Genomic DNA, 55,987 nt, shown 5'->3' on the forward strand with positions numbered 1-55,987 from the left:
GATACGGTGGTGGCGGCGGCGGCTTCGGCGGCGGCGCTCCCCGGGCTGCGGCCGCCCCCACGGGCCCGGAGCGCGACGCCACGGTGAAGTGGTTCAACAAGGAGAAGGGCTTCGGCTTCGTCGAACTCGGCGACGGCTCGGGCGACGCCTTCCTCCACATCCGCGCCGTCGAGGCGGCCGGCCATGACGACCTGCAGCCGGGCACCCGGCTCACCGTCCAGACTGCGCAGGGCCAGAAGGGTCCGCAGGTGACCAACGTGACGAGCGTCGACACCTCGACGGCCGAGGCGGCTCCGCCCCGGCGCGAGATGCGCGATGCGCGTCCCCCGCGGGCGGGCGGCTTCGGCGCCCCCGGCGGCGGCTACGGTGCCGGCGGCGGTGGTTACGGCGGCGCCGGTGGCGGCTACGGCGGAGCGGGTGGTGGCTACGGCGCCGGTGGCGGTGGTGGCCGCGTTGCCTCCGGTCCCTCGACCGAGATGCAGGGCACCGTGAAGTGGTACGACCCGGCTAAGGGCTTCGGCTTCGTGTCGGTGAACGACGGCGGCAAGGACGTGTTCGTCCATCGCTCCGCCCTGTCGCGCGCCGGCCTCGAGTCGCTGGCCGAGGGTCAGACCGTGACGCTCGCAGTGGTCGACGGCCAGAAGGGCCGCGAGGCCCAGAGCATCAACGTCGACGATTGATCGTCGGCGAATCGGACGAACGCGGCGATCTCGCTTCCGCCGCGTTCCCGGTGAGATTGCAGACGGCGGTCCCTTCCAGGGCCGCCGTTTCGCGTTTCGGATCGACAACCGGGCAAGCTCGCATGCGTCGCACCCTTTCGCTCGTCCTGGTTCTCGGGCTCGCGACATCCGCGCAGGCCGAGGATTTCACCGGCGCCTATGCCGGCGTGAACCTCGGCTACGGTTTCGAGCGCGGGCGGGATGCGAAGACGCCGGGTGCTGTCCCGGGAGCGCGTGCGGGGACGCCCAGCGCCAACGACCTCCCGCCGAGCGCGTCGCTGGCCGCGAAGTCGCTCCGCGCATCGCGCCCGGCCGCCGCGCGCTGAGAGATGTCGGCGCGCACCACGGGGATTACTGCCCCGCCATCGCCTTGATGATGAAGTCGCGCCGCACGAAGCTCGCGTAGTCCGGCTGGGCCGCGAGGTTGCCGAGGGCGATCTGGGTGTCGAGGGCGATCTTCAGGGCATCCGGCGTGATGTCGACGCTCTCGGGATAGACCTTGTCGCCCATCATGCGCTTCACCGCGGCCTCGACGACGGTCGGGTCGAGGTTCGGGAACTCCTTCTTCGCGACCGCGACCGCCTTGGCCGGCTCGGATTGCATCAACCGGATCGCCGCCTGCATGCCGTTGACGAAGGCCTGCGCCACCACGGGATCCACGTCCTTGCGCGCGCTCACCGCCGAGAAGGCGTAGGGTCCGTACTTCTCGGGGAAGCCGAGGACGACCTTCATGCCCTTCGCCGCGACCTGGTCGAGGCCGGGCTCGTACAAAACGGCGACTTTGGCCTGGCCGGCCAGGAACGGGCCGGGCTCGGTGCCGAGCTGCACCTGCGTCAGCGTCACGTCGTCCTTCGACAACCCGTTCTCCTTGAGGAGCTTCAGGAACAGCGAGGTGCTGGTCGTCGGCATCAATCCGGTGACGATGGTCTGGCCCTTGAGGTCCTTCACGTCCTTGAACGCGAAATCCGGCGTCGTCGCGATCCAGACGGCCGCACCGTTGACGACGTTGGCGACGACGCCGACGGGGGCGCCCTTCGAGGCCGCCACCGCGGTCCATTCCGGACCGTGGATCGAGAACTGTGCGCTCTTCGAGATCACCGCCGAGAGCGCGACGCTCGGGGCGCCGGCGGTCTCCTTGGTGACCTCGATGCCGGCCTTCTCGAACAACCCCTCGTCGAGGGCCACGTAGAGCGGCAGGTAGAGCATCGATTGGAAGGCTTGGCTCACCGTCGCCTTCAACGCCGCCGCCGAGGCCGGCGCGGCTCCCAGCAGCCAAGCCGCGGCGACGGTCGCGAGGAGGGGACGGCGCTGGATCATCGGGGCCACTCGTTCTGCAAAGGAAAGGGCAGGGAAGGGGGAAAGGGCAGTCGCGCGCGACGCGGCGGCCTGGAGCTCAGACCTGAACGCTGCCGGCGGTGTCCACCTGCCGCCACGGCAGGATGCGGCGTTCGGCGAAATCGATGACGTGGTAGAGCAGGAAGCCGACGAACATCAGCACGAACAGCCCGACCCAGACGGCGTTGAGGTCGTAGAGCGACGAGGCGTTGTAGATCAGGTGGCCGAGCCCCGCCTGGGACGAGATGAACTCGCCGACGACGGCGCCGACGAGGGCGAAGCCGATGTTGATCCGGAACATCCCGATGATCGCCGGCAGCGTCGAGGGCACGATCACCGAGCGGAAGATCCGGTTCTTCGAGGCCCCCATCGAAGCTAGCAGCGCCTGCAGGTCGGGGTCCGCGTCCCGGGCGGCCTGATACGCCGCGATCAGCGCCACCAGGGCGGTGAGCGAAACCGCGAGCGCGACCTTCGAGATGAAGCCGGTGCCGAACCAGAGGATCACGATCGGCGCCAGCGCGATCTTCGGCACCGAGTTGATCGCCACGATGAACGGCTCGACGATCCGCGCGACCAGCACCGAATACCAGAGCCCGAGGCCCGCTGCGGAGCCGAGGACGGTTCCGATGACGAAGCCGAGGATGGCCTCCACCACCGTGAGCCAGGTGTCGTGGACGAGGCTGCCGTCCAGCACGCTCTTCACGAACACCCGCCAGATGCCCGAGGGGGCGCCGACCAGGAATTCAGTGAGCCATCCGGCGTCCACCGCGATCTCCCAGCTCGCAAAGAAAACCGCCACGGCCAGAATCTGGATCAGGCCGCGTCCGAGGGTGGTGTCGACCGCGCGCGCCAGGGCACCCGGTCTGCGGCGGGTCGCGGCCGGTGTCGCCGGGCTCTGCGCCGTCGGCGCCTGGTCTTGCGAAAGGCTTTGGATCGCCATCAGGCCGCCCTCGCTCGGGTCTGGATGTCGAGTTCGCCGCACAGGGTGTTGAAGTATTCCGAGAAGCGCGGATCGCTGCGGGCGCCGATCGGCGACCGATCGTTGAGCGCGATATCGTGCACCGCCTTCACCCGGGTCGGCCGGTTGCCGAGCACCACCACGCGCTTGGAGAGGGCCACGGCCTCGTCGATGTCGTGGGTCACGAGCACGACGGTCTTGTGAAACGTCCCGACGGCGTCGAGCAGCACGGCTTCGAGGTAGAGCCGGGTCTGGTAGTCCAGGGCCGAGAACGGTTCGTCGAGGAGCAGGATGTCCGGGTCCATGATCAGCGTCCGGATCAGCGCCGCCCGCTGCCGCATGCCGCCGGACAGAGTCTTCGGGTAGGCGTTCTCGAAGCCGGAGAGCCCGAAGCGGGCGAGGTAGTCCCGCGCCGTCTCGGTCGCGGCCCGGGCGTCGACGCCCTTCATCTCCAGGCCGAGCATGACGTTCTGCAGAACGGTGCGCCAGGGGAACAGCAGGTCCTTCTGCATCATGTAGCCGACGCGCCCCGAGAGCCCGGGCACGATCTCGCCACGGAAGCGCATCGTGCCCTCGTCGGGTTCGAGCAGGCCGGCGATGACGTTGAAGACCGTGGTCTTGCCGCAGCCGGACGGCCCGATGATGCTGACGAAGTCGCGCTCGTAGATGTCGAAGTTCAGTCCGTCGAGCACCGGCACCGCGCCGCCCCGAGATGGGAACGCCTTCCGGATGCCCCGCAGGGCGAGCTGCACGTCCCGGCCGTTCGCAAGCGCATCCATCGACGACTCCCCCGCTGGGGCGGAGCCGAGCAAGGCCTGGGCCAATCGGAATGCAAAATGCAGATTCGAGGCTGTTCGGGTGGCTTCACATCGACGCTCGCACCCGGAGCAAACCCCGAAACGAAGAAGGGCAAGACGCGTCGCCGCGTCTTGCCCTAGATCGTGTAAGATCGGAATTCTTTGGTGGGCGCACTAGGGTTCGAACCTAGGACCCGCTGATTAAGAGTCAGCTGCTCTACCAACTGAGCTATGCGCCCGATCGCCTGAGCGATCCGCCGCGGTCCACCAAGTCCCGCTGCGATGCGGGCTGATACCAACCGGGCCGGGGGCTGTCCACCCCGCGAGTGAGGTTTTCGCCCGCGGGCGGGGATTTTCCCCCGGCTCAGTCGGTTTTCGGACTACTCCGCCGCCGCGTGCTGCGCATGGATGCGCACGGCGGAGGCTGCCAGCTTGTTCAAGGCCGAGAGGTAGGCCTTGGCCGATGCGACCAGCGTGTCCGGGTCGGCGCCGCGCGCGGTGATCGAGCGCTCGCCCGCCTTCAGGCGGACCGAGACCTCGGCTTGCGCGTCGGTGCCGGCGGTGACCGCGTGGACCTGGTACAGCTCGAGCTGCGCCTCGTGCGGCACGAGCGCCTGAATCGCGTTGAACACCGCGTCCACCGGCCCGTTGCCGTCGGCCTCCTCGGTGAGCGTCTTGCCGTCCAGGGCGACCTTCATCGTCGCCCGCTGCGGCCCGCGGGTGCCGGCGATGACCGAGAGCGACACCAGGCGGATGCGGTCGTGCGCGGTGGCGAGGTTTTCGTCGACCAGCGCCTCGATGTCCTCGTCGTAGACGTGCTTCTTGCGGTCGGCCAAGGCCTTGAACCGCTCGAACACGTCCTGCAGCTGGTTGTCGGACAACTTCAGGCCGAGCTCGTCGAGCTTGGAGCGGAACGCGGCCCGACCGGAATGCTTGCCCATCACCAGGTTGGTCTTGGTGACGCCGACGGAGGCCGGCGTCATGATCTCGTAGGTCTCGGCGTGCTTGAGCATGCCGTCCTGGTGGATGCCGCTCTCGTGCGCGAAGGCGTTGCGGCCGACGATCGCCTTGTTGAACTGCACCGGGAAGTTGGTGGCGTGGCTCACGAGCTTCGAGGCGCGCGTCAGCATCGTCGACTCGATGCCGGTCTCGTAGGGCAGTACGTCGGAGCGGGTGCGGATCGCCATGACGACCTCCTCGAGCGCCGCGTTGCCCGCGCGCTCGCCGATGCCGTTGATCGTGCACTCCACCTGGCGCGCGCCGCCCTCGATGCCGGCCAGGGTGTTGGCGATCGCGAGGCCGAGGTCGTTGTGGCAATGGACCGAGAAGATCGCCTTGTCGGCATTCGGCACGCGCTCGCGCACCGCCTCGAACATCGCCCGGTACTCGCCCGGCGTGGCGTAGCCGACCGTGTCGGGCAGGTTGATCGTCGTCGCGCCGGCCTTGATCGCCGCCTCGACGCAGCGGCACAGATAGTCGATCGGGGTGCGGGTCGCGTCCATCGCCGACCACTCGACGTCGGAGACGAGGTCGCGCGCCTGCGCCACCGTCTTGAGGATGATCTCGACGACCTCGTCCTCGGTCTTGCGCATCTGGTGCGCGAGATGGATCGGCGAGGTCGAGACGAAGGTATGGATACGCCCCTGGCGCGCGTGCCGAACCGCTTCGCCGGCCCGCGCGATGTCGGCGGGGATGGCGCGGGCGAGCCCGGCGATGGTGGCTCGCTGGGCGCGCCGTGCGATCTCGGACACGGCCTCGAAGTCGCCGTTGGAGGCGATCGGGAAGCCGGCCTCGATCACGTCGACGCCCATCGCATCGAGCAACTCGGCCACCGCGAGCTTCTCGTCCAGCGTCATGGTCGCGCCCGGGCATTGCTCGCCGTCGCGCAACGTCGTGTCGAAGATCACGACTCGGTCTTTTTTCGTCTCGGAAGTGCTGGTCATCTCGTGTCAACCCTGTCGCGGCACCCTCCGCAATGCGGACCGGGCTGCCTTCGAAGCCTGAAGATCCGGCCGTGCGATCCCCTGAAGGCCCAGGCGTGCGCCCGGACGGCCCTCAGGGGCGGGTAAGCAGAAGCGTGCGGAGGGCGCGCGTCGGCGACGCCGCGGACGCGGCCTCGATGGCGACGGGTGCTGAGCCGGCGCTGGCCAAGGCTCGTCTCTCCTCGGCGCCGACCTCGGGACCGCACGGAGATGTGCGGGGCCGGCGACGCAGGATTCGTGGATATCCCTCCGCGGCGGCGAAGACAAGCGCGGCCATGGGACGGGCTCTCGCAAAGAAAAAGGCACCCGCGGAGCGATCCGCGGGTGCCTCGGATGGAATGGCCGCAGGAGGACGAGTCAGACGGCGATGCGCTCTTCGGCGTCCATCGGCTCGCGGAGCACGTAGCCGCGGCCCCAGACCGTCTCGATGTAGTTCTTGCCCTGGCTTGCATTGGCGAGCTTCTTCCGCAGCTTGCAGATGAACACGTCGATGATCTTCAGCTCGGGCTCGTCCATGCCGCCGTAGAGATGATTGAGGAACATCTCCTTGGTGAGCGTCGTGCCTTTCCGGAGCGAGAGGAGTTCCAGCATCTGGTACTCCTTGCCGGTGAGGTGGACGCGGGAGCCGGCGACCTCGACGGTCTTCTGGTCGAGGTTCACGATCAGGTCGGCGGTGGTGATCACCGACTGGGCGTGGCCCTTCGAGCGGCGGACGATGGCGTGGATGCGGGCCACGAGCTCGTCCTTGTGGAACGGCTTGGTGAGATAGTCGTCGGCGCCGAAGCCGAGGCCCTTAACCTTGTCTTCGATGCCGGCCATGCCCGACAGAATCAGGATCGGCGTCTTGACCTTGGCGACCCGAAGGTTGCGCAGTACCTCGTAGCCCGACATGTCGGGCAGGTTCAGGTCGAGCAGGATGATGTCGTAATCGTAGAGCTTGCCGAGATCGATCCCTTCCTCACCGAGATCGGTGGTGTAGGTGTTGAAGTTCTCGGACTTGAGCATCAACTCGATGCTCTGCGCCGTGGCGCCGTCGTCCTCGATCAGAAGTACCCGCATCGTCGATCCCCAGCCCGGCCGGCCGTATCAGCGTTCGGACACGTCGCCGCCATTCGTCCGCCACCGGCCTGTGGACGGACGCCCCATCGTCATTGACGTGAAACGCTATTCGTTAATCGTTAACAAAACCTGATTCTCCGTGGCAAGCGATCGTTTGCATCTGCCTCGGCCTTTTTTCGTCCGGTCTCGGCTGTCCGTCCCGACCGCCCCGACCGCCCCGACCGCGCGCGGCCGATGCCGTACTTTCAACGCCTGCCAAGTCCTTCACATGTCACGGGCCGCGCGCGTTCGTGGCCGTCGAGCCACATCCGCGACGCATGTCCGGGCCGGATCGAGGGACCCGAACCGGCCGTGCGATCGGCCCCGCTACAAGCCCGATGACCGCAGTGTTAAGGAGGGAGGTAAACGAACCGTTAGGGCATCACGGATGACGCAGGACCAGGGCGGGACCGCGGCTGGGACGCTCTCCGGCATCCGAGCCGGGCTGGAGCGGGTCGAGCCGCTCGAGACCTACGGCCGCGTCGTCGCGATTCGCGGGCTCCTCGTCGAGGTCGCAGGGCCGGTCGCCGCGATGCGGCTCGGTGGGCGGCTGGACGTGGAGGGCGCCGGCAGCGCCGGCTTGATCCCGTGCGAGATCATCGGCTTCCAGGGCGACCGGGCGCTTGCCATGCCGTTCGGCTCGCTGGAGGGCGTGCGCCGCGGCTGCCCGGCCTTCGTGCGCGACGAGGCCGCGGGCGCGATCCGTCCGTCGCCGGCGTGGCTCGGCCGCGTGGTCGATGCGCTCGGCCGACCGGTCGACGGTCTCGGCCCGCTCGCCAACGGACCTGAGATCTATCCGCTGCGCGCCGACCCACCGCCGGCCCACGCCCGCCGCCGGGTGGGAAAACCGCTCGACCTCGGCGTCCGCTGCCTCAACACCTTCCTGACGATGTGCGCCGGCCAGCGCATGGGCATCTTCGCCGGCTCGGGCGTCGGCAAGTCGGTGCTGCTGTCGATGCTCGCCCGCTACACCGCCGCTGACGTCGCGGTGATCGGCCTCGTCGGCGAGCGCGGTCGCGAGGTGCAGGAGTTCCTGCAGGACGACCTCGGCGCCGCAGGCCTCGCCCGCTCCGTCGTGGTGGTCGCGACCTCGGACGAGCCGGCCCTGATGCGCCGCAACGCGGCCTACGTGACCCTCTCGGTCGCCGAACACTTCCGAGACCAGGGCGCCAAGGTCCTGTGCATGATCGATTCGATCACGCGCTTCGCCATGGCCCAGCGCGACATCGGGCTCGCCGCGGGCGAGCCGCCGACGGCCAAGGGCTACACCCCGACGGTGTTTTCCGAGCTTCCGCGGCTGCTCGAGCGGGCAGGCCCGGGGGTGGGGGAGGGGACGATCTCGGCCCTGTTCACCGTGCTGGTGGAGGGCGACGACCACAACGAGCCGGTGGCCGACGCGGTGCGCGGCATCCTCGACGGGCACATCGTGATGGAGCGGTCCATCGCCGAGCGCGGACGCTACCCGGCGGTGAACGTGCTGCGCTCGGTCTCGCGCACCATGCCGCGCTCGTGCGATCCGGCGTTCCTGCCGGTGGTGCGGCGGGCGCGCAAGCTGCTCGCCACCTACGCCGACATGGAGGAACTGATCCGCCTCGGCGCCTACCGCGCCGGCGCCTCGCCCGAGGTCGACGAGGCGGTCGCGCTCATGCCGCGATTGGAGGCTTTTCTGGGGCAGGGTAAGGAAGAAGCAACCTCCATCGGCGATGGTTACGCACGGCTCGCGGAGATCGTGGGCGGGTCCTGAGGCGGACGGTGCGGCGGGTCCTGGCCGCGTCGCACGTTCGGTACTGCCGGGATCTCGTGCGTTGTGTGGAGTGAGCGTATCCCATGAAATCGCGTGACACGCTGATCCGGCTACGCCGCTTCCAGGTCGACGAGAAGCGTCGCCGCGTGACCCAGATCGAGATGATGATGGCCGACTTCCAGCGCATGGCGATGGAGCTCGACCGCGAGGTGGTCCACGAGGAAGCCCGCGCCGGCATCACCGACACCGGTCACTTCGCCTACCCGACCTACGCCCGCGCCGCCGCCGTCCGCCGGGACAACATGCGCCAGTCGGCGATCGCGCTCGAGAGCCAGCTGGCCGAGGCCAAGGCCGAGCTCGGCGAGGCGTTCGAGGACCTGAAGAAGGTCGAGATCCTTGACGACCGCGAGCGCTCGGCCGAGCGCGCCGCCGAGGCTGTCCGCGAGCAGGCGGCGATGGACGGCATCGGCCTATCGCGCGCCCGCGCCTAAGGCCGGGCAGCACGAAACCGTCATGATCCGATGACACTAGACCGTGCAGGCGCGCCCCGCCGGGCGTGCTTGCGGTGCGTCGCGTCCTGACGCATCAGGGGTTTCCCCGAGGTGCCGGTGTCCATGAAGAAGATCAGCGATTTCATCTGGCCGATCGTCGGCCTCGCCGCGGTCGCCATCTCGGGATACCTGCTCTTCCGTGAGCTGCGCGGCATCTCGATGTCCGAGATCCAGGGCAGCCTCGCCGCCATCCCGCTGCACCGCTTCCTCCTGGCCGCGCTCTCCACCCTCGTCGCCTACGCCGCGCTCGCCTGGTACGACCGGATCGCGCTGTTGCACCTCGGCGTCACTCACATTTCGACGTTCTTCGTCTCGGTCTGCTCGTTCACCACCTACGCGCTGTCGCACAACATCGGCGCCTCGGTCTTCTCCGGCGCGGTGGTGCGTTACCGCGCCTACACCGCCAAGGGCCTGTCGGCGGCACAGGTCGCGGTGCTGGTCGCCCTGTGCTCCTTCACCTTCGGCCTCGGCACGATCCTGCTCGGCGGATTCGTGCTGGTGGCGCTACCCGACACCCTGACGCGGCTGCAGGGCTACCTTCCGGCGATCCTCACCAATCCGAGCACAGCCCGGACGCTCGGCGCGGTGCTGCTCGGCGCCGTGGCACTCTACGTCGCCGGCTCGCTGCTCAAGCTCAAGCCGCTGACGATCCGGTCGTTCAAGCTCGAATATCCGCGCCCCCGCATCATGATCCGGCAGATCATCGCCGCCCCGCTGGAGCTGCTCGGCGCGGCCGGGATCATCTATTTCGCGTTGCCCGAGGCGCATAACCCGGGCTTCCTGGTGGTGCTGGCGGTGTTCCTCGCCTCGTTCTCGGCGGCCCTCGTCTCGAACGCCCCCGGTGGCCTCGGCGTGTTCGAGCTGGTCTTCGTCGTAGCGATGCCCGACATCGCCAGGCCGGCGATCATCGCAGCGCTGCTCGTGTTCCGGATGTTCTATTTCTGGCTGCCGTTCCTGATCTCGGTCGTCGTCGTGCTGCTCTACGAGCGAAACCGACTGGCCGGCGCGCTTCGCGGGACCGGGACGCAGACGGCTCGCGCCCCGAACCCGCCGCTCGTCGCCCCGGGCCTCGATCCGGCGAAGATCGAGCGAGACCTGAAACGCACGACGGTGTGAGAGGAGGGGCCCATGGCGCAACCGCTCGACCACGGACGCTTGCGCCAGGCCCTTGAGGCGCTTGGATCGGACCTTGCCGCGCGCGGCGTCTTCATCGAGTTGGCCATCTACGGTGGCGGCGCGCTGATCCTTCAGTTCGAATGGCGCCGATCGACCTGGGACGTGGACGCGGTGGTGCGGGAAGGCTTCGACGAGGCGGTGCTCGCACCTTCCGTCGCCCGGGTCGCCAGGGAGATGGACCTCGATTCCGATTGGCTCAACAACGCGGTCGGCATGTTCACGCCCCTCGACGAACCGGAGTCCTTGTTCGAAGTGTCGGGTGCGTATCCGTCCGAGGGCCCCCCGGGGCTGAGGACGCTCCTGGCACGCCCGCACTATCTCCTCGCCATGAAGCTCCGAGCCTTGAGCAGTCTCGATCGGGGCACGCGCGATATGGACGACGCCCGCGCGCTGGCCGCCCATCTCGGGATCGTCGACCTCGAAGGCTTGGTCACCCTCTACGCGTCGATCTACGACGAAGCCCCGGCGATCGACGCGCGATGGCGCTTCCCGGCCATCCTGGATGCGTCCCCGTGAGACCCGCCACGCTTCACGAGGTCGCCGTCCGCATCCGCGAGGATGGCGACTGGGATCACCACAGCCGTGAGTTCCTCGACGCGTTCTACGCGCTCGACGGCAGGATCGAGCGGCAGACGGCGATGATCGCCGACGATCCCGGCCTCGTCGGCGTTCCGCGCGCGGACGCCTATCTCGGGGCGATGGGCGAACATCTCGCCCGCCGTTGGGGATTGCCGATCCCCGCATGGGTGCGGGACGACGCGCGCTATCTCACGACGGCGTGGTTCCTGCCGGACGAGCCGAACCTGCGCGATTACCTTCTCTGCGCGAGCCCGGTAGCCTTCCGCGTGCGCTTGATCTTCACAGGTCCGGACCCGCTGCAACGCGCACGCTTCCCCTATCACCGCGGCGTTCGCACCCTGCCGTTCGACTATCCGCCGCCCGACCTCACACCGAGCCGACGTTGCGCAGCCGCGCCCGCGCATGGATCTCCGCCTGGCTCATCACCGGGGTCTCGCGGCGGAAACGCTCGATGATCGAGCGCACGAACGGCCGGGCTTGAACCGAGGTGACGAGGACCGGCATCTCGCCCATCCGCGCCGCGGTCTCGAACCGGTCGCGCACCGTCTGCACGAACTCGGTGAGCTTCGAGGGCTGCATCGCGAGGTAGCGCTCGTCGCGCTCGCCCACGATCGAATCCAGGAAGGCCTGCTCCCAGGCCGGCGACAGGGTGATGATCGGCAGCATGCCGTCCGGCCCCTGGTACTGGGCGCAGATCTGGCGCCCGAGGCGCGCGCGGACGTGCTCGACGATGTCGCGCGGGTTCTTTACCGATCCGGCCACCTCCGCGATGCCCTCGACGATGGCGCCGAGGTCGCGGATCGAGACCCGCTCGGCCAGCAGGAACTGCAGCACCCGCTGGATGCCAGTGGTGTTGATCTGCGAAGGCACGACCTCCTTAACGAGCTCGGCGTGCTCCTTGGACAGCTCGCGCAGCAGCTTCGAGACCTCGACGTGGTTGAGCAGCTCCGAGACGTGCGCCTTGATGATCTCGGTGAGGTGCGTCGAGACCACGGTGGCGGCGTCGACGACGGTATAGCCCTTGAGCTGCGCCTGGTCGCGCAGGGACGCGTCGATCCAGGTCGCGGGCAGGCCGAAGGTCGGCTCCAGCATATGCTGGCCGGGCAGCTGGACCTGGCCGCCCATCGGGTCCATCGCCATGAACTGGCCGGGGAAGATCTGGCCGGTCCCGGCCTCGATCTCCTTGACGCGCACAACGTAGGCGTTGGCGTCGAGCTGGACGTTGTCGAGGATGCGGACCGACGGCATGACGAAGCCGAGGTCGGCCGCCAGCTGGCGGCGCAGCGCCTTGATCTGGTCGGTCAGGCGGTCCTGGCCCTCGCCGCTGACGAGGGCGAGCAGCGCATAGCCCATCTCGAGCTTGAGGTCGTCGAGCTTCAGCAGGTCGGTGACCGTCTCCTCCTTGGCCGCGGCCGCCGCCGCGACGGCGGCGGGGTCCATCGGCACCCCGGCCTCGTCGAGAGGCGGCGCCTCGCGGGCGGTCTTGGCGAAGCGCCAGGCGGCGTAGCCGGAGGCGCCGGCGAGCGCGAGGAACGGCAGCATCGGCATGCCGGGCATCAGCGCGATCAGCACCATGACGCCCGAGGACATGCCGAGCGCCTTCGGGTAGTTGGCGAGCTGCTTGCCGAGCGCCTTGTCGGCCGAGCCCTTCACGCCCGCCTTCGAGACCAGAATGCCGGCGGCGGTCGAGACGATCAGCGCCGGCACCTGCGAGGCGAGGCCGTCGCCGATGGTGAGAAGGGTGTAGCTCTTGGCCGCCGCGCCGATCGCCATGTCCTGCTGCGCGACGCCGATGATGATGCCGCCGACCACGTTGATGAAGGTGATCAGCAGCGCCGCGATCGCGTCGCCGCGCACGAACTTCGAGGCGCCGTCCATGGCGCCGAAGAAGGACGATTCCTCTTCCAATGCCGAACGCCGCGCCTTGGCGACCTTCTCGTCGATCAGGCCGGCCGAAAGGTCGGCGTCGATCGCCATCTGCTTGCCGGGCATCGCGTCGAGGGTGAAGCGCGCCGCGACCTCGGCGATGCGGCCCGAGCCCTTCGTGATGACAACGAAGTTCACGATGATCAGGATCGCGAACACGATGATCCCGATGACGAAGTTGCCCCCCATCACGAAGTTGCCGAATGCTTCGATGACGTGGCCGGCCGCCGCCGTACCCTCGTGGCCGTGGCCGAGGATCAGCCGGGTCGAGGCGAGGTTCAGCGCCAGCCGCAGCATGGTCGCCATCAGCAGCAGCGTCGGGAAGACGGTGAATTCCAGCGGGTTGTCGATGAACAGGCCCGTCATCATGATTAGCACCGACATGATGATCGACACGGCGAGCAGCAGGTCGAGCAGCACCGACGGCAGCGGGAAGATCAGCACCGCGAGGATGCCCATCACCGCGGTCGCGAAGAACAGGTCGGTGCGCTTGGAGAGCGCGTCGAAGCTGGCGCGGTTCGGCATCGAGAAGCCGCCGAGCGCCGACATCCCTCCGGTCCGCTCCGGCGCGATCGCCGTCTCGCTCATGTCCCTGACCCCCGCCCGCGACGGGCGGACCCGGCAAGATTTGCCGGGTGGATGGTTAGCGTCCTGTTAACGCGACGTCCCGACGACGCCATCGGCCAAGCTGGAACCCGGCTCCGCTCCGGCGGCTTGAACGGGCTCGGGATCGGGCCCGCCGCACGAGCAGGCGCGCGATCCGACGTTCAACGACCGGAGGAACCACCATGGCGATGCGAGCCATCACCGCCCTGTTCGACGATTACGACGCGGCGGCCCGCGCGGTCGACAAGCTCGAAGCCGAGGGCATCCCGCACGGCGACATCAGCATCGTGGCCAACAACGCCGAGGACCGGCATGCCGGCCGCCTCACAACCACCGGCGATCCGACCCGCTCGTCGGACCCCGCCGACGCGGGCGTCGGCGGCGCCGGCACCGGTGCGACGCTTGGCACGGTGCTCGGCGGCGGCGCCGGCCTCCTGGCCGGCCTCGGCATGCTCGCGATCCCCGGGATCGGTCCGGTGGTGGCGGCCGGCTGGCTCGCCGCGACCGCGGCGGGCGCCGGCGTCGGCGCCGCGGCCGGCGGCCTGCTCGGCGCTCTGACGGGCGCCGGCCTCAGCGAGCATGAGGCCGAGACCTATGCCGAAGGCGTGCGCCGCGGCGGCACCCTCGTCACCGCCCGCGTCGAGGACGGCCAGGCCGACCGCATCCTGGCGATCCTCGATCGGCACGGCTCGATCGATCTCAATGAGCGGGCGCAGGGCTGGCGGGCACAGGGCTGGACCGGCGGCATGACAGGCGCCGAGGTCGGAGCCGGCGAGGTCGGGTCGACGGCGATCGGGGCCGCAGCTTCGACCACCACCGGTCTCGACACCGAAAGCGGCCATACCCTGCTGCCAGTGGACGAGCCCCGCACCGCCGGCACCCCGCCGGCGCCGAGCCAGACCTTCGGTTCGGATCGCCGTTGAGCGAAGCCCGCGATCAGGTCATCTGCTTGCGGGCGAACAAGGCGGCGGCGAAGAACACCGCCGCGCCGGCCGCGACGAGACTGCTCATCAGCAACCGTCGCGGCTGGGTCGAGGACTCCGCCAGGACCGGCTCGACGATCGGGCTGAAGAACTCGATCTGCCGGGCGGCGATGATCCGTGCGCGCTCGTTGGCGGCGATCACCTTGGCGTAGTATTTTTCCGTATCCTTACGCTCGTTGTCGAGCGCCTCGAACCGTGTCAGCGCGTCGGACAAAAGGCGCTTCTGCTCCGGATCCTGGCTCGCCGACTGGCGTTCGATCCGGTTGATGTTATCGTCGAGGTCCTTGATCTGGGCCTTCATGTCGAGGATGCGGCGCGATTCCGGAGCGAGGTCGCGCAGCGACATCGTCAACTGCACCGAAAGGTTGATGCGCGCGGCCCTAAGCTCTGCGATCACCTTCAGGTTCGTTTCGTTGGCCTTCTGCGCATCGAGCACGCCGTCACGGTTGCGCAGGTCGCGCACCGCGAGGCGGATCTTCGCCAGGCGCTCCTCCGCCAAGCGCATCTCGCGATTGCTCTCGGCGACCGCATCGTTGCGCGCGCGCATGGTGAGCTCGTTCACCATGCGCTCGGCTTCCGTCATCACCGCCTTCGTGATCGCCAGCGACTCGGCAGGATCGAAGGCCGACACCGTCAGCGACATGATGCCGGAGCTGCCCTCAAGGTCGATGGCGACGCGCTCGCGCCAGTACTTCAAAAACTTCTCGATCGGCTTCTCGGGATCGAAGCGCGAGAGGAAGTCGATTTGGTCGCGGCTGAACCATTCGCGGATCGGCAGCTTGGCCTGGATCACCTCCAGCATCGGACGGCTGAGGACGTACTGGTGGGTGATCAGCACGTCCTGAGCCAGCAATTCCTTGGGGACGCCGGCATTGGTCCCGACCGCGTCCGGTGTGGCTTTCTCAGCGCCGCCGAGGGCGGGGCGCAGTGCGAACCGGGCCTCGGTGACGAAACGGTCGGAGGCGATGAGGCCGTAGTAGATGCCGCCCGCGACGGTCGGCAGGACGAAGCACAGGACGAACAGGATCGGTAGCCACGGATCGCTCTTCACGTGGCTCTGGTAGGAGCGAATGCCCTTCTTACGGTCGGCGAAGCGGGACAGTCGCGCGATCTGGCTCAGCGACTCGGCCACCGCCTTGGACCGGTCTGCGGTCGTCAGCGGCTTGCCCTGAGGGTTGCGGATCTCGACGTTCATGGACCTGCTGATTCCGTTGTCCGGGCGGACATGACGATCATCCTCGGCGCATCGCGCGGCGAAACGATGTCTGCCCCGTGCGGCGACCTCACGCGTTCAGGCGCCGGTAGACCTCGATCGCGTCGTTGACGTCCTCGTAGATGATGGCGCGACCATTGATCAGCACGATACCCTGCGAGCACCATTCGCGGATCGTCTCCATCGAGTGGGACACCATGATGACGTCGGCGGTCTGGCGTCGTTCGGCGAAGACTTCGGAGCAGCGCCGCTGGAAGCGCGCGTCGCCCACCGCCGTAACCTCGTCGATCAGGTAGCAGTCGAACGGGATCGCCATGCTCATCCCGAAGGCGAGGCGCTGGCTCATGCCCGACGAGTAGGTCCGGATCGGAACGTCGAGGTAGCTGCCGAGCTCGGAGAAGTCCTCGACGTAGTCGAGCACGCGCTTCGGGTCCTCGCCGTAGACGCGCGCCACGAAGATCACGTTGTCCCGGCCGGTCATCATCGGGTGGAAGCCGCCGCCGAACCCGAGGGGCCAGGAAACCCGCAGAGCCCGCTTGATCTTGCCGCTCGTCGGCTCCTCGGTGCCGCCGATCATGCGCATCGTCGTCGACTTGCCGGCGCCGTTGATCCCGAGGATGCCGTAGCTGATGCCGGGCTTCAGCGTCAGCGACACCCGCTCCAGGATCGTGCGGCGATGGCCGTCGGTCTTGTAGATCTTGGTGACGTTCTCGAAGCGGATCACCGCAGGCCGATCTCCTCGACGCGCCTGGGTTGGCAGGCTGCCGAAGGCTGTTGCCCGCCGAAAGCGGCGAATCTGAGGATAGGCCCCGCCCGGCTCAGTCCACGGCCGGCGCGTGCAGCTCGGCGTTGGTGAAGCGCTGCTGCTCCTCCATCACCAGCGCGCCGAGCTCGCGCTTGATCGCGTTGAAGTCCTGGCTCGCCGGGTCGCGCGGCCGCGGCATCGGCACGGTGACGTCGCGTTTGATCCGGCCCGGGCGGTAGGTCATCACCAAGATGCGGTCGGCGAGGTAGATCGCCTCCTCGATCGAGTGCGTCACGAACACGATCGTCTTGCGGTACTCCGACCAAATGCGAAGGAGCTCGTCCTGAAGGGTCCGCCGGGTCAGCGCGTCCAGCGCCCCGAACGGCTCGTCCATCAGCATGACCGGCGGGTCCAGCGCCAGGATGCGGGCGATGGCCACGCGCTGGCGCATGCCGCCGGACAGGTCCTTCGGATAGCGCTTGCGGAAGTCGGAAAGCCCGAGCGTCGCGACGATGCGATCGACGGCGATCGTGGCCTCGGGCTTGGGCACGCCCTTGATGTCGAGGCCGAAGCGGACGTTGTCCTCGACCGTCATCCACGGGAACAGCGCGTATTCCTGGAAGACCATGCCGCGGTCCGGCCCAGGCTGCGTCACCACCTTGCCGCCCATGGTGATCCGCCCGTCGGTGAGCGGGGTGAAGCCGGCGATGGCGTTGAGCAGGGTGGACTTGCCGCAGCCGGAGGGGCCGAGCAGGCACAGGAACTGCCCCTCCGGCACCGTGGTCGAAATGTCCTGGAGTGCCGCGACCGCGGCGGTCCCGGTGCCGAACACCTTCACGGCGTTCGCGACGACGATCTCTGCGGACTTGGGTTGCCGGTCGGCGGACATGGGTGGCCTATCGCTCGAGGCCGCGATGCCAGCGCAGCAGGTGGTCGTTGAGACGGCTCATCGCGCCGTCGATGATTAAGCCGAGGATGCCGATCGTCAGCATGCCGCCGATGATCTTGTCCGACCACATGTACTCGCGCGCCTCGAGGATGCGGTAGCCGAGGCCGTCAGAGACCGCGATCATCTCGGCGACGATCACGACGATGAACGCGGTGCCGATGCCAATTCGCATCCCGGCGAGCACGTAGGGGCTCGCGGCCGGCAGGATCACCCGGCGGAACATCGTCCAAGAGTTGGCGCCGAGGTTCCGCGCAGCGCGGATGTAGATCGAGTCGACCTGCCGCACGCCGGCGATGGTGTTGACCAGCACCGGGAAGAAGGTGCCAAGCGCGATCAGGAATAGGGCCGGCGGGTTGCCGAGGCCGAACCAGACGATGGCGAGCGGTATGTAGGCGATCGGCGGGATCGGGCGCAGCACCTGTAGCAGCGGGTTGAACAGCCCATAGAGCCTGTCGCTCGTGCCGAGCATCAGACCGGTCGGCACTGCTAGCCCCGCACCGATGACGAAGCCCGCCAGGACCCGCGTCAGGCTCGACGCCGCGTCGTGCGGCATCTCGCCGGAGAAGATCCAGGCGAGATAGCTCTCCTGGCCCGGCTCATAGGGGAGGGCGGGCAGCAGGCCCGCATACCACTTCACCGCCACCGCGCTCGGCGGCGGCAGCACGATCGGCGAGAACACGCCGACCCGGCTCAGGATCTCCCAGAGCACGAGCAGGCCGACCGGGACGAGGGCGCCCCGCAGCGAGGAAAGCCGCATCACGGGGTCTTCGATTCGGCCTTGATGCCAAGATCCGCCTTGGCCTTGTCGAGCAGGTCCGTCTTCACCCACTCGGCATCGCTCTTGGGCGGGGTCGTCATCTTACCGAGGCCGTACTTCATCATGTAATCGGCGGTGGTCTGCATGTGCCCGGCCGGCACGTCGTAGGTGTAGCTCGCGTTCGCCATGCCGTCGCGGAAGTCCTGGCTCGAAAGCTGGCCCTTGAACACGGACTCGCGCACGTACTTCTCGGCCAGCGCCGGGTCGTCGATGAAGGCCTTGGTCGCGGCCACGAAAAGCTTTAGCACCCGGCCGGCGATCTCCGGCTTCTCGTTGTACATCTTCTCGGTCATCACCAGCGGACGCACGGGGATGCCGATCGGGGTGTCGTAGGGCTTCACCACCTCGACGCCCCATCCGGCGCTGATCGCCTGGGTCGATTGCGGCTCCGACTGGCAGATCACGTCGACGTATTTCTGCGCCAGCGCCTGGTTCAGGTCGGCGTAGTTGTTGAAGTAGATCAGCTGCACGTCCTTGCCGGCGCGCTCGCCCCAGGTCATGCCGTGCTTGTCGAGCTCGGCGAGCAGCATCAGGTCCTGCGTGCCGCCGCGGACGGTGGCGACCTTGAGGCCTTTCACATCTTTTAGCGTTTTCACCGCGTCGAGATCGGGCCGCTTCAGGATGCGAACGCCGCCGTTGGCGAAACCCGCCACCACGTAGAGCTTCACGCCGTTGCCGCGCGCCGCCACCGCGCCGTCGGCGCCCGAGGCCGAGATGTCGATCTGGTCCACCGCCATGGCGGGGTAGATGTCGGCGCCCTTGGCGAACTGCTTCTCGTCGATCTTCAGGCCGAACTTCGGGGCGATCTCCTTCATGTAGGAGATCGCCCCGTAGTGGGCGAACTTCAGGTTCCCGAGGCGGACGACGTCGTCGGCCCGCGCGGTGCCGGCGGCGAGAAGCAGGATCGCGGCGGCGGCCGAGGCGCGCTTGAACATCGATGTCCTCCGGGTCGCAGGTCGTTCCGCCTGCCGTTCGCCCGGCCATGTACGCCGGGCGCTGCATTGACTAGGCGAGGCGCCGACTGAAAGTAAAGCGCAGGGAGGCGACGCCGTGACAGCTGTTGAAACGGATGAAACCGGCCGCATAGCCGTGGTCGGCTGCGGTACGCTCGGTGCCAGCTGGGCGGCCTTGTTCCTCGCGCACGGCTTCGACGTGGCGGCCTACGACACCGCGCCCGGCTTCGCGGACCGGCTCCGCGCTTCCGTCGCGCACGCGCTCGGCCAGCTGGGGGAACTCGGACTGCGTGGACGCGGGCGCCTAGAGACCTGCACCGCGATCGAGGCGGCCGTGTCCGGCGCGATCTTCGTGCAGGAGAACGCGCCCGAGGACGAGGCGGTCAAGCGGGCGGTGCTGGCCGAGCTCGACGCGCGGGCGGCGCCCGGCGTGATCGTCGCGTCGAGCACCTCGGCGATGCTGCGCAGCCGGATCGTCGCCGAATGCCGGACGCCGGAACGGGTGATCGTCGCCCACCCGTTCCACCCGCCGCACCTGGTGCCGCTGGTGGAGATCGTGGCGGGCGACCCGGCGACCGGCGAGCGCGCCGCCGCGTTCTACGCCCGGCTCGGGCGGCGCCCGGTGATCCTGCGGCGCGAGATGCCGGGCCACGTCGCCAACCGCCTCGCCTCGGCCCTGTACCGGGAGGCGGTGAACCTCGTCGCCGAGGGGGTGGCCAGCGTCGCCGACATCGACGCGGCCTTGTGCAACGGGCCGGGGCTGCGCTGGGCGGCGATGGGGCCGCACATGACCTATCATCTCGGCGGCGGGGCGGGCGGCATCCGGCACTACCTCGACCACCTCGGGCCGAGCCAGGTCCGCCGCTGGGAGAGCCTCGGCCGCCCCGAGCTGAGCGACGCGGTGAAGGATGCGATCGTCGAAGGCGTCGAAGCGGAGGCGGCCGGCCGCACGCTGCCCGAGCTGGAGGCCCGCCGCGACCGCGCGCTGATCGACATCCTGAAGGCCCGGACCGAGGTCGCCGGATCTTAGAGCATTTTCCGTGATCCCTGGGTCACGGAAAATGCCCTAACCTGCTGTGTGGTCGCGTTCTCTTCACACGAGCCGGCATCCACCTCGCTTGAAAAGGCTCTAGCCGGCGCGCCGCTTCGCTCCGGTCATGCGCCCGACGCAACGTGAAGACCGCAGCGGGCGTGCTATGCGCAAGCCCTCCTCGAACGCCAGCCGGTCCGCCATCCCGTGAACGCCGTGATGATCATCGTCCCGATCTTCGGGATCATCCTGATCGGCTGGGGCGCGGCGCTGGCCGGCCTGCTCTCCGACAAGGTGAGCGAGGGGCTGTCGGAATACGTCTTCGCCATCGCCGTGCCGTCGCTGATCATCGCGACGCTGACCCGGCCGGGACTCGATGGCGAGATCTCCTGGGGCTACTGGATCTCCTATTTCGGCGGCGCCGGCATGTCCTGGCTCGCCGGGTCGCTGATCGCGCGGCGGCGCGCGGGCATCGAGCGGCAGGGCGCGATCCTGCACGGCTTCGCCGCCAGCCAGTCGAACACCATCTTCGTCGGCGTGCCGACCATCCTCCAGGCTTACGGCGAGGAGGGGGCGTTCCCGCTCTTCCTGCTGCTCGCCGTCCACCTGCCGCTGATGATGGGCTGCGCCACCTTCCTGATCGAGGCGGAGGCCGGGCGCTCGCTCTGGCAGCGCCTGCGCGGCCTCGGCCTCGTGCTGATCCGCAACCCGATCTTCGTGGCGTTGCTGATCGGCATGGCGCTGAAGCAGGGCGGCATCGTCCCGTCCGGCATCCCCAAGGCGCTGATCGACATGTTCGCGGCCACGGCCTCGACCTGCGCGCTGATCGCGCTGGGCGCCGGCCTGCGGCGCTACCGCGTGCTGTTCGACCTGCCCGGTGCGGTGGTGATCGCGCTGTTGAAGCTCGTCGTCCACCCGCTGATCGTGTGGCTGCTCGCGACGAAGCTGTTTGCGATGCCGCCGGCCTATGCCGGCGTCGCGACGCTGTTCGCGGCGATGCCGGTCGGCATCAACGCCTACCTGCTCGCCATGCGCTACCGGACGGAAACCGGCCTGATCGCGGCCTCGCTCCTGGTCTCGACCCTGCTCGCCCCCTTCACCACCATCGCGTGGCTGACGCTGCTCGGCCGGGCGTGACAGCGGCGCGGGCCTGACCCTTCCCCGCGGCGGGCGCGGTGGAAGTCGCGGCCCATCCGGCTATCTTGCGGCGCAACGGCCGGCGAATCGCCGAACCGGCCGAGACCGTTTCGGAGAGGGATCGACCATGAACGCACCGATGCGCGCGCCCGCCGGAAGCGCCGGCCCATTGGTCAAGGCGTCGGCCGCCTTCGTCTGGGACGACCCGTTCCTGCTCGAGGACCAGCTCACCGAAGACGAGCGCGCGATCCGCGACGTGGCGCAGGACTTCGCCCAGGAGCGGCTGCTGCCCGGCGTGGTGGACGCCTACGCCCAGGAGAAGACCGACCCCGATCTGTTCCGCCAGATGGGCGCACTCGGGCTGCTGGGCGTGACGATCCCCGAGGAGTACGGCTGCGCCGGCGCCGGCTACGTCGCCTACGGCCTCGTGGCGCGGGCGGTCGAGCGGGTCGATTCCGGCTATCGCTCGATGATGAGCGTGCAGTCGTCCCTGGTGATGTACCCGATCCACGCCTACGGCTCCGAGGAGCAGCGGCGGAAGTTCCTGCCGAAGCTCGCATCCGGCGAATTCATCGGCTGCTTCGGTCTCACCGAACCCGATGCCGGCTCCGATCCGGGCGGCATGAAGACCAAGGCCGAGAAGATCGATGGCGGCTACCGCCTGTCGGGGGCCAAGATGTGGATCTCGAACGCGCCCTTCGCCGACGTGTTCGTGGTCTGGGCGAAGTCCGACGCGCATGACGGCGCGATCCGCGGCTTCATCCTGGAAAAGGGCATGAAAGGGCTGTCGGCTCCGACGCTGAAGGGCAAGTTGTCGCTTCGGGCCTCGACCACGGGCGAGATCGTGATGGAGGGCGTCGAGGTCGGCGAGGACGCGCTGCTCCCCAACGTCTCCGGCCTCAAGGGCCCGTTCGGCTGCCTGAACCGGGCGCGCTACGGCATCTCCTGGGGCGTAATGGGCGCCGCGGAGGATTGCTGGCACCGGGCGCGCTCCTACACCCTGGAGCGCAAGCAGTTCGGCCGGCCGCTGGCGCAGACGCAGCTCATCCAGAAGAAGCTCGCCGACATGCAGACCGAGATCACGCTCGGATTGCAGGCATCCTTGCGCGTCGGCCGCCTGATGGACGAGGGAAAGATGGCGCCGGAGATGATCTCGCTGATCAAGCGCAACAATTGCGGCAAGGCGCTCGACATCGCCCGCACCGCCCGGGACATGCACGGCGGCAACGGCATCATGGGCGAGTACCACGTGATGCGTCACGCCCAGAACCTCGAGACGGTGAACACCTACGAGGGCACCCACGATGTCCACGCCCTGATCCTCGGCCGCGCGCAGACCGGGCTGCAGGCGTTCTTCTGATCTTCGTCTCGATAAGCGGATGTTTCGACGCGGGTCTCGGATCGCGCGGTACGATTTGCTCCCTCACGCGTTGTGCCACTGACGACGACATCTCGAACGCGTGAGAAACTGATGAAACGGATTGTCTTAGCGTCCGCCTTGATGGCCGGCGCGCTCGCCATGCTTCCCGCGACCGTCGACGCCCGCGGCTTCGGCGGCCGGGGCGGCGGCGGCTTCGGTGGCGGCCATGGCATCGGCGGCGGCGGCTTCGGCGGTGGCCGCGGCTTTGGTGGCGGCGGCTTCGGCGGTGGTCGCGGCATCGGCGGGGCAGGCTTCGCCGGCCGCGGCGTGGGCGGCGGCTTCGCAAACCGTGGCTTCGGCGGCGGGTTCGCCAACCGTGGCGTCGGTGGTGGGTTTGCTAACCGAGGCGGCTTCGTCGGCAACGGCGGCTTCGCCAACCGCGGGATCGGCCGGGGCTACGGCACCGGCTATGGTCGCGGGTACCGCGGCGGCTACGGTCGTGGCCTCGGCTACGGCGCGGCCGGCCTCGGGCTCGGCCTCGCCACCGGCGCTCTGATCGGCGGCGGCCTCGGTTATGGCTACGGCGGCTACGGCTACGACGACAACTACTACGGCGGCGGTTACGCGCCGGCCGGCTACGGCGGCTACGGCTACGCTCCGGCCTACACGGAGGTGCAGACCGAGGTGGCGCCCGGCCCGCAGGAATCGGTGAGCTACTGCATCCAGCGCTTCCGCTCCTACGACGTGCGCTCGCAGACCTACCTCGGCAACGACGGCGCGCGGCACTCCTGCCCGTAAGGGTTTCGAGGCCGATATGACGAGAAGCCCCGCGACCGATACGGTCTCGGGGCTTTTTGCTGCCCGCCCGGGACGGTTCCGGGCCAAGGGGGACGCCACGCCATGACGACCGACGAGATCCAAGACCTCCACCGTGCCCGCACGGTTCTGGCGCGGCAGCGCAACGCCATGGCCAAGCGCCTCTCCGGCATCGACCTTGCGCCGGTGTCGATGGCCGAGGATTTGACCCGGATCCTCGTCGCGATCGAGGCGGTCGACCGCGCGCTGACCGCCGAGGGCCGGCCCTACATGGCGCCGGAGATGCACGCGGAAGGCTGAGGCTTTCGGGCCGGCGACACGCATTCGGCGCGCCGGCCCAGCGGGATTAGGATCAGGCCGAAGCGGCCTCGATCCGCACGGGTACGGATTTCGCCGCTGGCACCTTGCTGCGCTCGGCATGGTGCCAGAGCGGGATCAGCGGGTTGCACTCGGGGTAGTAGCCGCCGACGCAGCCCGTTGGGATGTCGTAGGCCAGCACCCGGAAGCCCTCGACCCGCCGCACCACCTTGTCGTCCGTCGCGCCGACGAGGTGAACGGTCTGCGCGTCGCGCAGGCCGAGGCGGGCGATGTCGTCGCGGTTCATGAACAGCACCATTCGCGTGCCCTTCACGCCGCGGAATCGGTCGTCGTAGCCGTAGATCGTGGTGTTGAACTGGTCGTTCGACCGCATGGTGATGAGCCGCATCACCTCGGGGTCGGCCTGCTCGGTGTCGGGGTCGGCCGACAGGCTGCGCGGCGTGACGAAGTTCGCCTTGCCGGTGTCGGTCTTCCATGTGCGGTCGGCGGCCGGAATCGGCCGGCGGAAGCCGCCGGGCGTCCACATCCGCGCGTTGAAGTCCTTGAACTGGTCGGGATAGGTCGCCTCGATCGCGTCGCGAACGCTGGCGTAGTCGCCGCCCCAGCGATCCCAGTCGATCCGCGGGTTCGGCGTCAGCGTCGCCTTGGCGATCCCGGCGACGATGCGCGGTTCGGACAGCAGCTCGGGTCCGGCCGGCTCGGCATAGCCCTTCGAGCCATGGATGCAGGCGGTCGAATCCTCCATCGACACCGCCTGCCGCCCGCCGGCCTGCTCGTCGATCTCGATTCGGCCGAGGCAGGGCAGGATGTAGGCGACCTCGCCGTGGATCAGGTGATTGCGGTTGAGCTTCGTCGAAATCTGGACGGTCAGGCGAAGCGTCTTCCAGGCTTCCTCCATCAGCGCGGTCTCCGGCACCGCGCGGATGAAGTTGCCGCCGAGCGCCACGAACGCCTTCACCGAACCGTCGAGGATACCCTCGCAGGCCTCGACGGTGTTGAGACCCTTCTCCATCGGCGGCTCGAAGGCGTAGAGCTCGCGCAGCTTGTCGTTCGGCACCAACTCCGGCTTCTCGGTGATGCCGACCGTGCGCTGCCCCTGGACGTTGGAATGCCCGCGGACCGGGCATATGCCGGCGCCGCGCTTGCCGATGTTGCCGCGCATCAAGAGCAGGTTGACCAGGGCCTGCACGGTCTCGACGCCCATGCGGTGCTGGGTCAGCCCCATGCCGTAGACGCCGATCGTCGCCTTCGCCTTGGCGTAGGTCGCCGCCGTCTGCTCCAGCGCCTTGCGGGTCAGGCCCGAGCGCCGCTCCAGCTCGTCCCAGGACTTTCCGCGGACCGAGGCCGCGAACGCCTCGAAGCCGTGGGTGTGCTCGGCGATGAAGGCGGTGTCGAGCACGCGCTCGGCGCCGCTCGCGATCGCCGCGTCGTCGAGCGCCAGCAGCGCCTTGCAGATCCCGTAGATCGCCCCGAAATCGCCGCCGGCCTTGACCTGCAGGTACTGCGACGAGATCCGCGTCTCGGACTTCGTCAGCATTTCGAGCGGCGCCTGCGGGTTGGTGAAGCGCTCCAGCCCCCGCTCCCGGAACGGGTTGAAGGTGATGATCGGGACGCCGCGGCGGCTCGCATCCTGGAGCGGATGAAGCATCCGCGGCGCGTTCGAGCCGGGGTTCTGCCCGAAGAACAGGATGCAGTCGGTGTGCTCGAACGCCTCAAGCAGCACCGTGCCGACCGGCGAGCCGATGCTTTCTGGAAGCGCCACGGAGGTCGATTCGTGGCACATGTTCGACGAGTCGGGCAGGTTGTTGCTGCCGTGCAGCCGCGCCAGCAGGCCGTACATGTACGAGGTCTCGAGCGAGGCGCGTCCGGAGGCGTAGAACACAGCCGCCTTCGGATCGAGCGCCTTCAACTCGGCGCCGATCTCCGCGAAGGCGGCATCCCACGAGACCGGCAGGTAGCGGTCGCTCGCCGCATCCCAGCGCAGGGGCACGGTCAGGCGCCCGAGCTCCTCCAGGTCGTAGTCGCGCCAGCCGGTGAGCTCGGTGACCGTGTGGGCGGCGAAGAACTCGGCGCCGATGCGCTTGCGCGTGACCTCCCAGGCGGTCGCCTTGGCGCCGTTCTCGCAATACTCGAACACCGCCGGCTTGCCGGGCTTGGCCCAGGCGCAACTGACGCACATGAAGCCGCCGGGCTTGTTCTGGTGGCGCAGCATCAGGCCGCCGGTGACGGGGATCTGCTCGCGCAGGAGGATCTCGGTGAGCGACTTCGCCGACCCCCAGCCGCCGGCCGGCCCCTCGTAGGGATCGAGCTGCACCGAATCCGTCATCCTCGAAACTCCAACCTTCGCGATCCTCAAAGAAGAACCCTTCGTCGGCGCGAAAGGGTCCGCTCGGCTGCGTGCGGCAAACGCCGCGCACTGGCAGGGTCGGCGCCGGGCGCCTCGCCGTGCTACGGCTCGCGCCGGCCCCCATCGAAAGCACGACCCCGATTGTCCGACCGGAACGAGATCCCGGCGCCGCGCGCCGCAGACGCCCCGCGCGATCCCCGGACCGAGGCGGTCCTCGACCGGATCGCCGCCGCCCAGGGCGCGCCGTTCGGGGCCGGCGAGCACGGGCTCGACCTCGTGCGCCTCGACGCCGGCGGCGCGGCGCTCGCCCGCCGGATCGACGCCGCGCTGCCTCCGCCGGCCTGGTGGGACGCCGAATGCGGCGGCCTCGATCTCGCCGACGCGAACCTCGACCGGGCGCGGATGGAGGGCGCGAACCTCTCGCACGCCAACCTGCGGCGGGCGACGCTGTCGGGGGCGGTCGGACGCTCGGCCGACTTCTCGTATGCGATCCTGGAGGAGGCCGACCTCGGCGAGGCCGACCTCAGCGGCACGGATTTCCGCGGCATCGTCGCCGGCCAGGCGAGCTTCCGCGAGGCGATGCTGGAGGATGCGCGCTTCGACGACGCGGCCCTGCGCTTCGCGAAGTTCCCGAAGGCGCTGCTGGACGGCGCGGACTTCTCCGGCGCCGACCTGTGGGGCGCCGACTTCACCGGCGCGGATGCGGACGACACCAGCTTCAAGCGGGCGCGCCTCGACGAGGCCGACCTCTCGGACGTGAACCTGACGCATGCCGACTTCGAGGGCGCGAGCCTGACCAAGGCCCGCCTCGTGGGCTCGCGCCTACGCGGTGCGAACCTCTCCAACGTCAAGCTCGACGGCGCCGACCTCTCCGGCGCCGACCTCTCCGACACCAGCTTGGTGCGGCTGAACTTCGTCACCTGCAAGCTGCGCCACGCGCGCTTCGCCGGCGCTTGGCTCAACGGCACGCGGATGCGGATCGAGCAGCTCGACGGCATGGTCGGCGAGGAGGCGGCTGGCGACTACGCTGGCGCGCAGGCGAGCTACCTCGCCCTGGAGCAGAACCTGAAGAGCATCGGCAGCCACGACGAGGCGAGCTGGGCGTACAAGCGCGGCCGCCGCATGGGCCGGCTCGAAGCAGGCCAGAAGACCCGCGCGGCCTGGACCGCCCGAGACGGGCGTGCCGTCCTCCGCCATGGCTACCGCTGGACCTCGGACCGCTTCGTCGAGTGGCTGTGCGACTACGGCGAGAGCCTGTCGCGGATCGCCCGCGCCTTCGCCATCCTCATCGTCGCCTTCGCCGCCCTGTTCGGCCTCGCCGGCGGCCTGATCCCGGACGGATCCAGCGAGCCGACCCGCAACGCCGTCGACTGGCTGAGCTACAGCGCGCTCAACATGATGACGGCGAACCCGCCGGAGATCGGCGTGAAGCCGATCGGCCGCTTCACCAACCTGCTCGTCGGCATCGAGGGGGCGGCCGGAATCATCCTGATGGGGCTCTACGGCTTCGTGCTCGGCAACCGGCTCCGCCGCTGATTTCCGCGGGGCCGCCCTATCTGTCGGGCGTGGCCGCGCCGGCCGAGGATCGACGACGAACATGCCCGATTGGATACGCGACACCGTGTGGTGGCAGGTCTACCCCCTCGGCTTCGTCGGGGCGGAGCAGACCGTCCGGCGCGGCATGGCGACCGCGCATCGCCTGGACCAGGTCGCCGCCTGGATCGACTACGCCGCCGACCTCGGCGCGACCGGGCTGGCGCTCGGGCCGATCTTCGCGTCCTCCACCCACGGCTACGACACGATCGATTACCTGCGCATCGATCCGCGCCTCGGCGACGATTCCGACTTCGACCGCCTGGTCGCGGCCGCCCATGGCCGCGGCCTCAAGGTCCTGCTCGACGGCGTGTTCAACCATGTCGGGCAGGACTTCGCCGCCTTCCGCGCGGTGCTCGACGAGGGGCCGTCGGCGGCGCAGGCCGGGTGGTTCCACCTGACCTGGCCGGAGGGGACGAACCCCGGCGACGTGCCGGACCACCGCTGCTTCGAGGGCCACCGCGCCCTCGTCACGCTGAACCACGACCATCCCGAGGTCGCCGACCACGTCGTGGCGGTGATGAACCACTGGCTCGCCCGCGGCGCCGACGGCTGGCGGCTCGACGCCGCCTACGCCGTGCCGCGGGCGTTCTGGACCCGCGTCCTGCCGCGGGTCCGCGCCGCACATCCCGAGGCCTACTTCGTCGGCGAGGTGATCCACGGCGACTACGCCGGCGTCGTCGCCGAGACGGGCTTGGATTCGGTGACGCAGTACGAGCTGTGGAAGGCGATCTGGTCCGGACTGAACGACCGCAACCTGTTCGAGCTCGCCCACGCCCTGAAGCGGCACGATGCATTCCTCGAAGCCTTCGTGCCGATGACCTTCGTCGGAAACCACGACGTGACCCGGATCGCCAGCCGGCTCGCCGACATCCGGCACCTGCCCCACGCTCTGGCCGTGCTGTTCACGGTCGGCGGCACGCCCTCGATCTATGCCGGCGACGAGCAGGCCTTCCGCGGCCTCAAGGAGGAGCGCGAAGGCGGCGACGACGCGATCCGCCCCGCCTTTCCGCCGTCGCCCGACGACCTCGCCCCAGAGGGCTGGCCGACCTACAGGCTGCATCAGGACCTCGTCGCCCTGCGGCGCCGGAACCCCTGGCTCCATACGGCGCGAACGCGGACGCTGCACCTGACCAACACCGCCATGACGCTGGAGACCCGCGGCGACGGGCACCGGCTCCTCCTCGCCCTCAACCTGTCGGACGAGCCCACCGAGCAGCCGGCGCCCGGTGCGCGCGGGCTGGAAGCCGGCCAGGCCGACCTCCTCTCTGCGCCCGCCGGCCGCATCCGCCTTCCGCCGCACGGCTGGGCGATCCTCGCGGCGGAGGCGTGATCGCGGCGGCTTTCGACCTATGTCGGAGTTGGGGACGGGGCGTTCGAAGCGGACCATGCCAATGAGACCGGGAAGACGCGTCCACCGCAGGCCGTTGCCGGGCCTGCTCCTCGCGACAGCCATCGGCGCCGCCGTCCCATCCGAGGCGTTCGCGCTGGAGGTGACCCGCTCGCGCGTCGTCGCCGCGCCGCCCGCAGCGGTCTGGTCGCTGGTCGGCGGATTCTGCGACATCGCGCGTTGGCATCCACAGGTGACGCGCTGCACGCTGTCGTCGGAAAGCGGCGCGCCGGTGCGCGCGCTGGTGGCGGCGGGCGGGCTCGGCACGCTGATCGAGACCGAGACGGCGCGGGACGAGGCGGCGATGAGCTATTCCTACCGGCTGGTCTCGGGGCCGCTGCCGGTGAAGGATTACGCCGCGACGCTCTCGGTGGCGCCGATCGGCGGGGGCGCCGGAAAGGGCGCGACCATCACCTGGACCGCGCACTTCGAGGCCGAGGGGATGACCGAGGCGGAGGCGGTCGCCGACATCGCCGGGGTCTACGAGGCCGGGCTCGCCGGCATCGCCAGGGAAGCCGCGCCTTAGGCGCCTTCCAGGATCAGTCCTTCGACAGGCTGTCGATCAGGTGGTTCAGGTCGATCCGCATCGCCTGCACCTCGGGCTCAGTCAGGTCGAGCTGGCACATCACGCTCTGGCGCACCTCCGCCGCGTCGGCACGCAGGGCGCGACCCTTCTCGGTCAGGGCGATCTCGACCTCGCGCTCGTCGGTGCGGCGGCGGTTGCGCTGCAGCAGGCCGGCCGTCTCCAGGCGTTTCAGCACCGGCGTCAGCGTGCCGGAATCGAGGCGGAGGCGCCGGCCGATCTCGGAGACGGTGACGCCGTCGGTCTCCCACAGGACCATCAGCACGAGGTATTGCGGGTAGGTCAGACCGATCCGTTCGAGGAGCGGACGGTAGGACTTCGTCATCCGGTGCGCGGCCGCGTAGAGGGCGTAGCAGAGCTGGTTGTCGAGGAGCAGGGGATCCCTGGTCCGGTCGAACTCCGCCCCGGGCGGCTCCCGCAACTCCTCCGTCATGCACGCCATCTCAGTCGTCCACATCGCCACGCACGGAAATCCGTCGCGTTCCCCCGTTGCCCCGATCGCCCGGCATAACACGATATCTCCGGTCGTTGAGAGGGCGGTGACGACTTTCGGTCGAAAAGCGCGTCACGCAGAGCAGCTTACCGTATCACGCGCCGAGACCGTCGAGGCTCGCGAGCAGCCCCGGCTCGTCCTCGAGCGTGCGCAGGTCGAGGTGTACCGCGCCGTCGGCGATGCGGCCGATCACCGGAACCGGCAGGGCGCGCAAGGCCGCCGCCATGCGCTTCGGCCAGGCGCCGCCGCGACGCGCCCCGTCGCCGGCGGCCTGGGTGAGCACGAGGCAGGCGCTCTGCAGGGTCTCGACTGGCAGCGCGCCCGAGCCGATCTGGCTGCTGCAGGCGGCGACGGCCACCTCCGCCCGGCCGGCGAGGCGGCGCGCCACCTCCGGCGCAAGGCGGCGCGCCTGCGCGTCGATCGCCTCGGCTTTCCGGGTCAGCAGCCGCAGAGTCGGCAAGCGCTCGGCGAGCCGTTCGGGGTTCAGGTAGAGCCGCAGCGTCGCCTCGAGCGCGGCGTAGGTCATCTTGTCGACGCGCAGCGCCCGCTTGAGCGGGCTCTTGCGGATCTTCCGCAACAGGTCCGCCCGCCCGGCGACGATCCCGCATTGGACCGCACCGAGGAGCTTGTCGCCGCTGAAGGTGACGAGGTCGGCATGCGCCAGCGCTGCCCGCACGGTCGGCTCCGGCGGCAGGCCGTGGGCGGCGAGATCCACCAGGCTGCCGCTGCCGAGGTCGACGGCCAGCGGCACGCCGCGGGCGCGGCAGAGCGCGCCGAGTTCGTCCTCCCGGGCCTGCGCCGTGAACCCGCGGATCTCGTAGTTGCTCGGGTGCACCCGCATCACCAGGCCGGTTCGCGGGCCAAGCGCCTCGTCGAAGTCGTGCAGGTGCGTACGGTTGGTGGTGCCGACCTCGCGAAGGCGGCAGCCGGCCCGCGCCATCACGTCGGGGACGCGGAACGAGCCGCCGATCTCCACCAGTTCGCCGCGGGAGACCACCACCTCCTTGCGCATCGCCAGGGCGTTGAGGACGAGGAAGACGGCGGCCGCGTTGTTGTTGACGACGATCGCCGCCTCGGCCCCGGTCAGCCGGCAGATCAGCGCCTCGACGTGGTCGTCGCGCTCGCCGCGCTCGCCGGTGGCGAGGTCGAATTCGAGGTTGGCAGCCCCGGTCATCACTGCGGACACCGCTTCGGCCGCCTCCGGCGGCAGCAGGGCGCGGCCGAGGTTGGTGTGCAGCACCGTGCCGGTGAGGTTGAAGACCGGGCGCAGCGAAGCGCGCGACAGCGCAGACAGGCGCCCCTCGACGGCGGCGAGGATCGCGGGCTCGTCCGGGACGCCCTCGGCGCGGGCGCGGATCGCCGCCAAGTCTTCGCGGACGGCGTCTCGGACAGCGGTCCGCCCGAAGGTCTCGATCAGACTGGCAGCAACCTGATGCCCGAGGAGCCGCTCGACGGAGGGCGGACGCGCGCCCTGGATCTGGTCGCGCGGACGGGGAACGGACGCGAGTGAACTCATGGGCGAAGAGATAGCAGGTCGGACCGCACCATCCAGTCCCATGTCGGGCTCCGCCCGGATGCCGATCTCGGGAGAGCATGCTTGGCAACACGCGCGAAGGCGGGCAGGAAGGTCGCCGATGGACGCGTATCACAACCTGCTCACCCGCATCCTCGACGAGGGCTGCGCCAAGGAAGACCGCACCGGCACGGGCACCCTCTCGGTGTTCGGGCACCAGATGCGGTTCGATCTCGATCGTGGCTTTCCGCTGGTCACGACGAAGCAGCTGCACCTGCGCTCGATCGTCCACGAGCTGCTGTGGTTCCTGACCGGGGACACCAACGTCGCCGCGCTGCGCGCCAACGGGGTGACGATCTGGGACGAGTGGGCCGACGCGGACGGCGACCTCGGCCCGGTCTACGGCAAGCAGTGGCGCTCCTGGGAGAAGCCCGGCGGCGGCACCGTCGACCAGATCGCCTGGGTCGTCGAGGAGATCCGCCGCAACCCCGATTCGCGCCGCCTCGTCGTCTCGGCCTGGAATCCGGCCGACCTCGACCGGATGGCGCTGGCGCCCTGCCACTGCCTGTTCCAGTTCTACGTCGCGGACGGGCGCCTCTCGTGCCAGCTCTACCAGCGCTCGGCCGACGCCTTCCTCGGCGTGCCGTTCAACATCGCGAGCTACGCGCTCCTCACCGCGATGATCGCGCAGGTGACGGGGCTCCGGCCCGGCGACTTCGTCCACAGCTTCGGTGACGCGCACCTCTACCGAAACCACCTCGACCAGGCGCGCCTCCAACTCGCCCGCGCGCCGCGCCCGCTGCCGACGCTCCGCTTCAACCCCGAGATCCGCGACCTGTTCGCCTTCCGCTACGAGGACATCGCGATCGAGGGCTACGACCCCCATCCCGCGATCCGCGCACCGGTGGCCGTCTGATGCCCGCTTCGATCGCCGGCGCGCGGCCGCGGATCATCCTCGTCGTGGCCCTGGCCGAGAACGGCGTGATCGGCCGGGACAACGGGCTCGCGTGGCACCTGCGCGGGGACCTCAAGCGATTCAAGGCCGTCACCATGGGCAAGCCGATGCTGATGGGCCGCAAGACCTACGCCTCGATCGGCCGCCCGCTGCCCGGGCGGCGCACGCTGGTGCTGACCCGCGACCGCGGCTTCATGGTCGAGGGCGTCGAGACGGTGCACGATTGGGCGCAGGCGCTGGCGGCGGCCTCGGCCGAGGAACTGATGGTGGTCGGCGGCGCCGAGATCTACCGGCTCGCGCTGCCCCACGCCGACGCGCTGCGGCTGACCGAGGTGGCGGCGAGTCCCGAGGGCGACGTGCGCTTCCCGGACTTCGACCGGAGCGTGTTTCGCGAGACCTTCCGCGAGGCCCATCCGGCCGGCCCGCACGACGAGCACGCCTACACGTTCGTGGACCTCGAACGCATCCCGTGAAAACCACGATTTCGCACGGATGTGCAGGGGCGTCGGGTCGCGGTTGCCAAAGGGGGCGGCGATGCCCACCTGCCTGCCTTGACAGCAGGCGACGGTCCCTCGCAGGTGCGTAGGCCTCCGCTCGTTCCGGTGGCTGCCTCATCCGGGCAGGTTTGGACACGGTCGCGGGCCGCGTGGGCGGTTCGAACCGTTGGCGCGCGGGCGACCCCGCAGCAGGCAGGAGAAGACGGCTAGCATGCCTTGGAGCAATCAGAGCGGCGGCGGTGGCGGCGGGGGAGGTCCCTGGGGTCGTGGCGGCGGCGGCAATGGCGGCGGCCCCTGGGGCAGCGGCGGTGGCGGCGGCGGCGGTAAGACGCCCCCCAATCTCGAGGATCTCCTGCGGCGCGGCCAGGACCGCCTGCGCGGCGTCATGCCTGGCGGCTCGCTCGGCGGCGGCAAGAGCTTCGTGGTGATCGGGGCGCTGGCCGTGGGCCTGTGGCTCGCGACGGGCTTTTACACGGTCGCCCCCAACCAGGTCGGCATCGAGACGATCTTCGGCCGCTACGTCGGCTCGAAGGGAGAGGGCCTGCGCTACAACTTCCCCTATCCGGTCGGCGGCGTGATCAAGCCGAACGTCGGACAGGTGAACTCGATCCAGGTCGGCTTCCGGTCCGCCGGCGGCGCCCAGGCGCGCACCCGGGACATGCCAGACGAGAGCCTGATGCTCACGGGCGACGAGAACATCGTCGACCTCGACTTCGAGGTGCAGTGGCGCGTGAACCCGCTGAAGGCTTCGGACTACGTGTTCAACCTCCAGAACCCCGAGGGCACGATCAAGGCGATCGCCGAGAGCGCGATGCGCGAGGTCGTGGGCCGCCGCAACATTCAGGCGATCCTGACGAACGAGCAGTCGAGCGTCGCCCAGGAGGTCAAGGAGATCACCCAGAACGCCCTCGACGAGTACGGCGCCGGCGTCCGCATCGAGGTGGTGCAGCTCGTCAGCGTCAACCCACCGCCGGAGGTCCGGCCCGCCTTCATCGACGTGAACGCGGCGCAGCAGGACGCCGACACGGCGCAGAACGAGGCGAAGACCTACGCGAGCCGCGAGGTTCCGCAGGCCCGCGGGCGCGCTTCGCAGATCGTCCAGGCGGCGGAAGCGTACAAGACCAAGGCCACCGCCGACGCGACCGGACAGGCCGCGCGCTTCGACGAGGTCTACGCCTCCTACAAGACCGCGCCGACGATCAGCCGCGAGCGGATCTTCCTGGAGACGATGGAGAAGGTGCTGGGCTCCGTGAACAAGGTGATCATCGACCAGGGCGTCGCCGGTTCCGGCGCGACTGGTGCGGCGGGCGTCGTGCCCGTGCTGCCGCTGGCCGAATTCGGGTCCCGCACCCCCGCCCCGGCGCAGACGAATGGAGCGGCCCGATGAACGCACAGGCCATCCGCACCGGCTCGGCGGTCATCGCCGCCGCGCTCGCGCTCGCCTTCTACGCCTCGGTCTTCACCGTCGGGCAGATGCAGCAGGCCCTGGTGCTCCAGTTCGGCCGCGTCCGCGCCGTCCTGAACCAGACCGGCGAGGACAAGCCGGGACTCTACTTCAAGCTGCCCTTCGTCGAGAACGTCGTACTGTTCGACAAGCGCGTCCTCGACCTCGACCTGCCGGTACAGACCCTGCTGACGGCCGACCGCCAGAACCTGGAGGTCGACGCCTTCGCCCGCTACCGCATCATCGACCCGCTGCGGTTCTACCAGTCGGTGAACAACGTCGCGCTGGCCAATCAGCGCTTGGCGAGCTTCACCAACTCGTCCCTGCGCAACGTGCTGGCCCGCTCGACCCGCGACGCCATCGTCAAGACCGAGCGCACCCGGTTGATGAACCAGATCCAGGAGGACGTGAACCGTGAGGCCAAGGCGCTCGGCGTGCAGATCGTCGACTTGCGCATGACCCGCGTGGACCTTCCGGCGCAGAACAGCGTCGCGGTCTACCGCCGGATGAAGACGGAGCGCGAGCGCGAAGCCGCCGACATCCGCGCCAACGGCGACCAGATCGCCGCGACGATCAAGGCCAAGGCAGACCGCGACGTCACCGTGATCCTCGCCGACGCGACGCAGACGGCCGAGAAGCTTCGGGGTCAGGGCGACGCGGACAAGAACCGCATCCTCGCCGAAGCCTTCGGCAAGGACCCGAGCTTCTTCAGCTTCTACCGCTCGATGCAGGCCTACGAGACCGGGCTGAAGGGCTCCGAGACCCGGCTGGTGATGAGCCCGAATTCGGACTTCTTCCGCTACTTCAGCGATCCGCAGGGCAAGGCGGCCCAGGGCGGTGCGCCGCGAGGCGCCGACCCGTCCGCGACGACAGGCTCGACCGGCACCGCGCGCTGACGATTATGCAGGCGGCCCGCCCTTGAAGCGGGCGGGCCGCCGACGATCTTGAAAGGTGGCGGACGAACCGCCGGCCGTCCTGACGGTCCATAAGAAGCAGCTCCGGAAACGCGTTCTTGAAGAGGTCGATCATGTACCCCGTCGCGAGCGCGCCCGCGCATCCCTTCGCCCGGTTCCGCCGCTCAGCGCGAACGGTCGCCGCCGCGATCCTGATCGCGTCCTCGTCGGTGGCGATGCCAGCCTACGCCAAGGGCCCGGAATCGTTGGCCGACCTCGCGGAGAAGGTGGACGACGCTGTCGTCAACATCTCAGCCTCGACCACCGTCGAAGCGCGCCCCGGCAACCGCGCAGGACCGCAGCTGCCGCCGGGCACGCCGTTCGAGGACCTGTTCGAGGAGTTCTTCAACAAGCGCGGCGGACGCGGCGGCAACGAGCAGCGCGGCGAGAGCGAGAATCCGCGCCAGCAGCGCAAGTCGAGTTCGCTCGGTTCCGGCTTCATCATCGACGCGTCGGGCATCGTCGTCACGAACAACCACGTCATCGGCGACGCCAACGACATCCAGGTGATCCTGCACGACGGGACCAAGCTGAAGGCCGAGATCATCGGCAAGGATTCGAAGATCGACCTGGCCGTCCTGCGCGTGAAGCCGACGGCGGAGCGGCCGCTCAAGGCGGTGCCCTTCGGCGATTCGGACAAGATGCGCGCCGGCGACTGGGTGATCGCGATCGGCAACCCGTTCGGGCTCGGCGGCTCGGTCTCGGCCGGCATCGTCTCGGCGCGGGGGCGCAACATCGAGTCGGGCCCCTACGACAACTACCTGCAGACCGACGCGGCCATCAACAAGGGCAATTCCGGCGGCCCGCTGTTCAACATGGACGGCGAGGTGATCGGCATCAACACGGCGATCCTGTCGCCGACCGGCGGCTCCGTCGGCATCGGCTTCGCCGTCCCGTCGAGCTCGGCCAAGCCGGTGATCGACCAGCTTCGCGAGTTCGGCGAGGTCCGCCGCGGCTGGCTCGGCGTGCGCATCCAAAACGTGGACGACGCCACCGCCGAGGCGCTGGGGCTCAAGGGAGGCGCCAAGGGCGCCCTGGTGGCCGGAGTCGACGAGAAGGGCCCGGCCAAGACCTCGGGTCTCGAAGTCGGCGACGTGATCGTCAAGTTCAACGGTACGCCGGTGAAGGCCTCGAGCGACCTGCCGCGCATCGTCGCCTCGACGCCAGTCGGGCAGAAGGTCGACGTCGTGGTCGTCCGCAAGGGCGAGGAGAGCACGAAGTCGGTCACGCTCGGCCGCCTGGAGGACAGCGACAAGCCTCAGCTCGCCAACCTGCGCCAGCCGGAGCCCGAGAATGCGACCCGCCAAGCACTTGGCCTCAATCTGTCGGGCCTCACCGACGAGCTTCGGCGCAAGTACAACATCAAGGACGGCGTGAAGGGCGTGGTCGTCACCCGGGTCGACCCGAACTCGACGGCGGCCGACAAGCGCATCCAGCCCGGGGAGGTGATCGTCGAGGTCGGCCAGGAAGCAGTCAACACGCCCGCCGACGTGACCAAGCGCGTCGAAGCCCTGCGGAAGGACGCTCGCAAGTCCGTCCTGCTGCTGGTGGCGAGCGCCACCGGCGACGTGCGGTTCGTGGCGATCGGCCTCGACTGATCGACCGCTGAGGCGACCGCGACACCTGACGCCGCCGCCCATTCCGAGCGGCGGCGTTCTCGTTCGTGGCGGATGGGAACACGCTGACGCCTTGCATGCGCGGACCGAACCGGTCGCCCTCCGTTTCCGATGAGAGCCCGTGCGCGAGGCAGCCGACCCCGTGAATGCCGTCGCCTTCGATACGCTGAAGTTCGCGCGCAGCCTGCGTGAGAAGGCGCACCTCACGCCGGAGCAGGCTGAGGGGATGCCCGACGCCATGCCCGAGGTGTTCGCCAGCGGTATCCCCACCAAGGGTGACATCGTGGACGTCCGGCACGACATCGAAGCGCTTCGGATCGTGACGAAGGCCGACATCGAAGCTCTGCGCCTCTCGGCCCGCGCGGACATCGCCACGGCGAAATCCGACATCATCGAGTCGATGTTCGGGATGATCGGGTTTCAGACCGTCGCGATCCTCGGGGCGGTCGTCGCGCTCGTCCGCAGCCTGCACTGATGACGGTCAGGCGACGAATTCGCTCGCCATGTAGCCTTGCAGGTAAAGCAGCGCGCTGAGGTCGCCGTGCTCGATGCGGACCTTCGCCGCCGCCGCCACCGCGGGCTTGGCACGGAACGCGACGCCGAGACCGGCTTCCCCGAGCATGTCGAGGTCGTTCGCCCCGTCGCCGACCGCCAGCGTCTCCGTCGGCGCGAGGCCGAGGCCGTCGCGCAGGGCGATCAGCGTCGCACGCTTGGCCTCGCGCCCGACGATCGGATCGTCGACGAGGCCGGTGAGGCGTCCACCCGCAAGCCCGAGCCGGTTGGCGTGATGCTCGTCGAACCCGAGCGCCTCGGCGATCGGCCCGGTGAACAGCGTGAAGCCGCCGGAGACGAGGCAGGTGCGCGCCCCGTGCGCGTTCATCGTGTGGACCAGCGTGCGGCCGCCCGGGGTCAGGGTCAGCCGGTCGCGGATCAGGGCGTCCACCACCCCGGCCGACACGTCGCGGAGCAGGGCGACGCGCTCGCGCAACGCGGGCTCGAAGGCGATCTCGCCGCGCATCGCGCGCTCGGTGATCTCGGAGACCTGCTGCTTCAGGCCGATCGTGTCGGCGAGCTCGTCGATGCATTCCTGCTCGATCATGGTCGAGTCCATGTCGGCGAGGAACAGGCGCTTGCGGCGGTGCGCGTCGGCCGGCAACACCGCGACGTCGATCGGCTCGCCGCCGAGCGCCGTGCGCAGGCGTTCAGTCAGCGCCGCCGCGGCGGCGGGAGCGCCCGGCAGCAGAACCTCGGCGGCGACCTCGCCGTGCAGGATGCGCGGCTGGTGCTCGGTCGCCAGCACCAGCCGCGCCTCGGCCAGCACCGCATCGGTGATGGCGGGGCGGGCCTCGTTTGCTATCAGGGTCGCGACAAGGGTCATCGGAGCCGACGATTTCGTGTTGCCGCTTTCAAATGCGTCGTCGCAGGGGCGGCCGGAGGCGATCCTCATTGCAGGGCCGACCGCCTCGGGCAAGTCGGCGCTCGCGACGGCGCTGGCGCTTCGTCAGGGCGGGGTCGTCGTCAACACCGACTCGATGCAGGTCTACGCCGACCTTCGCGTGCTCTCGGCCCGGCCGGATCGCGTCGAGGAGGCGCGCGTCGCGCATCGTCTGTACGGACACGTCGACGGCGCAGTGAACTACTCCGCCGGGCATTTCGCGCGGGACTCCGCGGCCCTGCTGGCAGACCTCGACGGGCGGCTACCCATCTTCGTCGGCGGGACCGGCCTGTACTTCCGCAGCCTGGAGGAAGGCCTCTCGGACCTGCCGCCGGTGCCGGACGCGGTGCGCACAGCGATCCGCTCCGCCTGCGAGGGTCGGCCGACCGAGGCGCTGCATGCCGACCTCGCCGTACGCGACCCGGCCGGCGCCGCCCGGCTGCGGCCGAGCGACCGCGCCCGGGTGATGCGCGCGCTCGAGATTCACGCCGCCACCGGCCGGCCGATCGATGCGTTCCACGGCCAGCGCGTGCCAGGCCCGCTTGCGGGACGAAGGCTGCAGAAGATCTTCCTGGCACCCGAGCGGGACGAGCTGCGCGCCCGGATCGACCTGCGCTTCCGCGCGATGACCGACCGGGGCGCCCTCGACGAGGTCGCGGCACTTCACGAACGCCGCCTCGACCCGCTGCTGCCGGTGATGCGCGCGCACGGGGTGCCCGGGCTGATCGCCCACCTCGATGGCGCGATCGGGCTCGAGGAGGCGATCGTGCGCGGGCAGGCCGACACCCGCCGCTACGCCAAGCGCCAGTTCACCTGGTTTCGCCACCAGATGGGTGCGGACTGGCGCTGGCTCTCGCCCGAGGCGGCGATGGCCGAGCTGGCCTGAGGCCTTTTACCGTTCCAGGCGCGCGACGAGGCTCGACGTGTCCCAGCGGTTGCCGCCCATGGCCTGCACCTCGGCGTAGAACTGATCGACGAGGGCCGAGACCGGGAGCTTGGCACCGTTGCGACGTGCCTCGTCGAGGAGGATGCCGAGATCCTTGCGCATCCAGTCGACCGCGAATCCGAAGTCGAACTTGCCCGCGTTCATCGTCGCGCCGCGGTTTTCCATCTGCCAAGAGCCGGCCGCCCCCTTCGAGATCACCGAGAGCACCGCCTCCACGTCGAGCCCGGCCTTCTTGGCGAAGTGCACGCCCTCGGACAGCCCCTGGACCAGCCCGGCGATGCAGATCTGGTTGACCATCTTGGTAAGCTGGCCGGAGCCGACCGGACCCATCAGCCGGCAGGCCCGCGCGTAGGCGCCGATCGCGCCCTCGACCGTGTCGTAGGTCGCCTGCTCGCCGCCGCACATCACGGTGAGCACACCATTCTCGGCGCCGGCTTGGCCGCCGGAGACCGGGGCGTCGACGAAGCCGACACCCGCTTCGGTGGCCGCCTCGGCGAGTTCGCGCGCCACCTCGGCCGAGGCGGTGGTGTGATCGACGAAGATCGCGCCCGGCTTCATGCCGGCGAGCGCGCCGTCCGGCCCGAGCACGACGCCGCGGAGGTCGTCGTCGTTGCCGACGCAGGCGAACACGATCTCGGCGCCCTCGGCCGCCGCGCGGGGCGTCGGCGCGTGCGCGCCGCCGTTGGCCGCCACCCACGCCTCCGCCTTGGCGGCGGTGCGGTTGTAGACGGTGACCGAATGGCCCTTCTTGGCCAGATGCCCGGCCATCGGGGCGCCCATGACGCCGAGCCCCAGGAACGCGACCTTCGCCATCATCCGTCTCCGTTTCGTGTCGTGCGGTTTCGTGTGGTGCAGTTTCGTGTGGTGTGTGTGCGGTCTAGGTATCGCGCGTCGCAGCGTCAAACGATGAGCGCACAGGTGGTGCGACGCGTCGCGACAACGCGGCGCGGGTCTCGACTAGACCGAGGGAGGGGGATTTTCCTCGCTCGAAAAGTACGGCATCACCGCGCATGATCGTCGGCCGTTCAGAGCCGGCTTCGGGAGCGGAACGATGGGCGCGATCGGTAGGCACGGCCCCTGGGCCCTGGTCGGAGCGTTGGGGGCGGCGGCGCTCGCCATCGTCGCCGTCGAGCGCGGCGAGGCGGTGAACGCCCTCTGGCTCGTCGTCGCGGCGATCTGCGTCTACCTCATCGCCTACCGCTACTACGCGCTGTTCATCGCCGAGAAGGTGATGCGCCTCGACGCGAAGCGCGAGACGCCGGCCGTCCGCCACAACGACGGGCTCGACTACGTCCCGACCAACAAGAGCGTGCTGTTCGGCCACCACTTCGCGGCGATCGCCGGCGCCGGCCCCCTCGTCGGCCCGGTGCTCGCGGCGCAGATGGGCTACCTGCCGGGGCTGCTCTGGATCCTCGCTGGCGTCGTGCTCGCCGGCGCGGTGCAGGACTTCCTGGTCCTGTTCGTGTCGATGCGCCGCGACGGCCGCTCGCTCGGCGAGCTGATCCGCACCGAGCTCGGCACCATCCCGGGCGTCATCGCGCTGCTCGGCACCTTCCTGATCATGGTGATCCTGCTCGCCGTGCTGGCGCTCATCGTCGTCAAGGCGCTGGCGGAGAGCCCGTGGGGCACCTTCACCGTGATGTCGACGATCCCGATCGCGATGCTGATGGGCGTATACACCCGCACCATCCGCCCCGGCCGGATCGGCGAGGTCTCGATCCTCGGCTTCGTCCTGCTGATGGCGGCGATCTTCGGCGGCGGCGCGATCGCCGACAGCCCGGTCTGGGGCCCGGCCTTCACCTTCACCGGCACGCAGCTCTGCTGGATGCTGATCGGCTACGGCTTCGTCGCCTCGATCCTGCCGGTCTGGCTGCTGCTCGCCCCGCGCGACTACCTCTCGACCTTCCTCAAGATCGGGACCATCGCGGGCCTCGCGCTGGGCATCGCCTTCGTCGCCCCGCACATGCAGATGCCGGCGGTGACGAAGTTCGTGGACGGCACCGGTCCGGTCTGGGCCGGCCAGCTCTTCCCGTTCCTGTTCATCACCATCGCCTGCGGCTCGGTCTCGGGCTTCCACGCCCTGATCGCGTCGGGCACCACGCCGAAGCTGATCGCCAGCGAGGCCGACGCGCGCTTCATCGGCTACGGCGGCATGCTGATGGAGAGCTTCGTCGCAGTGATGGCGCTGGTCTCGGCCACGGTCATCGACCCGGGCGTGTACTTCACCATGAATTCGCCGGTGGCGCTCCTCGGCACGACGCCGGAGACGGCGGCCGCCGCGGTGACCAAGCTCGGCTTCGCGACGACGCCGGAGGTCATCGTCCAGACCGCCAAGGACGTCGGCGAGCACACCATCATCGCACGCGCCGGCGGCGCGCCGACGCTGGCCGTCGGCATGGCGCACATCATCTCCAGCGCCGTCGGCGGCAAGGGCATGATGGCGTTCTGGTACCACTTCGCCATCCTGTTCGAGGCGCTGTTCATCCTCACCGCGGTCGACGCCGGGACGCGCGCGTGCCGCTTCATGGTGCAGGACCTCGTCGGCCTCGCGGTGCCGGCGTTCAAGCAGACCAACGCCTGGGTTCCGAGCATCCTGGCCACCGCCATCGCGGTCGGCGCCTGGGGCTATTTCCTTTACCAGGGCGTCACCGACCCGCTCGGCGGCATCAACACCCTGTGGCCGCTGTTCGGCATCTCGAACCAGATGCTGGCCGCCGTCGCGCTGACGCTCTGCACGGTGGTGATCTTCAAGATGAAGCGCGAGCGCTACGCGTTCGTGACGATCATCCCGACCGCGTGGCTGTGCATCTGCACCCTCACCGCCGGCTGGCAGAAGATCTTCTCCGCCGACCCGAAGATCGGCTTCCTCGCCCACGCCGAGCGCTACGCGGGCGCGATCGCAGAGGGCAAGGTGCTGGCACCGGCCAAGAACCTCGGCCAGATGAGCCAGATCGTGCTGAACGACCGGATCGACACGGTGCTGGCCGCCCTGTTCATCGGCCTCGTCGTGGCGATCGCCGGCTTCGGCATCGCCGCCTGCCTGAAGGCGCTCCGCTCCGACCGCTGGACCGCGATCGAGAGCGAAGCCCGCATCGTCGCGGCGGAGTAGGCCGGTGGACGCCGCCTCGCAGAGCCTGCGCGACCGCTGGAAGGCATTGTCGAAATGCGTCTGCGACGGGGCGCGGCTGATGGTCGGGCAGGGCGACTATGCGGCCTACGCCGCGCACGTCGCACGCACCCATCCCGACCAGGCGCCGATGAGCGAGGTCGAGTTCTTCCGCCATCGGGAGAACGCCCGCTTCGGCGTCGGCAACACCAGCGGGTTCCGCTGCTGTTGACCGTGCGGTGCGTTCGAAGATCGATCGATCGAGGATGCGGCCCGGTCGCGGGACGTAAAACGCTTGACTTGGAGAGGGCGTTTCCCGTGAGTCGGGCGAACGCGAGGTAGGCATGAGCATCTTCCAGGACGCCATTCTGCGGTTCGGCCGGACGATCATGTCCTATGCCGGCGACGGCCTGTTCCTGCAGGCCGCGGTCTCGGCCGCCGCCAACGTGACGATCGCCGACGGCGACGTCGACGAGGAGGAGGTCGAGTCGGCGATCTCGGGGATGCGGGCCAACCCGATCCTCCAGAAGTCGTACGACACGCTGCGGATCGAGCAGGAGCTCTACGAGGGCATCGCCCGCGCCAAGACCCGGGCCGGGCGGATCGAGAACCTGCGTCACGTCGCGGCCGTCGCCGACCGGCCGCTCGACCAGCGCCAGGACATCTTCCTGATCGCCGCCGACGTCGCCGACTTCGGCGGCATCAGCGAGGTCGAGCACAAGGCCCTCGACGAGATCGCCGCCGCCCTCCAGGTCGAGAAGTCCGCGCTGCTGCGCTGACCACGCGTCCACCGCAGGCTGAGGAGGGGGACCGATGCCGCGCACCGGGGAGATCGCGTTCGACCCACGGCTCCGCGGCCTCACCGAGCTCGCGGTGGTCGGGTTCCTGCTCTCGCTCGTCACCTTCGGTATCTACCGCTTCTGGTACATGACCGACCTGCGGCGCTTCTTCTGGAGCCGAACCGTCGTCGACGGCAGCCCGGCGGAATACACCGGCACCGGGCGCGAGCTCTTCCTCGGCTTCCTCGTGGCGCTCGCGCTGCTGATCGTGATCTATGTCGGCCTGTTCGGCCTCGCCATCACCGTGCCGGCGCTGGCGCCGTACTCGGCGATCCTCTCCTTCGTGCTGCTGTTCCTGGTCGGGCAGTTCGCGATCTATCGCGGCCGGCGCTATCGAGCGATGCGCACCCTGTGGCGCGGCGTCCGCCTCGGCCAGGACGGATCGGGCCTCGTCTACGCCGCGCGCGCCGCCCTGTGGTGGACGCTGACGCTCGCGACGCTGGGCCTCGCCTACCCGTTCATGCGCGCCAGCCTCGAACGCTACCGCATCGGCCACACCCGGGTCGGCACGAGCCGGATGGCGTCTGATGCGCGCGGGCGCTCGCTCGTCGGGCCGTGGCTGCTGTTCTACGCGGTGGCGTTCGGCCCGGTGCTCGCCGTGCTGCTGGCGCTGCTCGCCGCCAACGACTTCACCCTGCCGACCGACCTGATCCTGCCCAAGCCCGGCGGCAAGGCCGGCGACCTCATCCTCAACCCGGCCTATCGCGGCAGCCGCGTCGCGACCCTCGCGATCGCGCTCGGCGTCACGGCCGGGTGCTGCCTTCCGCTCGCGCTCCTGCTGGTTCCGCTCTACCGCGCGCGCGAAGCCAAGGTGTTCATGAACGCCGCGAGTCTGAACGCCGCAAGCCTGGGCCCGGTCCGCCTCGTCTCGACCCTTCGGGCGCGGCAGTTCTACTGGCCCTACCTCGTCTACGCGCTGTCGCTCCTCGGCTTCGTCGCGGTGGTCGGGCTGATCGCGCTCCTCGCCGGGCTCGCAGCGCGGGCCGCGGGCGGCAACGGCTTCGCCTGGGCGGCGGCGCTCGGCGGCGGCCTGCTCTATCTCGGCGGCGCGCTCGCCTTCGCGGTGCTGCACGTGCGCATCGTCCAGGCCCGCCTCTGGGCCGCGGTCGCGACCACGACCGACATCGCCGACGCGGACGGCCTGAACCGGATCCTGGCGGCGACGCACGGGCCGGGCAGCGGCCTCAACGAAGGCCTCGCCGACGCGCTCGACGTGGGCGGCGCGCTGCAGATCGGGTTCTGATGCCGTCGAGCACCGCTTCCGGCCGCTGGTTCGACGGCCGGAGCGCCGCGCCGCACGACGTGACCCTGCGCCTCGGCGACCGCCTCGAGATCACCGGGCCGGGCGTGCACCGCGACTGGAACCTCGACGACCTGAGGGCGCGCGAGGCGCAGGCGCCGCTCCTGCGCCTCGGGATCGCGGGCGATCCCGGGCAGGTCGAGGTAGTAGACGCGACGTTCGCCGCCATCCTCGCAATCCGCTGCCCCGACCTGCGCAAGCGCGCCGACACGGCCGGCGGCACCTGGCGCCTCGTCGTCGGGTCGCTGGCGGCAGGCGTCGCCATCCTCCTCGCGGTCGCCCTCGGCCTGCCGGTCGCGGCCGGCCTCCTCGCGCCCCTGGTACCGGACGGCGTCGAGGCGCGTCTCGGCGCCGCGGTCGAGGGTCAGGTGCTGGACCTGATGGGCGATCCGCCGGCCTGCGCCGACCCGGCGGGACGGGCCGTGCTCGACCGCCTCGTCGCCCGCCTCGTGTCCGGTCGCGGCCTGCCGTCCGACCTCGCCGTGACGGTGCGCCGGCACAATACGGCAAACGCCCTGACCCTGCCCGGCGCGCGCGTCGTCGTGCTTTCGGAGCTGATCGCCAAGGCGCGAAGCGCCGACGAGTTCGCGGGCGTGCTGGCGCACGAGCTCGGCCACGTGGCCCTGCGCGATCCGACGCGGGCGCTGATCCAGGCGTCTGGCACCTCGTTCCTGCTCAGCCTCGTGCTCGGGGACCTCACCGGCTCGACGGTCATCGTCGCGCTCGGCCAGGCGGCGCTCTCGGCCGGCTACAGCCGCGACGCCGAGCGGGCGGCGGACGCCTATTCCGTCGCCACGATGCAGGCGGCGGGCGGCGACGCCGCCGCGCTCGCGACGATGCTGGAGCGGATCGCCAAGGACGACGCGGAGACCGACCCGGACTTCCTGCGCACCCATCCCTTCACCCGCGAACGCGCCGCCACGATCCGGGCGCAGGCCGGCGCCGCCGCATCCGGCCGGCGCATCCTGAGCGAGGCCGAGTGGGCGCAGCTGCGCCGGATCTGCCCGGGTGCGCCGGACAAGCCGGCACCGAAGCTGCGTCCAGGCCGGGGGCGGCGAGTCTGACGCGGCTGCGGCCTCTTCGCCGTCGCGGCGCAACGACATGATCGCGAAACAAATCTCGCGTTCGGTGGCGTCTGCATTCATGATGCGATGATCTGGCCGCAGCCGGGTCGGGGAGACCAAATGGGCCTCGTCCAGTACGCGCTGAAGTTTCGCATCACCACCTACGTGCTCGCCGTGCTGATGATGCTCGCCGGCGGCGGCGCGATCGTCGTCGCGCCGAAGGACGTGCTGCCGATCGTCGACATCCCGGTGGTCGTGGTGGTCTGGACCTACACAGGGTTGTCCACGCCGGAGATGGAGCGGCGGATCACCACCTACGCCGAGTTCTCGCTCTCGAACAACGTCAACAACATCAAGCGGATGGAATCGACGACACTTCAGGGCACGGCGATCCAGAAGATCTACTTCGATGGCGAGGTCAGCGTCGACCTCGCGATCACGCAAGTCGTCTCGGCGATGAACTCGATCCGCTCGGCGATGCCGCCGGGCGTGCAGCCGCCGATCGTACTGCGGTTCTCGGCCTCCTCGGTGCCGGTGATCCAGCTCGCGCTGACATCGACGAAGGAGAGCCTGACCAAGGTCTACGACTACGCGCAGTACCGCATCCGCCAGCGCCTGGTTCAGGTGCCGGGCTCGACCCTGCCGTCGCCCTTCGGCGGCACCCCGCGCCAGATCATGGTCGACCTCGACCTCCAGGCCCTGCGCGCCCTGGGCCTGACCGCGCTCGACGTCACCAACGCGATGACGGCCCAAAACCTCACGGTGCCCTCGGGCCTCGTGAAGATCGGCGAGCAGCAATACCCGGTCCTGCTCAACGCCACGCCGGACGCGATCTCAGCCCTCAACGAGATCCCGATCAAGGTTGTGGCCGGCCAGCCGGTTCTGGTGCGCGACGTCGCCTACGTCCGCGACGGCGGGCCGCCGCAGGTCAACATCGTGCGCTCGGACGGGCTGCATTCGGTGCTGATGCGGATCTTCAAGAACGGCACCGCCTCGACGCTGGACGTGGTCAACAACGTCAAGAAGGTGCTGCCCGAGATCCAGGCCGCGGCGCCCGACGGCATGGCGATCAAGCCGCTGTTCGACCAGTCGGTGTTCGTGTCCGCCGCGATCGAGGGCGTGATCCACGAGGCCGCCATCGCCGCCTGCCTGACCGGCCTGACGATCCTGCTGTTCCTCGGGTCGTGGCGCTCGACGATCGTCGTGCTGATCTCGATCCCGCTTTCGATCCTCACCTCGCTGGCGATCCTCGCTGCGCTCGGCCAGACCATCAACGTGATGACGCTCGGCGGCCTGGCGCTCGCCGTCGGCATCCTCGTCGACGACGCCACGGTGGCGATCGAGAACACCTACCGGCTGTTCGAGGAGGGCGAGCCGTTCCGCAAGTCCGTGGTCGAGGGCGCGGCCAGCATCGCCAAGCCGACGCTGATCTCGACGCTGTCGATCTGCGCGGCCTTCGTCTCGGTCTTCGCGCTGGCCGACACGCCGAAATATCTCTTCACGCCGCAGGCGCTGGCGGTCGTGTTCGCGATGCTGACCTCGTACCTGCTCTCGCGCACCCTCGTGCCGGTGCTGATCGACGTGCTGGTCGCCCGCGAATACGTCGAGCGACACGGGGGCGACCACGACGCCGCCGCCCCGCCGCCGCGGCGCGGGCGTGTGACACGCGCCCTCGGCTGGCTCGGGCGCCCGGTCTTCCACCTCGCCGGGCGGTTCCGGAACGGCTTCGAGGCTCGCTTCGAACGCTTCCACCGCGGCTATCTCGGCCTGCTCCACGTCGTCGTGCGCCGGCGCGTCGCGACGATCGCCTTCGTCGTCCTCGTCTTCGCCGGCACCGCCGGGCTCTTCACCTTCGTCGGGCGGGACTACTTCCCGCAGGTGGCCTCGAGCCAGCTCACGCTGCACCTGCGCACCCGCCCCGGCATGCGGATCGAGACCGCCGAGCAGGTCTTCGCGGCGATCGGCGCGACGGTGCGCGAGGTGATCCCCGAGAGCGAGATCGAGCAGATCCTCGACAACATCGGCCTGCCCTCGAACAACTACAACTTCGCGTTCTCGGACGGCTCCTTCGTCGGCTACAACGACGGCCAGATGCTGGTGAACCTGCGCGAGGGCCACGGCGACGTCGGCACCTACACCAAGCGCCTCCGCGAGGTGCTGCGCGAGCGCTTCCCCGACGTGATCGTCTACTTCCAGCCCTCCGACATCATCACGCAGATCCTCAACTTCGGCACGCTGGCGCAGATCGACGTGCAGGTGTCCGGGCGCAACGCCGAGAAGGACCTCGCGGTCGCCCAGAACATCGTGCGCCGCCTGAAGGAGACCAAGGGCGCCGTCGACGTGCACCTCCACCAGATCGTCGGCACGCCGCAATTCTTCGTCGACGTGGATCGCCGTCTCGCCTCGGAACTCGGGCTGACGCAGCAGCAGGTGGCGCAGGGGCTCAACGTCTCCCTGTCGGGCTCCTTCCAAGTGACCCCGAACTTCTGGACCGATCCGAAGACCGGCATCCCGTACCAACTCTGGGTGCAGACGCCGGAATACCGCAACGCCTCGCTGACCGACCTTCAGAACACGCCGCTGCTGGTGCGGGCCAACAGCGACCAGCCGGGCGTGCTGACCCTGCTGTCCAGCGTCTCGACCGTGCGCCGCCAGGCGACGCAGACGGTGGTGAACCACGTCAACACCGCGCCGACCTACAACATCTACGCGGCGGTGCAGGATTCCGACCTCGGCTCGGTGGCGCGAGAAATCCGCACCATCGTCGACGAGGAGCAGAAGGCGCTGCCGGCCCCCGACAAGATCACCGTGCGCGGGCAGATCGAGAACATGGACTCGGCCTTCGTGCGCCTCGGCGTCGGCCTCAGCATCGCGCTCGTGGCGGTCTACCTGCTGATGGCGGTGAACTATCAGAGCTGGGGCGACCCGTTCGTGGTCCTGGCGGCGCTGCCGCTCGCCTTCTGCGGCATCGTCGCGAGCCTGTTCGTCACCGGCACCACCTTCTCGATCCCGTCGCTGTTCGGCGCGATCATGTCGGTGGGCATCGCGTCGGCGAACTCGATCCTGCTCGTCACCTTCGCCCGCGAGCACCGCGAGGCGACGGGCTGCTCGGCGATCGAGGCGGCGCTCCTGGCCGGCGAGACCCGGTTGCGCCCGGTGCTGATGACGGCAGGCGCGATGTTCCTCGGGCTGATCCCGATGGCGCTCGGCACGGGCGAGGGCGGCGAGCAGAACGCGGCGCTGGCGCGCGCCGTGATGGGCGGCATCGCCTTCGGTACGCCGGCGACGCTTCTGTTCGTGCCGTTCCTTTACACGGTGCTGCGCGCGGGCAAGGTGCAGGTGCCGGAGGACTACGCTTAGGGACGAAGACGCCTACGCCCGCGGCGGCACCAGCTCGGCGACCGCGTCGGCGAGCTCGGAGAAATGCCCGATCACCCGGTCCGGCCCGAGCCGGTCCACCGGCGTGTCGGTGTAGCCGAAGGTGACCGCCACCACCGGGATGCCGGCGGCCTTGGCCGCATCGATGTCGGCGCGGGAATCCCCGACCATCACCGCGCGCGCGGGGTCGCCTCCGGCCTTGGCGATCGTCAGGGTGATGTGGCGCGGATCGGGCTTGCTGTAGGGGAAGGTCGCGCGCCCGCAGATCGCGGCGAAGCGACCGCCGATGCCGAGCTTGTCGAGCAGGTCGACGGCGTGGAGCTCGACCTTGTTGGTGCACACGGCGAGCCGGAAACCCTCGGCCTCGAGCCGGTCGAGCGCCTCGACCACGCCGGGATAGAGGTGCGAGCGGTCGCACAGGTGCGCGCCGTAATGCTCCAGGAAGTCGGCGAACAGCGCCTCGTGCCGTTCGGGCGTCAGCCCCTTGCCGGCGGCCTCGAAGCCGCGGCGGATCAGCGCCTTGGCGCCGGCGCCGATCAGGTCCCGCGCCTCCGCGAGCGGCAGTTCCGGCAGGCCCTCGCGCACCAGCAGTACGTTCAGCGTGCCGATCAGGTCGCCCGCGGTCTCGGCCAGGGTGCCGTCGAGGTCGAACACGGCAATCTTCGGCAAGGTGGACATCGCGAGCTTTCGCAAGGGGCGGGGGATGGCGCCCTCGCTAGCCGCCCGCGGCGGACGGGGCAAGTTTCCGGCACCCCTCGGGGCGCGGACGACATCCGACGCCCCAGACTTGCCCGAAACCCCCGTGAAAGGAGAGGGCGTCACACCCCGGGACCGTCCATGAACATCCGCCTGCTCGCCCTCGGCCTCTGCCTGCTCGCGCCGGTTTCCGCCGCCGCCGCCTCGTTCGAGTTCGTCCCGGCCCCGCAGGCCGACCTCAACCGCATGTACCGGGTCGACAAGGTCACGGGTGAGGTCACCTCGTGCCAGTACGGGCTGCAGGACGTCGGGGGCGGCATCGGCCTAACGGTCTGCTTCGCGGCGGGCGAGGGGGCCGGCGCGCAGCCCCCGTCGGAATACGGCCTCGTCGCCACGCGCCACACCCGCGAGGCGGGCGTGTTCCGGGTGAACTACCGCACCGGCGAGATGAGCATCTGCTTCGTGCTGGTGAAGAAGGAGCAGGTCGTCTGCACCCAGCAGACCAACCCCTCCGCCGAAGGCGCCGCCCAGGCGCCCCTCGTCGGCAACGTTCCGGGCCGCGCCGGCGCCAGCGCGACGCCGCCGCAGGGCGGGCGGCCCTGACGCGGCGCGGGCGGGGCGCATGCGGGCGGATCCGTCATCCGAATGCCGGTTTCGGCAGGCGCCGCGGCTTCCCGGCGCGGCGGCGGCCATGCTAGGGCGTGCCGCACCTGAACGGGACGAACCGGCACCCTGCGCATGCACCCTTCCACGAGACCCGACGGCGGGACGTCGTCGTGAGCGGCCCGGACCTGCGCCGCGCGGCGGCCGCCCGCGCCCTCGACCTGGTCGAGCCGGGCATGCGGCTCGGGCTCGGCACCGGCTCGACGGCGGCGGCCTTCGTCGCGCTCCTCGGGGCCCGCGTCCGCGACGGCCTCGACGTCGTCGGCGTGCCGACCTCCGAGGCGACCCATGCGGCGGCGACGCGCGAGGGCATTCGCCTCGCGACCCTGGAGGAGCTGCCCGAGCTCGACCTCACCATCGACGGAGCCGACGAGGTCGACGCCGACCTCCGCCTGATCAAGGGCGGCGGCGCGGCCCTGCTTCGCGAGAAGATCGTCGCCTGCGCCAGCCGCCGCATGGTGGTGATCGCCGACGCGGCCAAGCGCGTGGCGACGCTCGGCGCCTTCCCGCTGCCGATCGAGGTCAACGCCTTCGGCCTCGCCGCGACCCGGATCGGCGTCGAGGCGGCGATCGCGCGCGCGGGCTGCGCCGGCGACGTCGCGCTGCGCGTGACGTCCGGCGTCGCGCCGCTGACGACGGATGGCGGCCACCTCATCCTCGACGCCCGCCTCGGCCGCATCGCCGACGCGGAGCGGTTGTCGGCCCTGCTCTGGGCGGTTCCCGGGGTGGTCGAGCACGGCCTGTTCCTCGGGATCGCCACCGCGGCCATCCTCGCCGAGGAGCGCGACGGCCGCGCCGAGGTCAGCGTAATCGGCAGCCTCGCATAAACCCTTTCGCGCCGCTTAGCGGCGCACCGGGGACGGCATCGGTGTCGCCGTCCCATCCCCCCTCGCTCAGGAACGTCCGGAATGTCCGTACTCTCCCGCCGCCTCCTTCCCGCCCTGGTGGCCGCCCTCGTCGCCGGCCCGGCCCTCGCCCAGGCGCCGAAGGCCGCGCCGCCGAAGCCGGCACCGGCGCCCGCCGCGCCGGCCAACCGCGGCGCCCCGACGATCAGCGCGAACCACCTCGCGCTCGCCCGCGAGGTGATGCTGAGCTCGGGCATCGCCCGCTCGTTCGATTCGATCATTCCGGCGTTCGCCGACCAGATCAAGCAGCAGTCGGTGACGCGGCCCGAGCTGGCCAAGGACCTCGACGAGGTGCTGCGTTCGCTCAACCCGGAGATGGAGCTGCAGAAGCAGCGCATCATCGACACCGCCGCTCGCATCTACGCGACCAAGCTGACCGAACCCGAGCTACAGGACATCGCGACGTTCTTCCGCTCGCCCGCCGGCAAGCGCTACGTCGAGACGCAGCCGCAGATCCTCGACGAGATGGTCCAGGCGATGCAGACCTGGACCCAGGAAGTCTCGGAATACGTCATGGTCCGCGTGCGCGCCGAGATGGGCAAGCGCGGGCACCAGCTCCAGTAGGCCGTAGGGCTGTCCGCAGAACGCGCCGTGCATCCGTCCCGACGCCTCTACGCGGCCGGCGCCGTCGCGCTCGCGGCGCTGCCCTTGGCGATGGCGCTGGCCAACCGCTCGAGCCCCCTCGTCGTCGCCATCGCGGCGCTGCTGTTCCTGGCCGGGCGCTGCCTTGAGGATGCCGGCGCGGTGCGGCGCCTGCTGTTGCCGCCGCTCGCGACGCCGCCGGGCCTCGCGGCCCTGGTGTTCCTGGCCTGGTGCGCCGCGACGCTCGCCTGGACGCCGTTTCCGGCGCTTTCCCTGCGAATGGCCGGCGAGTTCGTGCCGACCCTCGTCGCCGCGTACCTGCTGGCCCGCCTCGCCCCGGGGCGCATCCCGGGTTTCGCTGCGCCGCTCTCGGCCGCGATGGTGGTGCTCGCCGGGCTGACCATCGCCGTCGGCCTCGCCGCGGGTCTGCCGCTGCAGCGCGCCCTCGGCCAGCGGATGGCGGAGTTCGTCTACAACCGTCCCGCGCTCACGCTTGCCGTCGTCGCCGGCCCGCTCGCCCTGGTACTGTGGCGCCAGGGCCGGCGCGTCGTCGCGCTCGCGGCTTTGGCCTTCGCAGCGCTCGGCATCCTGCGCTCGGTCAGCGGGGCGGCTGCCATGGGGCTTGCCGCGGGACTTGCGATGTTCGTCCTCGGGCGCCTGCTGCCGGCCCGCCTCGCGGTCGGCCTCGCCGGGCTCGGCCTCGGGCTCGCCGTGGCGTTGGCCCCGGTCGAGGGCGACCTGCTCGACCAGTTCATGCCGGAGGCGGCGCACGAGCGGCTGGTCCATTCCTCGTCGCGCGCCCGCGTCGCCATCGCGCGGAGCTTCGGCGCAGCCGTTGCGGCGGACCCGTGGGTCGGGGCCGGCTTCGGCACGTCGGCTCGCTTCGCCGAGGCGCCGGTGGCCGCGCGGCTCGATCCGGAGATGCGGACGCTGCTCGCCGTCGGCCATCCGCACAACGCATTCCTCCAGGTCTGGGCCGAGCTCGGAACCGCCGGGGCCGTGCTCGCGGCGGCGGTCCTGATGCTGATGCTCGCACCCCTCGTCGCCTGGCCGGCGGGGGAGCGCGCGACGGCGCTCGCCCTGGTCGCGGCGGCGGCGGCCATCGCCTTCGTCGAGCACAACACCTGGGCGGCGTGGTGGACGGCCGGCCTCGGCGCTGCCATCACCTGGCTGCGGGATGCCAGGAGCCGCACCACGCCTCACACCCTTTCCCGGCCCGAGGCCGGGCCGGATCGGACCCTGTCATGAGCGAGACCTACGACGTCGACCTGTTCGTGATCGGCGGCGGCTCCGGTGGGGTCCGCGCCGCCCGGATCGCGGCCGGCTACGGCGCCCGCGTGATGCTCGCGGAGGAGTACCGCGTCGGCGGCACCTGCGTGATCCGCGGCTGCGTGCCGAAGAAGCTCATGGTCTACGCCGGACGCTTCGCCGACGAATTCGAGGACGCGGCCGGCTTCGGCTGGACGGTGGAGGCGCCGCGCTTCGACTGGAGCGTGATGAAGCGCCGGCGCGACGCCGAGGTGACGCGGCTCGAAGGCATCTACGACGCCAACCTGATCCGGGCCGGCGTCACCGTGGTGCCGGAGCGCGCGGTGATCGAGGACGCGCACGCGGTCCGCCTCGTCGCCAGCGACAGGCGCGTCACCGCCAAGGTCATCCTGGTCGCGGTCGGCGCCCACCCGGTCAAGGAGCCGGCGGTGCCCGGCGCGGAGCTGGCGATCACCTCGAACGAGGTGTTCGAGCTGGAGACGCTGCCCGAGCGCATCCTGGTGATCGGCGGCGGCTACATCGCGGTCGAGTTCGCGGGCGTGTTCGCAGCCCTGGGCAGCCGGACCGCGCTGCTCCACCGCGGCGACCGGCTGCTGCGCGGCTTCGACGACGAGATCCGCGACGCGCTGGGCGACGCCTACGCGAAGCGGCTCTCGCTCAAGCTCGGGCGCAACCTCGCCAAGCTCGAACGGGTCGACGGCGGCATCGCCACGACCCTCGACGACGGCGAGACGTTCGTCGTCGACCAAGTGCTGATGGCGACCGGGCGTCGCCCCAACGTCGCCGGGCTCGGCCTCGACCGGGTCGGGATCGAGACCGACGCCGCCGGCGCGATCCCGGTCGACGCCTACTCGCGGACGGCGGTGCCCTCGATCTACGCGGTCGGCGACGTCACCAACCGCGCCAACCTCACGCCGATCGCCATCCGCGAGGGCCACGCCTTCGCCGACACCGTGTTCGGCGACAGGCCGGCCTGCGTCGATCACCGCCTGATCCCGACCGCGGTGTTCTCGACGCCGGAGATCGGCGTCGTCGGCCACAACGAGGACACCGCACGCGAAATCTACGGCCGGATCGATGTGTTCAAGGCGAGCTTCCGCCCGATGAAGGCGACGCTCTCGGGACGCGACGAGAAGGTCCTGATGAAGGTGCTGGTCGATTGCGCCAGCGACAAGGTCGTGGGCGTGCACGTCTTCGGCCACGATGCCGGCGAGCTCATCCAGGCGGTCGGCATCGCGGTGACCATGGGCGCGACCAAGGCGGATTTCGACCGTACCATCGCGGTGCATCCGACGGCGTCGGAAGAGCTCGTGACGATGCGGGTTCCGCAGGTGACGAAGCACCCCGTCGCCGTCGGCTGACGATCCGCGCGCGATCGGCCCTCGACGCCGCGCATTCCCGGGCCATATCCGCACGATGGGCAAGCGAGACAGCGGCAAACGAGACACCGGCAAGGACGAGCCCGGCAAGCGGGGCCCGGACAAGCGGGAGCCGGCCGGCGACGACGCACAGGTGCGGCGGCAGCGCGTCATCGACGGCCTGCTGGCCGACGCCCTCCGGCCGGCCTTCTCGACGGCGGGCCCGAGCCGGGAGATGCTGGCGCCGGACATCCAGGGCGCGATCGACGCGCTCCTCGCCATGGCCACGGCACGCAAGAGCCGGTGCCTGACCTACGAGGACCTGGAGGAAGCGCTCCCCGCCCGCGACGTCTCGGCGGAGGACCTGGAGGCGATCTTCTGGATCCTGGCCGAGCACGGCATCGAGGTCGAGGACGGCGAAGGCTGACCCATCCGCCCCGGCGCTCGCCGCGACCTGCGATCCGCCCAGCCCCGCGCCCGCCTCATCTCGCCCAGCCGGACAAACCGCTCTATAAGCCGCGCTTCGCGCCCAGATTCGGCGCGCACGGGAGAGGCGCCGCGAGGTGCGTGGGAGTGTGTGATGGGCGAGCGTTGGACACCGAAGTCATGGCGTGACCTGCCGATCCAGCAGGTGCCGGCCTATCCGGATCCGGCCGCCCTCGAAGCGGTCGAGGCTCAGCTCGCGAGCTTCCCGCCCCTCGTCTTCGCGGGCGAGGCGCGCAAGCTGAAGACCGCGCTCGCGCGAGTCTCGACCGGCGACGCCTTCCTGCTCCAGGGCGGCGATTGCGCCGAGAGCTTCGACGAGCATTCGGCCGACAACATCCGCGATTTCTTCCGCGTGTTCCTGCAGATGGCTTTGGTACTCACCTTCGCCGGCGCGTCGCCCGTGGTGAAGGTCGGTCGCATCGCCGGGCAGTTCGCCAAGCCGCGCTCCTCGCCGACCGAGACCCTCGACGGCGTCATCCTGCCGAGCTACCGCGGCGACATCGTCAACGGGCTGACCTTCACGGACGAGGCCCGCATCCCCGATCCGCGCCGTCAGCTCGAAGCGTACCGCCAGTCGGCGGCGACGCTCAACCTGCTGCGCGCCTTCGCCACCGGCGGCTACGCCAACCTCGAGAACTCGCATCGGTGGATGCTGGGCTTCGTCAAGGACAGCCCGCAATCCTCCCGCTACGCCGACGTCGCCGAACGGATGACGGAGGCGCTCGACTTCATGCGCGCCATCGGGATCAACCCGGAGACGCACCAGGAGGTGCGGACCACCGAC

The 55,987-nt window shown here is 69.9% G+C and carries 53 protein-coding genes and 1 tRNA gene (1 of these 54 cut by a window edge); 36 read left to right on the forward strand and 18 right to left on the reverse strand.

Annotated features, from left to right (window positions below; translation table 11 throughout):
• Both FV234_RS26905 and FV234_RS03695 read left to right on the forward strand, forming a co-directional pair.
• On the forward strand, positions 1 to 680 hold a 680-nt coding region (locus FV234_RS26905; protein WP_147828134.1), incomplete at its 5' end, for a cold shock domain-containing protein.
• Positions 681 to 802: 122 nt separating this feature from the next.
• Positions 803 to 1,045, forward strand: coding sequence for a hypothetical protein (locus tag FV234_RS03695; RefSeq protein ID WP_147828135.1), 243 nt, complete (start codon positions 803 to 805; stop codon positions 1,043 to 1,045).
• 25 nt (positions 1,046 to 1,070) lie between these two features.
• Here FV234_RS03695 and FV234_RS03700 read toward each other — a convergent pair whose 3' ends face one another.
• The 6 genes from FV234_RS03700 to FV234_RS03725 all read right to left on the reverse strand — a co-directional run bounded on the left by FV234_RS03700 (position 1,071) and on the right by FV234_RS03725 (position 6,850).
• Positions 1,071 to 2,036, reverse strand: coding sequence for an ABC transporter substrate-binding protein (locus tag FV234_RS03700; RefSeq protein WP_147828136.1), 966 nt, complete (start codon positions 2,034 to 2,036; stop codon positions 1,071 to 1,073).
• 76 nt (positions 2,037 to 2,112) lie between these two features.
• A complete protein-coding gene (locus FV234_RS03705; protein WP_147814577.1) occupies positions 2,113 to 2,994 on the reverse strand; it encodes an ABC transporter permease in 882 nt (293 codons plus the stop codon).
• Positions 2,994 to 3,791, reverse strand: a complete 798-nt coding sequence (locus FV234_RS03710) for an ABC transporter ATP-binding protein (RefSeq protein ID WP_147828137.1) — start codon at positions 3,789 to 3,791, stop codon at positions 2,994 to 2,996. Before FV234_RS03710 ends, FV234_RS03705 begins: the two co-directional genes overlap by 1 nt.
• A gap of 181 nt (positions 3,792 to 3,972) precedes the next feature.
• A tRNA-Lys gene (locus tag FV234_RS03715) sits at positions 3,973 to 4,048 on the reverse strand.
• A 141-nt stretch (positions 4,049 to 4,189) separates the two neighbouring features.
• A complete protein-coding gene (locus tag FV234_RS03720; RefSeq protein WP_147761494.1) occupies positions 4,190 to 5,752 on the reverse strand; it encodes a 2-isopropylmalate synthase in 1,563 nt (520 codons plus the stop codon).
• Positions 5,753 to 6,148: 396 nt separating this feature from the next.
• Positions 6,149 to 6,850 carry a response regulator transcription factor CtrA gene (locus tag FV234_RS03725; RefSeq protein WP_147727979.1) on the reverse strand — a complete coding sequence of 234 codons (702 nt, stop codon included), beginning with the start codon at positions 6,848 to 6,850 and terminating at the stop codon, positions 6,149 to 6,151.
• A gap of 427 nt (positions 6,851 to 7,277) precedes the next feature.
• Between FV234_RS03725 and fliI the strand changes: the two genes are divergently transcribed.
• The 5 genes from fliI (at position 7,278) to FV234_RS03750 (ending at position 11,394) form a co-directional block, all read left to right on the forward strand.
• Entirely contained in the window at positions 7,278 to 8,633 is a 1,356-nt protein-coding gene (gene fliI, locus FV234_RS03730; protein WP_147828138.1) for a flagellar protein export ATPase FliI, read from the forward strand.
• An 83-nt stretch (positions 8,634 to 8,716) separates the two neighbouring features.
• Positions 8,717 to 9,124 carry a flagellar export protein FliJ gene (gene fliJ / locus FV234_RS03735; protein WP_147753614.1) on the forward strand — a complete coding sequence of 136 codons (408 nt, stop codon included), beginning with the start codon at positions 8,717 to 8,719 and terminating at the stop codon, positions 9,122 to 9,124.
• Positions 9,125 to 9,247: 123 nt separating this feature from the next.
• On the forward strand, positions 9,248 to 10,300 hold the full coding sequence (locus FV234_RS03740) for a lysylphosphatidylglycerol synthase domain-containing protein (RefSeq protein ID WP_147828139.1): 1,053 nt from the start codon (positions 9,248 to 9,250) through the stop codon (positions 10,298 to 10,300).
• A gap of 12 nt (positions 10,301 to 10,312) precedes the next feature.
• Positions 10,313 to 10,876: a hypothetical protein gene (locus tag FV234_RS03745; RefSeq protein ID WP_147828140.1), complete on the forward strand. Its 564-nt coding sequence runs from the start codon at positions 10,313 to 10,315 to the stop codon at positions 10,874 to 10,876.
• The gene (locus tag FV234_RS03750; protein ID WP_246686107.1) at positions 10,840 to 11,394 is read left to right on the forward strand and encodes a hypothetical protein; all 555 of its coding nucleotides are present in this window, start codon (positions 10,840 to 10,842) and stop codon (positions 11,392 to 11,394) included. Before FV234_RS03745 ends, FV234_RS03750 begins: the two co-directional genes overlap by 37 nt.
• Here FV234_RS03750 and flhA read toward each other — a convergent pair.
• The gene (gene flhA, locus FV234_RS03755; protein WP_147761498.1) at positions 11,306 to 13,453 is read right to left on the reverse strand and encodes a flagellar biosynthesis protein FlhA; all 2,148 of its coding nucleotides are present in this window, start codon (positions 13,451 to 13,453) and stop codon (positions 11,306 to 11,308) included. The genes FV234_RS03750 and flhA overlap by 89 nt on opposite strands.
• A gap of 200 nt (positions 13,454 to 13,653) precedes the next feature.
• On the opposite strand from flhA, the gene FV234_RS03760 reads away from it, so the two are divergent.
• A complete protein-coding gene (locus tag FV234_RS03760; protein ID WP_246686108.1) occupies positions 13,654 to 14,394 on the forward strand; it encodes a hypothetical protein in 741 nt (246 codons plus the stop codon).
• A gap of 13 nt (positions 14,395 to 14,407) precedes the next feature.
• Here the strand turns inward: FV234_RS03760 and FV234_RS03765 are convergent, their stop codons facing one another.
• The 5 genes from FV234_RS03765 to FV234_RS03785 form a co-directional block, all read right to left on the reverse strand.
• A complete protein-coding gene (locus tag FV234_RS03765) occupies positions 14,408 to 15,649 on the reverse strand; it encodes a capsule biosynthesis protein (protein WP_147828141.1) in 1,242 nt (413 codons plus the stop codon).
• Positions 15,650 to 15,737: 88 nt separating this feature from the next.
• Positions 15,738 to 16,391, reverse strand: coding sequence for an ABC transporter ATP-binding protein (locus FV234_RS03770; protein WP_147828142.1), 654 nt, complete (start codon positions 16,389 to 16,391; stop codon positions 15,738 to 15,740).
• Positions 16,392 to 16,485: 94 nt separating this feature from the next.
• On the reverse strand, positions 16,486 to 17,301 hold the full coding sequence (locus FV234_RS03775; RefSeq protein WP_147828143.1) for an ABC transporter ATP-binding protein: 816 nt from the start codon (positions 17,299 to 17,301) through the stop codon (positions 16,486 to 16,488).
• Between the two features lie 7 nt (positions 17,302 to 17,308).
• Positions 17,309 to 18,118 carry an ABC transporter permease gene (locus tag FV234_RS03780; protein ID WP_147828144.1) on the reverse strand — a complete coding sequence of 270 codons (810 nt, stop codon included), beginning with the start codon at positions 18,116 to 18,118 and terminating at the stop codon, positions 17,309 to 17,311.
• Positions 18,118 to 19,113, reverse strand: coding sequence for an ABC transporter substrate-binding protein (locus tag FV234_RS03785; RefSeq protein ID WP_147828145.1), 996 nt, complete (start codon positions 19,111 to 19,113; stop codon positions 18,118 to 18,120). Before FV234_RS03785 ends, FV234_RS03780 begins: the two co-directional genes overlap by 1 nt.
• Before the next feature lie 115 nt (positions 19,114 to 19,228).
• Between FV234_RS03785 and FV234_RS03790 the strand changes: the two genes are divergently transcribed.
• The 5 genes from FV234_RS03790 to FV234_RS03810 all read left to right on the forward strand — a co-directional run bounded on the left by FV234_RS03790 (position 19,229) and on the right by FV234_RS03810 (position 23,774).
• Complete coding sequence (locus FV234_RS03790; RefSeq protein WP_147814289.1) at positions 19,229 to 20,161, forward strand: 3-hydroxyacyl-CoA dehydrogenase NAD-binding domain-containing protein; 933 nt, start codon at positions 19,229 to 19,231, stop codon at positions 20,159 to 20,161.
• A 207-nt stretch (positions 20,162 to 20,368) separates the two neighbouring features.
• A complete protein-coding gene (locus FV234_RS03795) occupies positions 20,369 to 21,298 on the forward strand; it encodes an AEC family transporter (RefSeq protein WP_147754728.1) in 930 nt (309 codons plus the stop codon).
• Between the two features lie 127 nt (positions 21,299 to 21,425).
• Positions 21,426 to 22,658 carry an acyl-CoA dehydrogenase gene (locus FV234_RS03800; RefSeq protein WP_147828146.1) on the forward strand — a complete coding sequence of 411 codons (1,233 nt, stop codon included), beginning with the start codon at positions 21,426 to 21,428 and terminating at the stop codon, positions 22,656 to 22,658.
• A gap of 111 nt (positions 22,659 to 22,769) precedes the next feature.
• A complete protein-coding gene (locus FV234_RS03805; protein WP_147828147.1) occupies positions 22,770 to 23,456 on the forward strand; it encodes a BA14K family protein in 687 nt (228 codons plus the stop codon).
• A 102-nt stretch (positions 23,457 to 23,558) separates the two neighbouring features.
• Positions 23,559 to 23,774, forward strand: coding sequence for a hypothetical protein (locus tag FV234_RS03810; RefSeq protein WP_147754681.1), 216 nt, complete (start codon positions 23,559 to 23,561; stop codon positions 23,772 to 23,774).
• A 52-nt stretch (positions 23,775 to 23,826) separates the two neighbouring features.
• On the opposite strand, the gene FV234_RS03815 is transcribed toward FV234_RS03810, so the two are convergent.
• Complete coding sequence (locus FV234_RS03815; protein WP_147761505.1) at positions 23,827 to 26,118, reverse strand: FdhF/YdeP family oxidoreductase; 2,292 nt, start codon at positions 26,116 to 26,118, stop codon at positions 23,827 to 23,829.
• Positions 26,119 to 26,280: 162 nt separating this feature from the next.
• On the opposite strand from FV234_RS03815, the gene FV234_RS03820 reads away from it, so the two are divergent.
• From FV234_RS03820 to FV234_RS03830, 3 genes are all read left to right on the forward strand, one after another.
• Entirely contained in the window at positions 26,281 to 27,675 is a 1,395-nt protein-coding gene (locus FV234_RS03820) for a pentapeptide repeat-containing protein (protein ID WP_246686109.1), read from the forward strand.
• Between the two features lie 61 nt (positions 27,676 to 27,736).
• Entirely contained in the window at positions 27,737 to 29,065 is a 1,329-nt protein-coding gene (locus FV234_RS03825; protein ID WP_147828148.1) for an alpha-amylase family glycosyl hydrolase, read from the forward strand.
• 61 nt (positions 29,066 to 29,126) lie between these two features.
• Complete coding sequence (locus tag FV234_RS03830; RefSeq protein ID WP_147828149.1) at positions 29,127 to 29,648, forward strand: SRPBCC family protein; 522 nt, start codon at positions 29,127 to 29,129, stop codon at positions 29,646 to 29,648.
• 13 nt (positions 29,649 to 29,661) lie between these two features.
• On the opposite strand, the gene FV234_RS03835 is transcribed toward FV234_RS03830, so the two are convergent.
• A complete protein-coding gene (locus FV234_RS03835) occupies positions 29,662 to 30,138 on the reverse strand; it encodes a MarR family transcriptional regulator (RefSeq protein ID WP_147828150.1) in 477 nt (158 codons plus the stop codon).
• A 154-nt stretch (positions 30,139 to 30,292) separates the two neighbouring features.
• Positions 30,293 to 31,714, reverse strand: coding sequence for an L-seryl-tRNA(Sec) selenium transferase (selA, locus tag FV234_RS03840; RefSeq protein ID WP_147828151.1), 1,422 nt, complete (start codon positions 31,712 to 31,714; stop codon positions 30,293 to 30,295).
• A 118-nt stretch (positions 31,715 to 31,832) separates the two neighbouring features.
• On the opposite strand from selA, the gene FV234_RS03845 reads away from it, so the two are divergent.
• The 6 genes from FV234_RS03845 (at position 31,833) to FV234_RS03870 (ending at position 37,651) form a co-directional block, all read left to right on the forward strand.
• Positions 31,833 to 32,627, forward strand: a complete 795-nt coding sequence (locus FV234_RS03845) for a thymidylate synthase (protein ID WP_147828152.1) — start codon at positions 31,833 to 31,835, stop codon at positions 32,625 to 32,627.
• Positions 32,627 to 33,139: a dihydrofolate reductase gene (locus FV234_RS03850; RefSeq protein ID WP_147828153.1), complete on the forward strand. Its 513-nt coding sequence runs from the start codon at positions 32,627 to 32,629 to the stop codon at positions 33,137 to 33,139. The genes FV234_RS03845 and FV234_RS03850 overlap by 1 nt, the downstream gene beginning before the upstream one ends.
• Before the next feature lie 235 nt (positions 33,140 to 33,374).
• On the forward strand, positions 33,375 to 34,550 hold the full coding sequence (gene hflK / locus FV234_RS03855) for an FtsH protease activity modulator HflK (protein ID WP_147828154.1): 1,176 nt from the start codon (positions 33,375 to 33,377) through the stop codon (positions 34,548 to 34,550).
• Complete coding sequence (gene hflC / locus FV234_RS03860) at positions 34,547 to 35,503, forward strand: protease modulator HflC (protein ID WP_147753329.1); 957 nt, start codon at positions 34,547 to 34,549, stop codon at positions 35,501 to 35,503. The genes hflK and hflC overlap by 4 nt, the downstream gene beginning before the upstream one ends.
• Before the next feature lie 131 nt (positions 35,504 to 35,634).
• A complete protein-coding gene (locus tag FV234_RS03865) occupies positions 35,635 to 37,158 on the forward strand; it encodes a DegQ family serine endoprotease (RefSeq protein WP_147828206.1) in 1,524 nt (507 codons plus the stop codon).
• 139 nt (positions 37,159 to 37,297) lie between these two features.
• Positions 37,298 to 37,651: a DUF1640 domain-containing protein gene (locus FV234_RS03870; protein ID WP_306422415.1), complete on the forward strand. Its 354-nt coding sequence runs from the start codon at positions 37,298 to 37,300 to the stop codon at positions 37,649 to 37,651.
• A 6-nt stretch (positions 37,652 to 37,657) separates the two neighbouring features.
• Here the strand turns inward: FV234_RS03870 and serB are convergent, their stop codons facing one another.
• Positions 37,658 to 38,554: a phosphoserine phosphatase SerB gene (serB, locus tag FV234_RS03875; protein WP_147828155.1), complete on the reverse strand. Its 897-nt coding sequence runs from the start codon at positions 38,552 to 38,554 to the stop codon at positions 37,658 to 37,660.
• A 16-nt stretch (positions 38,555 to 38,570) separates the two neighbouring features.
• Here serB and miaA point away from each other — a divergent pair, with 16 nt between their 5' ends.
• Complete coding sequence (gene miaA, locus FV234_RS03880; RefSeq protein ID WP_238271361.1) at positions 38,571 to 39,497, forward strand: tRNA (adenosine(37)-N6)-dimethylallyltransferase MiaA; 927 nt, start codon at positions 38,571 to 38,573, stop codon at positions 39,495 to 39,497.
• A gap of 6 nt (positions 39,498 to 39,503) precedes the next feature.
• Here miaA and FV234_RS03885 read toward each other — a convergent pair whose 3' ends face one another.
• Positions 39,504 to 40,460, reverse strand: coding sequence for an NAD(P)-dependent oxidoreductase (locus tag FV234_RS03885; protein ID WP_348643050.1), 957 nt, complete (start codon positions 40,458 to 40,460; stop codon positions 39,504 to 39,506).
• A 148-nt stretch (positions 40,461 to 40,608) separates the two neighbouring features.
• On the opposite strand from FV234_RS03885, the gene FV234_RS03890 reads away from it, so the two are divergent.
• From FV234_RS03890 to FV234_RS03915, 6 genes are all read left to right on the forward strand, one after another.
• The gene (locus FV234_RS03890; RefSeq protein WP_147828157.1) at positions 40,609 to 42,666 is read left to right on the forward strand and encodes a carbon starvation CstA family protein; all 2,058 of its coding nucleotides are present in this window, start codon (positions 40,609 to 40,611) and stop codon (positions 42,664 to 42,666) included.
• Positions 42,667 to 42,670: 4 nt separating this feature from the next.
• Complete coding sequence (locus FV234_RS03895; protein WP_147753324.1) at positions 42,671 to 42,895, forward strand: YbdD/YjiX family protein; 225 nt, start codon at positions 42,671 to 42,673, stop codon at positions 42,893 to 42,895.
• Positions 42,896 to 43,007: 112 nt separating this feature from the next.
• Positions 43,008 to 43,442, forward strand: coding sequence for a tellurite resistance TerB family protein (locus FV234_RS03900; protein WP_147753323.1), 435 nt, complete (start codon positions 43,008 to 43,010; stop codon positions 43,440 to 43,442).
• 34 nt (positions 43,443 to 43,476) lie between these two features.
• On the forward strand, positions 43,477 to 44,745 hold the full coding sequence (locus FV234_RS03905) for a DUF898 family protein (protein WP_147828158.1): 1,269 nt from the start codon (positions 43,477 to 43,479) through the stop codon (positions 44,743 to 44,745).
• Positions 44,745 to 45,866 (forward strand): M48 family metallopeptidase, encoded by a 1,122-nt coding sequence (locus FV234_RS03910; RefSeq protein ID WP_147828159.1) that lies wholly within the window; start codon positions 44,745 to 44,747, stop codon positions 45,864 to 45,866. Before FV234_RS03905 ends, FV234_RS03910 begins: the two co-directional genes overlap by 1 nt.
• A 120-nt stretch (positions 45,867 to 45,986) precedes the next feature.
• The gene (locus FV234_RS03915; RefSeq protein WP_147828160.1) at positions 45,987 to 49,226 is read left to right on the forward strand and encodes an efflux RND transporter permease subunit; all 3,240 of its coding nucleotides are present in this window, start codon (positions 45,987 to 45,989) and stop codon (positions 49,224 to 49,226) included.
• Between the two features lie 12 nt (positions 49,227 to 49,238).
• Here FV234_RS03915 and FV234_RS03920 read toward each other — a convergent pair whose 3' ends face one another.
• Complete coding sequence (locus FV234_RS03920; RefSeq protein WP_147828161.1) at positions 49,239 to 49,922, reverse strand: HAD family hydrolase; 684 nt, start codon at positions 49,920 to 49,922, stop codon at positions 49,239 to 49,241.
• Positions 49,923 to 50,081: 159 nt separating this feature from the next.
• Between FV234_RS03920 and FV234_RS03925 the strand changes: the two genes are divergently transcribed.
• The 7 genes from FV234_RS03925 to FV234_RS03955 all read left to right on the forward strand — a co-directional run.
• On the forward strand, positions 50,082 to 50,543 hold the full coding sequence (locus FV234_RS03925; protein ID WP_147761522.1) for a hypothetical protein: 462 nt from the start codon (positions 50,082 to 50,084) through the stop codon (positions 50,541 to 50,543).
• Between the two features lie 173 nt (positions 50,544 to 50,716).
• Positions 50,717 to 51,430 carry a ribose-5-phosphate isomerase RpiA gene (gene rpiA, locus FV234_RS03930; RefSeq protein ID WP_147761523.1) on the forward strand — a complete coding sequence of 238 codons (714 nt, stop codon included), beginning with the start codon at positions 50,717 to 50,719 and terminating at the stop codon, positions 51,428 to 51,430.
• An 81-nt stretch (positions 51,431 to 51,511) separates the two neighbouring features.
• Complete coding sequence (locus tag FV234_RS03935) at positions 51,512 to 52,072, forward strand: DUF2059 domain-containing protein (RefSeq protein WP_147828162.1); 561 nt, start codon at positions 51,512 to 51,514, stop codon at positions 52,070 to 52,072.
• Positions 52,073 to 52,162: 90 nt separating this feature from the next.
• Positions 52,163 to 53,338 (forward strand): O-antigen ligase family protein, encoded by a 1,176-nt coding sequence (locus FV234_RS03940; protein WP_147828208.1) that lies wholly within the window; start codon positions 52,163 to 52,165, stop codon positions 53,336 to 53,338.
• The gene (gor, locus tag FV234_RS03945; RefSeq protein ID WP_147828163.1) at positions 53,335 to 54,720 is read left to right on the forward strand and encodes a glutathione-disulfide reductase; all 1,386 of its coding nucleotides are present in this window, start codon (positions 53,335 to 53,337) and stop codon (positions 54,718 to 54,720) included. The genes FV234_RS03940 and gor overlap by 4 nt, the downstream gene beginning before the upstream one ends.
• A gap of 55 nt (positions 54,721 to 54,775) precedes the next feature.
• A complete protein-coding gene (locus FV234_RS03950) occupies positions 54,776 to 55,144 on the forward strand; it encodes an RNA polymerase sigma factor region1.1 domain-containing protein (RefSeq protein WP_147828164.1) in 369 nt (122 codons plus the stop codon).
• Positions 55,145 to 55,297: 153 nt separating this feature from the next.
• On the forward strand, positions 55,298 to 55,987 hold the 5' end (the start) of the coding sequence (locus FV234_RS03955; RefSeq protein ID WP_147828165.1) for a 3-deoxy-7-phosphoheptulonate synthase class II. 693 nt of this gene lie beyond the right edge of the window; only the first 690 of its 1,383 coding nucleotides appear in the window; the start codon lies at positions 55,298 to 55,300; its stop codon lies off the right edge, out of view.

Source organism: Methylobacterium sp. WL8 (assembly GCF_008040045.1).
Classification (GTDB): domain Bacteria; phylum Pseudomonadota; class Alphaproteobacteria; order Rhizobiales; family Beijerinckiaceae; genus Methylobacterium; species Methylobacterium cerastii.

Coding starts and splice junctions, on each gene's coding strand:
- FV234_RS03700 (WP_147828136.1), bottom strand. CDS start 2,036: ATGATCCAGCGCCGTCCCCTCCTCGCGACCGTCGCCGCGGCTTGGCTG.
- FV234_RS03830 (WP_147828149.1), top strand. CDS start 29,127: ATGAGACCGGGAAGACGCGTCCACCGCAGGCCGTTGCCGGGCCTGCTC.
- fliJ (WP_147753614.1), top strand. CDS start 8,717: ATGAAATCGCGTGACACGCTGATCCGGCTACGCCGCTTCCAGGTCGAC.
- FV234_RS03810 (WP_147754681.1), top strand. CDS start 23,559: ATGACGACCGACGAGATCCAAGACCTCCACCGTGCCCGCACGGTTCTG.
- FV234_RS03750 (WP_246686107.1), top strand. CDS start 10,840: ATGGCGCTTCCCGGCCATCCTGGATGCGTCCCCGTGAGACCCGCCACG.
- FV234_RS03780 (WP_147828144.1), bottom strand. CDS start 18,118: ATGCGGCTTTCCTCGCTGCGGGGCGCCCTCGTCCCGGTCGGCCTGCTC.
- FV234_RS03915 (WP_147828160.1), top strand. CDS start 45,987: ATGGGCCTCGTCCAGTACGCGCTGAAGTTTCGCATCACCACCTACGTG.
- FV234_RS03785 (WP_147828145.1), bottom strand. CDS start 19,113: ATGTTCAAGCGCGCCTCGGCCGCCGCCGCGATCCTGCTTCTCGCCGCC.
- FV234_RS03740 (WP_147828139.1), top strand. CDS start 9,248: ATGAAGAAGATCAGCGATTTCATCTGGCCGATCGTCGGCCTCGCCGCG.
- FV234_RS03890 (WP_147828157.1), top strand. CDS start 40,609: ATGGGCGCGATCGGTAGGCACGGCCCCTGGGCCCTGGTCGGAGCGTTG.
- FV234_RS03805 (WP_147828147.1), top strand. CDS start 22,770: ATGAAACGGATTGTCTTAGCGTCCGCCTTGATGGCCGGCGCGCTCGCC.
- FV234_RS03920 (WP_147828161.1), bottom strand. CDS start 49,922: ATGTCCACCTTGCCGAAGATTGCCGTGTTCGACCTCGACGGCACCCTG.
- FV234_RS03935 (WP_147828162.1), top strand. CDS start 51,512: ATGTCCGTACTCTCCCGCCGCCTCCTTCCCGCCCTGGTGGCCGCCCTC.
- gor (WP_147828163.1), top strand. CDS start 53,335: ATGAGCGAGACCTACGACGTCGACCTGTTCGTGATCGGCGGCGGCTCC.
- FV234_RS03725 (WP_147727979.1), bottom strand. CDS start 6,850: ATGCGGGTACTTCTGATCGAGGACGACGGCGCCACGGCGCAGAGCATC.
- FV234_RS03710 (WP_147828137.1), bottom strand. CDS start 3,791: ATGGATGCGCTTGCGAACGGCCGGGACGTGCAGCTCGCCCTGCGGGGC.
- FV234_RS03745 (WP_147828140.1), top strand. CDS start 10,313: ATGGCGCAACCGCTCGACCACGGACGCTTGCGCCAGGCCCTTGAGGCG.
- FV234_RS03905 (WP_147828158.1), top strand. CDS start 43,477: ATGCCGCGCACCGGGGAGATCGCGTTCGACCCACGGCTCCGCGGCCTC.
- FV234_RS03705 (WP_147814577.1), bottom strand. CDS start 2,994: ATGGCGATCCAAAGCCTTTCGCAAGACCAGGCGCCGACGGCGCAGAGC.
- FV234_RS03775 (WP_147828143.1), bottom strand. CDS start 17,301: ATGTCCGCCGACCGGCAACCCAAGTCCGCAGAGATCGTCGTCGCGAAC.
- hflC (WP_147753329.1), top strand. CDS start 34,547: ATGAACGCACAGGCCATCCGCACCGGCTCGGCGGTCATCGCCGCCGCG.
- FV234_RS03900 (WP_147753323.1), top strand. CDS start 43,008: ATGAGCATCTTCCAGGACGCCATTCTGCGGTTCGGCCGGACGATCATG.
- FV234_RS03720 (WP_147761494.1), bottom strand. CDS start 5,752: ATGACCAGCACTTCCGAGACGAAAAAAGACCGAGTCGTGATCTTCGAC.
- FV234_RS03825 (WP_147828148.1), top strand. CDS start 27,737: ATGCCCGATTGGATACGCGACACCGTGTGGTGGCAGGTCTACCCCCTC.
- FV234_RS03865 (WP_147828206.1), top strand. CDS start 35,635: ATGTACCCCGTCGCGAGCGCGCCCGCGCATCCCTTCGCCCGGTTCCGC.
- hflK (WP_147828154.1), top strand. CDS start 33,375: ATGCCTTGGAGCAATCAGAGCGGCGGCGGTGGCGGCGGGGGAGGTCCC.
- FV234_RS03765 (WP_147828141.1), bottom strand. CDS start 15,649: ATGAACGTCGAGATCCGCAACCCTCAGGGCAAGCCGCTGACGACCGCA.
- FV234_RS03925 (WP_147761522.1), top strand. CDS start 50,082: ATGAACATCCGCCTGCTCGCCCTCGGCCTCTGCCTGCTCGCGCCGGTT.
- FV234_RS03910 (WP_147828159.1), top strand. CDS start 44,745: ATGCCGTCGAGCACCGCTTCCGGCCGCTGGTTCGACGGCCGGAGCGCC.
- FV234_RS03950 (WP_147828164.1), top strand. CDS start 54,776: ATGGGCAAGCGAGACAGCGGCAAACGAGACACCGGCAAGGACGAGCCC.
- FV234_RS03760 (WP_246686108.1), top strand. CDS start 13,654: ATGGCGATGCGAGCCATCACCGCCCTGTTCGACGATTACGACGCGGCG.
- FV234_RS03695 (WP_147828135.1), top strand. CDS start 803: ATGCGTCGCACCCTTTCGCTCGTCCTGGTTCTCGGGCTCGCGACATCC.
- selA (WP_147828151.1), bottom strand. CDS start 31,714: ATGAGTTCACTCGCGTCCGTTCCCCGTCCGCGCGACCAGATCCAGGGC.
- FV234_RS03835 (WP_147828150.1), bottom strand. CDS start 30,138: ATGACGGAGGAGTTGCGGGAGCCGCCCGGGGCGGAGTTCGACCGGACC.
- serB (WP_147828155.1), bottom strand. CDS start 38,554: ATGACCCTTGTCGCGACCCTGATAGCAAACGAGGCCCGCCCCGCCATC.
- FV234_RS03850 (WP_147828153.1), top strand. CDS start 32,627: ATGCCCGCTTCGATCGCCGGCGCGCGGCCGCGGATCATCCTCGTCGTG.
- FV234_RS03845 (WP_147828152.1), top strand. CDS start 31,833: ATGGACGCGTATCACAACCTGCTCACCCGCATCCTCGACGAGGGCTGC.
- FV234_RS03800 (WP_147828146.1), top strand. CDS start 21,426: ATGAACGCACCGATGCGCGCGCCCGCCGGAAGCGCCGGCCCATTGGTC.
- FV234_RS03940 (WP_147828208.1), top strand. CDS start 52,163: ATGGCGCTGGCCAACCGCTCGAGCCCCCTCGTCGTCGCCATCGCGGCG.
- flhA (WP_147761498.1), bottom strand. CDS start 13,453: ATGAGCGAGACGGCGATCGCGCCGGAGCGGACCGGAGGGATGTCGGCG.
- fliI (WP_147828138.1), top strand. CDS start 7,278: ATGACGCAGGACCAGGGCGGGACCGCGGCTGGGACGCTCTCCGGCATC.
- FV234_RS03815 (WP_147761505.1), bottom strand. CDS start 26,118: ATGACGGATTCGGTGCAGCTCGATCCCTACGAGGGGCCGGCCGGCGGC.